At 72.6% G+C, this 56,739-nt stretch carries 54 protein-coding genes, 1 pseudogene and 2 riboswitches (2 of these 57 only partly in view); of the genes and pseudogenes, 31 read left to right on the top strand and 24 right to left on the bottom strand.

What is annotated here, in order from left to right:
- A protein-coding gene (locus ACSHWO_RS11075) for a sugar transferase (RefSeq protein WP_438311508.1) crosses the window boundary here: on the top strand, window positions 1-602 show its final stretch. 877 nt of this gene lie to the left of the window's left edge; only the last 602 of its 1,479 coding nucleotides appear in the window; its start codon lies beyond the left edge, outside the window; it ends in the stop codon at window positions 600-602.
- 22 nt (window positions 603-624) lie between these two features.
- On the opposite strand, the gene ACSHWO_RS11070 is transcribed toward ACSHWO_RS11075, so the two are convergent.
- Entirely contained in the window at window positions 625-1,593 is a 969-nt protein-coding gene (locus ACSHWO_RS11070) for a GDP-L-fucose synthase family protein (RefSeq protein ID WP_385830269.1), read from the bottom strand.
- 290 nt (window positions 1,594-1,883) lie between these two features.
- On the opposite strand from ACSHWO_RS11070, the gene gmd reads away from it, so the two are divergent.
- The 3 genes from gmd (at window position 1,884) to ACSHWO_RS11055 (ending at window position 6,686) form a co-directional block, all read left to right on the top strand.
- Window positions 1,884-2,897 (top strand): GDP-mannose 4,6-dehydratase, encoded by a 1,014-nt coding sequence (gene gmd / locus ACSHWO_RS11065; RefSeq protein ID WP_385830265.1) that lies wholly within the window; start codon window positions 1,884-1,886, stop codon window positions 2,895-2,897.
- A gap of 241 nt (window positions 2,898-3,138) precedes the next feature.
- The gene (locus ACSHWO_RS11060) at window positions 3,139-5,916 is read left to right on the top strand and encodes a LamG-like jellyroll fold domain-containing protein (protein WP_438311504.1); all 2,778 of its coding nucleotides are present in this window, start codon (window positions 3,139-3,141) and stop codon (window positions 5,914-5,916) included.
- Between the two features lie 92 nt (window positions 5,917-6,008).
- A complete protein-coding gene (locus tag ACSHWO_RS11055; protein WP_438311502.1) occupies window positions 6,009-6,686 on the top strand; it encodes a hypothetical protein in 678 nt (225 codons plus the stop codon).
- 124 nt (window positions 6,687-6,810) lie between these two features.
- Here the strand turns inward: ACSHWO_RS11055 and ACSHWO_RS11050 are convergent, their stop codons facing one another.
- Genes ACSHWO_RS11050 through ACSHWO_RS11035 form a run of 4 tightly spaced genes read right to left on the bottom strand, consistent with a single transcriptional unit; the run spans window position 6,811 to window position 10,588 of the window.
- Window positions 6,811-8,211: a CoA transferase gene (locus ACSHWO_RS11050; RefSeq protein ID WP_438311500.1), complete on the bottom strand. Its 1,401-nt coding sequence runs from the start codon at window positions 8,209-8,211 to the stop codon at window positions 6,811-6,813.
- A gap of 31 nt (window positions 8,212-8,242) precedes the next feature.
- Complete coding sequence (locus ACSHWO_RS11045; protein ID WP_438311498.1) at window positions 8,243-8,893, bottom strand: hypothetical protein; 651 nt, start codon at window positions 8,891-8,893, stop codon at window positions 8,243-8,245.
- Window positions 8,894-8,933: 40 nt separating this feature from the next.
- On the bottom strand, window positions 8,934-10,052 hold the full coding sequence (locus ACSHWO_RS11040; RefSeq protein WP_438311496.1) for a glycosyltransferase: 1,119 nt from the start codon (window positions 10,050-10,052) through the stop codon (window positions 8,934-8,936).
- Window positions 10,049-10,588, bottom strand: coding sequence for a WcaF family extracellular polysaccharide biosynthesis acetyltransferase (locus ACSHWO_RS11035; RefSeq protein WP_385849567.1), 540 nt, complete (start codon window positions 10,586-10,588; stop codon window positions 10,049-10,051). Before ACSHWO_RS11035 ends, ACSHWO_RS11040 begins: the two co-directional genes overlap by 4 nt.
- 97 nt (window positions 10,589-10,685) lie before the next feature.
- Between ACSHWO_RS11035 and ACSHWO_RS11030 the strand changes: the two genes are divergently transcribed.
- A complete protein-coding gene (locus tag ACSHWO_RS11030) occupies window positions 10,686-12,215 on the top strand; it encodes a hypothetical protein (RefSeq protein WP_385849566.1) in 1,530 nt (509 codons plus the stop codon).
- Between the two features lie 62 nt (window positions 12,216-12,277).
- On the opposite strand, the gene ACSHWO_RS11025 is transcribed toward ACSHWO_RS11030, so the two are convergent.
- A complete protein-coding gene (locus tag ACSHWO_RS11025; protein ID WP_385849565.1) occupies window positions 12,278-12,781 on the bottom strand; it encodes a MarR family winged helix-turn-helix transcriptional regulator in 504 nt (167 codons plus the stop codon).
- 71 nt (window positions 12,782-12,852) lie between these two features.
- Between ACSHWO_RS11025 and ACSHWO_RS11020 the strand changes: the two genes are divergently transcribed.
- A complete protein-coding gene (locus ACSHWO_RS11020; protein ID WP_438311493.1) occupies window positions 12,853-14,091 on the top strand; it encodes an MFS transporter in 1,239 nt (412 codons plus the stop codon).
- A gap of 64 nt (window positions 14,092-14,155) precedes the next feature.
- On the top strand, window positions 14,156-14,878 hold the full coding sequence (locus ACSHWO_RS11015; RefSeq protein ID WP_438311491.1) for a CDP-alcohol phosphatidyltransferase family protein: 723 nt from the start codon (window positions 14,156-14,158) through the stop codon (window positions 14,876-14,878).
- Here the strand turns inward: ACSHWO_RS11015 and ACSHWO_RS11010 are convergent.
- Entirely contained in the window at window positions 14,859-15,341 is a 483-nt protein-coding gene (locus ACSHWO_RS11010; protein ID WP_438311488.1) for an adenylyltransferase/cytidyltransferase family protein, read from the bottom strand. The genes ACSHWO_RS11015 and ACSHWO_RS11010 overlap by 20 nt on opposite strands.
- A gap of 172 nt (window positions 15,342-15,513) precedes the next feature.
- On the opposite strand from ACSHWO_RS11010, the gene ACSHWO_RS11005 reads away from it, so the two are divergent.
- Genes ACSHWO_RS11005 through ACSHWO_RS10995 form a run of 3 tightly spaced genes read left to right on the top strand, consistent with a single transcriptional unit; the run spans window position 15,514 to window position 19,672 of the window.
- The gene (locus ACSHWO_RS11005) at window positions 15,514-16,719 is read left to right on the top strand and encodes a glycosyltransferase (RefSeq protein WP_361089294.1); all 1,206 of its coding nucleotides are present in this window, start codon (window positions 15,514-15,516) and stop codon (window positions 16,717-16,719) included.
- Window positions 16,716-18,458, top strand: coding sequence for a lipopolysaccharide biosynthesis protein (locus ACSHWO_RS11000; RefSeq protein WP_438311486.1), 1,743 nt, complete (start codon window positions 16,716-16,718; stop codon window positions 18,456-18,458). Before ACSHWO_RS11005 ends, ACSHWO_RS11000 begins: the two co-directional genes overlap by 4 nt.
- Complete coding sequence (locus tag ACSHWO_RS10995) at window positions 18,455-19,672, top strand: hypothetical protein (protein ID WP_438311483.1); 1,218 nt, start codon at window positions 18,455-18,457, stop codon at window positions 19,670-19,672. Before ACSHWO_RS11000 ends, ACSHWO_RS10995 begins: the two co-directional genes overlap by 4 nt.
- A gap of 46 nt (window positions 19,673-19,718) precedes the next feature.
- Here the strand turns inward: ACSHWO_RS10995 and glgX are convergent, their stop codons facing one another.
- Window positions 19,719-21,995, bottom strand: a complete 2,277-nt coding sequence (gene glgX, locus ACSHWO_RS10990) for a glycogen debranching protein GlgX (protein WP_438311481.1) — start codon at window positions 21,993-21,995, stop codon at window positions 19,719-19,721.
- Window positions 21,996-22,175: 180 nt separating this feature from the next.
- Here glgX and ACSHWO_RS10985 point away from each other — a divergent pair, with 180 nt between their 5' ends.
- The 7 genes from ACSHWO_RS10985 (at window position 22,176) to ACSHWO_RS10955 (ending at window position 29,726) form a co-directional block, all read left to right on the top strand.
- A complete protein-coding gene (locus ACSHWO_RS10985; protein ID WP_361089290.1) occupies window positions 22,176-23,396 on the top strand; it encodes a L,D-transpeptidase in 1,221 nt (406 codons plus the stop codon).
- Between the two features lie 372 nt (window positions 23,397-23,768).
- Window positions 23,769-24,230: a prealbumin-like fold domain-containing protein gene (locus ACSHWO_RS10980; protein WP_438311478.1), complete on the top strand. Its 462-nt coding sequence runs from the start codon at window positions 23,769-23,771 to the stop codon at window positions 24,228-24,230.
- Window positions 24,231-24,502: 272 nt separating this feature from the next.
- Window positions 24,503-25,729, top strand: a complete 1,227-nt coding sequence (locus ACSHWO_RS10975) for a L,D-transpeptidase (RefSeq protein WP_361089288.1) — start codon at window positions 24,503-24,505, stop codon at window positions 25,727-25,729.
- Window positions 25,730-25,827: 98 nt separating this feature from the next.
- Entirely contained in the window at window positions 25,828-26,595 is a 768-nt protein-coding gene (locus tag ACSHWO_RS10970; RefSeq protein WP_361088754.1) for an enoyl-CoA hydratase/isomerase family protein, read from the top strand.
- A gap of 249 nt (window positions 26,596-26,844) precedes the next feature.
- Entirely contained in the window at window positions 26,845-27,348 is a 504-nt protein-coding gene (locus ACSHWO_RS10965; RefSeq protein ID WP_438311476.1) for an ATP-binding protein, read from the top strand.
- Between the two features lie 387 nt (window positions 27,349-27,735).
- Complete coding sequence (locus ACSHWO_RS10960) at window positions 27,736-28,536, top strand: polysaccharide deacetylase family protein (protein ID WP_438311474.1); 801 nt, start codon at window positions 27,736-27,738, stop codon at window positions 28,534-28,536.
- Window positions 28,533-29,726 carry a YncE family protein gene (locus tag ACSHWO_RS10955; protein WP_438311472.1) on the top strand — a complete coding sequence of 398 codons (1,194 nt, stop codon included), beginning with the start codon at window positions 28,533-28,535 and terminating at the stop codon, window positions 29,724-29,726. Before ACSHWO_RS10960 ends, ACSHWO_RS10955 begins: the two co-directional genes overlap by 4 nt.
- Window positions 29,727-29,804: 78 nt before the next feature.
- On the opposite strand, the gene ACSHWO_RS10950 is transcribed toward ACSHWO_RS10955, so the two are convergent.
- Window positions 29,805-30,137, bottom strand: a complete 333-nt coding sequence (locus ACSHWO_RS10950; RefSeq protein ID WP_438319043.1) for a cytochrome P450 — start codon at window positions 30,135-30,137, stop codon at window positions 29,805-29,807.
- An 84-nt stretch (window positions 30,138-30,221) separates the two neighbouring features.
- Between ACSHWO_RS10950 and ACSHWO_RS10945 the strand changes: the two genes are divergently transcribed.
- Entirely contained in the window at window positions 30,222-30,377 is a 156-nt protein-coding gene (locus ACSHWO_RS10945; RefSeq protein WP_438319347.1) for a hypothetical protein, read from the top strand.
- Between the two features lie 41 nt (window positions 30,378-30,418).
- Here ACSHWO_RS10945 and ACSHWO_RS10940 read toward each other — a convergent pair.
- A pseudogene (locus ACSHWO_RS10940) lies at window positions 30,419-30,961 on the bottom strand (tRNA-dependent cyclodipeptide synthase); the annotation flags it as partial.
- A 338-nt stretch (window positions 30,962-31,299) separates the two neighbouring features.
- On the opposite strand from ACSHWO_RS10940, the gene ACSHWO_RS10935 reads away from it, so the two are divergent.
- Window positions 31,300-31,512, top strand: a complete 213-nt coding sequence (locus ACSHWO_RS10935; protein WP_361088748.1) for an EF-hand domain-containing protein — start codon at window positions 31,300-31,302, stop codon at window positions 31,510-31,512.
- Window positions 31,513-31,597: 85 nt separating this feature from the next.
- Here the strand turns inward: ACSHWO_RS10935 and ACSHWO_RS10930 are convergent, their stop codons facing one another.
- The 5 genes from ACSHWO_RS10930 to ACSHWO_RS10910 form a co-directional block, all read right to left on the bottom strand.
- Window positions 31,598-32,194: a PadR family transcriptional regulator gene (locus tag ACSHWO_RS10930; protein ID WP_385846330.1), complete on the bottom strand. Its 597-nt coding sequence runs from the start codon at window positions 32,192-32,194 to the stop codon at window positions 31,598-31,600.
- 68 nt (window positions 32,195-32,262) lie between these two features.
- Entirely contained in the window at window positions 32,263-33,084 is an 822-nt protein-coding gene (locus ACSHWO_RS10925) for an energy-coupling factor ABC transporter ATP-binding protein (protein ID WP_438311470.1), read from the bottom strand.
- On the bottom strand, window positions 33,081-33,830 hold the full coding sequence (cbiQ, locus tag ACSHWO_RS10920) for a cobalt ECF transporter T component CbiQ (RefSeq protein WP_438311467.1): 750 nt from the start codon (window positions 33,828-33,830) through the stop codon (window positions 33,081-33,083). The genes ACSHWO_RS10925 and cbiQ overlap by 4 nt, the downstream gene beginning before the upstream one ends.
- A 3-nt stretch (window positions 33,831-33,833) precedes the next feature.
- A complete protein-coding gene (locus tag ACSHWO_RS10915; RefSeq protein ID WP_361088740.1) occupies window positions 33,834-34,184 on the bottom strand; it encodes an energy-coupling factor ABC transporter substrate-binding protein in 351 nt (116 codons plus the stop codon).
- Between the two features lie 4 nt (window positions 34,185-34,188).
- Complete coding sequence (locus ACSHWO_RS10910; RefSeq protein ID WP_438311465.1) at window positions 34,189-34,881, bottom strand: energy-coupling factor ABC transporter permease; 693 nt, start codon at window positions 34,879-34,881, stop codon at window positions 34,189-34,191.
- 28 nt (window positions 34,882-34,909) lie between these two features.
- A riboswitch (cobalamin riboswitch) is annotated at window positions 34,910-35,107 on the bottom strand.
- A 332-nt stretch (window positions 35,108-35,439) separates the two neighbouring features.
- On the opposite strand from ACSHWO_RS10910, the gene ACSHWO_RS10905 reads away from it, so the two are divergent.
- Window positions 35,440-36,195, top strand: a complete 756-nt coding sequence (locus ACSHWO_RS10905) for a flavodoxin family protein (RefSeq protein ID WP_385846345.1) — start codon at window positions 35,440-35,442, stop codon at window positions 36,193-36,195.
- Window positions 36,196-36,252: 57 nt separating this feature from the next.
- Here the strand turns inward: ACSHWO_RS10905 and ACSHWO_RS10900 are convergent, their stop codons facing one another.
- The 7 genes from ACSHWO_RS10900 to gcvT form a co-directional block, all read right to left on the bottom strand.
- Window positions 36,253-36,783 carry an AMIN-like domain-containing (lipo)protein gene (locus ACSHWO_RS10900; protein WP_361088734.1) on the bottom strand — a complete coding sequence of 177 codons (531 nt, stop codon included), beginning with the start codon at window positions 36,781-36,783 and terminating at the stop codon, window positions 36,253-36,255.
- 147 nt (window positions 36,784-36,930) lie between these two features.
- Window positions 36,931-37,338, bottom strand: a complete 408-nt coding sequence (locus ACSHWO_RS10895; RefSeq protein ID WP_438311462.1) for an SsgA family sporulation/cell division regulator — start codon at window positions 37,336-37,338, stop codon at window positions 36,931-36,933.
- 176 nt (window positions 37,339-37,514) lie between these two features.
- Window positions 37,515-37,841 (bottom strand): hypothetical protein, encoded by a 327-nt coding sequence (locus ACSHWO_RS10890; RefSeq protein ID WP_438311460.1) that lies wholly within the window; start codon window positions 37,839-37,841, stop codon window positions 37,515-37,517.
- Between the two features lie 279 nt (window positions 37,842-38,120).
- Window positions 38,121-39,503 carry an L-serine ammonia-lyase gene (locus ACSHWO_RS10885; RefSeq protein WP_361088728.1) on the bottom strand — a complete coding sequence of 461 codons (1,383 nt, stop codon included), beginning with the start codon at window positions 39,501-39,503 and terminating at the stop codon, window positions 38,121-38,123.
- A 296-nt stretch (window positions 39,504-39,799) separates the two neighbouring features.
- On the bottom strand, window positions 39,800-41,056 hold the full coding sequence (gene glyA / locus ACSHWO_RS10880; protein WP_438311456.1) for a serine hydroxymethyltransferase: 1,257 nt from the start codon (window positions 41,054-41,056) through the stop codon (window positions 39,800-39,802).
- A gap of 19 nt (window positions 41,057-41,075) precedes the next feature.
- On the bottom strand, window positions 41,076-41,456 hold the full coding sequence (gene gcvH / locus ACSHWO_RS10875; RefSeq protein ID WP_361088724.1) for a glycine cleavage system protein GcvH: 381 nt from the start codon (window positions 41,454-41,456) through the stop codon (window positions 41,076-41,078).
- A gap of 97 nt (window positions 41,457-41,553) precedes the next feature.
- On the bottom strand, window positions 41,554-42,669 hold the full coding sequence (gene gcvT, locus ACSHWO_RS10870) for a glycine cleavage system aminomethyltransferase GcvT (RefSeq protein WP_361088722.1): 1,116 nt from the start codon (window positions 42,667-42,669) through the stop codon (window positions 41,554-41,556).
- 182 nt (window positions 42,670-42,851) lie between these two features.
- Window positions 42,852-42,955, bottom strand: a riboswitch (glycine riboswitch).
- A gap of 227 nt (window positions 42,956-43,182) precedes the next feature.
- Here gcvT and ACSHWO_RS10865 point away from each other — a divergent pair.
- The 11 genes from ACSHWO_RS10865 to ACSHWO_RS10815 all read left to right on the top strand — a co-directional run bounded on the left by ACSHWO_RS10865 (window position 43,183) and on the right by ACSHWO_RS10815 (window position 55,421).
- Entirely contained in the window at window positions 43,183-43,848 is a 666-nt protein-coding gene (locus ACSHWO_RS10865; RefSeq protein ID WP_385846363.1) for an AAA family ATPase, read from the top strand.
- A gap of 99 nt (window positions 43,849-43,947) precedes the next feature.
- Entirely contained in the window at window positions 43,948-44,682 is a 735-nt protein-coding gene (locus ACSHWO_RS10860) for an enhanced serine sensitivity protein SseB (RefSeq protein ID WP_361088720.1), read from the top strand.
- 73 nt (window positions 44,683-44,755) lie between these two features.
- Entirely contained in the window at window positions 44,756-45,496 is a 741-nt protein-coding gene (locus ACSHWO_RS10855; protein ID WP_385846367.1) for an enhanced serine sensitivity protein SseB C-terminal domain-containing protein, read from the top strand.
- A gap of 609 nt (window positions 45,497-46,105) precedes the next feature.
- Window positions 46,106-47,098, top strand: a complete 993-nt coding sequence (locus ACSHWO_RS10850) for an ABC transporter permease (protein ID WP_361088716.1) — start codon at window positions 46,106-46,108, stop codon at window positions 47,096-47,098.
- A gap of 41 nt (window positions 47,099-47,139) precedes the next feature.
- A complete protein-coding gene (locus tag ACSHWO_RS10845; RefSeq protein ID WP_361088714.1) occupies window positions 47,140-48,903 on the top strand; it encodes an ABC transporter substrate-binding protein in 1,764 nt (587 codons plus the stop codon).
- A 141-nt stretch (window positions 48,904-49,044) separates the two neighbouring features.
- Window positions 49,045-50,046, top strand: a complete 1,002-nt coding sequence (locus tag ACSHWO_RS10840) for an ABC transporter permease (RefSeq protein WP_404233687.1) — start codon at window positions 49,045-49,047, stop codon at window positions 50,044-50,046.
- A gap of 113 nt (window positions 50,047-50,159) precedes the next feature.
- Window positions 50,160-51,182 carry an ABC transporter ATP-binding protein gene (locus ACSHWO_RS10835; RefSeq protein WP_361089279.1) on the top strand — a complete coding sequence of 341 codons (1,023 nt, stop codon included), beginning with the start codon at window positions 50,160-50,162 and terminating at the stop codon, window positions 51,180-51,182.
- Window positions 51,183-51,187: 5 nt separating this feature from the next.
- Window positions 51,188-52,282, top strand: a complete 1,095-nt coding sequence (locus tag ACSHWO_RS10830) for an ABC transporter ATP-binding protein (RefSeq protein ID WP_361088710.1) — start codon at window positions 51,188-51,190, stop codon at window positions 52,280-52,282.
- A gap of 95 nt (window positions 52,283-52,377) precedes the next feature.
- A complete protein-coding gene (locus ACSHWO_RS10825; protein WP_385846378.1) occupies window positions 52,378-53,034 on the top strand; it encodes a trimeric intracellular cation channel family protein in 657 nt (218 codons plus the stop codon).
- 58 nt (window positions 53,035-53,092) lie between these two features.
- Complete coding sequence (locus ACSHWO_RS10820) at window positions 53,093-53,947, top strand: thioesterase family protein (RefSeq protein WP_361088706.1); 855 nt, start codon at window positions 53,093-53,095, stop codon at window positions 53,945-53,947.
- Between the two features lie 310 nt (window positions 53,948-54,257).
- On the top strand, window positions 54,258-55,421 hold the full coding sequence (locus ACSHWO_RS10815) for a cysteine desulfurase family protein (RefSeq protein ID WP_361088704.1): 1,164 nt from the start codon (window positions 54,258-54,260) through the stop codon (window positions 55,419-55,421).
- 46 nt (window positions 55,422-55,467) lie between these two features.
- Here the strand turns inward: ACSHWO_RS10815 and ACSHWO_RS10810 are convergent, their stop codons facing one another.
- Window positions 55,468-56,199 carry a hypothetical protein gene (locus ACSHWO_RS10810; RefSeq protein ID WP_438311448.1) on the bottom strand — a complete coding sequence of 244 codons (732 nt, stop codon included), beginning with the start codon at window positions 56,197-56,199 and terminating at the stop codon, window positions 55,468-55,470.
- Between the two features lie 84 nt (window positions 56,200-56,283).
- Window positions 56,284-56,739, bottom strand: partial view of an N-acetylmuramoyl-L-alanine amidase gene (locus tag ACSHWO_RS10805; RefSeq protein ID WP_361088700.1) — the 3' portion only. Its footprint extends 228 nt past the window's final position; the window shows 456 of its 684 coding nt (coding positions 229-684); its start codon lies off the right edge, out of view; the stop codon is at window positions 56,284-56,286.

Genomic DNA, 56,739 nt, shown 5'->3' with positions numbered 1-56,739 from the left:
GTGTCCAACCCGTACTCAAGTCCCTGCTGGACCGGGCCGGAGCCGCCCTCGGGCTGCTGCTGCTCGCCCCGGTCTTCCTCGCCATCGTCCTCGCGATCCGCCTCGGCTCGCGCGGCCCGGCGTTCTACCGCCAGCAGCGCATCGGCCGCGACGGCGTCCCCTTCACCATGTGGAAGTTCCGCACCATGGTCGTGGACGCCGACCGGCTCAAGGCCGAGCTGGCCGGGTCCAACGAGAACGACGGCCTGATGTTCAAGATCCGGCGCGACCCCCGGGTGACCAGGGTGGGCCGGCTGCTGCGCCGCACCTCGCTCGACGAACTCCCGCAACTGGTCAACGTCCTGACGGGACAGATGTCGCTGGTCGGTCCGCGCCCGCCGCTGCCGGAGGAGGTGGCCCGCTACGACGAGGTCGAACTGCGCCGGCTCACCGTCCGGCCGGGCATGACCGGGCTGTGGCAGATCAGCGGCCGCTCCGACCTGTCCTGGGACGAGACGATCCAGCTCGACCTCCAGTACGTCGACAACTGGTCCTTCACCAGCGACGTCGACGTGATGGGCCGTACGCTCCGCGCCGTGGTCGACGGCCGCGGAGCGTACTAGCGGATCCGCAACACCCGTGCGCTCAGCTCCGCCCGCCGCCCACGGCCCCGCCCTGGTCGAGCCACCACCGGTAGGTGGCGGCGATCCCGTCCCGCAGCCCGATCTCCGGCTTCCAGCCCAGCGAGGTCAGGCGGCTGACGTCCAGGAGCTTGCGCGGCGTCCCGTCCGGCTTGGAGGTGTCCCAGGCCAGCCGGCCCGTGAAGCCGGTCACGTCGGCGACCGTCTCGGCCAGCGCCCTGATGGTCAGGTCCTCACCGCAGCCGATGTTGACCGGCTCGTCGCCGTCGTAGCGCTCCAACAGCACCGCGCAGGCGGCCGCCAGGTCGTCCACGTGCAGGAACTCGCGGCGCGGGGTGCCGCTGCCCCACAGGGTGACCTCCTCGCGCCCCTCGGCGGCGGCCTCGTGGAAGCGCCGGACGAGGGCGGGCAGGACGTGCGAGGTCTCCAGGTCGAAGTTGTCGCCGGGGCCGTAGAGGTTCGTGGGCATCGCCGAGATGTACGAGGCCCCGTACTGCTTGCGGTACGACTGGACCTGGACGATGCCCGCGATCTTCGCGAGGGCGTACGCCTCGTTGGTCGGCTCCAGCGGACCGGTCAGCAGGGCGTCCTCGGTGATGGGCTGCGGGGCCAGCTTGGGGTAGATGCAGGACGAGCCCAGGAAGAGCAGCCGGCCGACGCCGGCGGCGTGCGCGCCCCCGATGACGCTGAGTTGGATCCTGAGGTTGTCCTCCAGGAACTGCACCGGGTACGTGCTGTTGGCCATGATGCCGCCGACCTTCGCGGCGGCGAGCACGACCGCGTCGGGGCGCACGTCCTTCAGGTACGCCCCGGTCGCGGCGGCGTCGCGCAGGTCGAGGTCGGCGCGGCCCCGGGTGAGCACCTCGTGGCCGTCGGCGGTCAGGCGGCGGGCGACCGCGGAGCCCACGAGGCCGCGGTGGCCCGCGACGAAGACGCGGGCGTTCGGGGGCAGGAGCGGCAGCGAACTTGTCATACCGCCGATGATGCCAGTCCGTTCTCCGCGGGGTACGGGGGCGGTCGGGACCGGCCCCGGCGCCGACGGCACCGCACCCGGGCCCGGAGCGGGCCCGCCGCGGCGGTGCGCACACCGCGCGAGTTCGACGGGCCCGGCCCGTGTACGGTACGCATCCAGCCCTTGGTGGCGGTCCGTCAGCCGGCACCGGCCCGCGAGCCGCCCCGCGCGGGCGGCGGCCGGAGCAGCCGCAGGCCCCCGAGGCACCGCCTCACCACATACCGACCGAAACGATCCCCAGGGGGACCCACATGGGCAAGACCGCACTGATCACCGGCGTCACCGGGCAGGACGGCTCCTACCTCTCCGAGCTTCTGCTCTCCAAGGGCTACACGGTGCACGGGCTCGTGCGGCGGTCCTCCAGCTTCAACACCGAGCGGATCGACCACATCTACCAGGACCCGCACACCGCGAACCGGTCCTTCTTCCTGCACCACGCCGACCTCTCCGACGGCGTCGCGCTCGTGAACCTGCTCCGGGAGATCAAGCCCGACGAGGTCTACAACCTGGGCGCCCAGTCGCACGTGCGGGTCTCCTTCGACGCCCCCATGTACACGGGTGACGTGACCGGCCTCGGCGCACTGCGGCTGCTGGAGGCGATCCGCGCCAGCGGCGTCGACACCCGCATATACCAGGCCTCGTCCTCGGAGATGTTCGGCTCCACCCCGCCGCCGCAGAACGAGGACACCCCGTTCCACCCGCGCAGCCCGTACGGCGCCGCCAAGGTCTTCGCGTACTGGACGACGGTGAACTACCGCGAGGCGTACGACATGTTCGCGGTCAACGGCATCCTCTTCAACCACGAGTCCCCGCGCCGCGGCGAGACCTTCGTGACCCGCAAGATCACCCGGGCCGTCGCCCGCATCAAGGCCGGTCTGCAGGAGCACCTGTACCTCGGCAACCTCGACGCCGTCCGTGACTGGGGCTACGCCCCGGAGTACGTGGAGGCCATGTGGCGGATGCTCCAGCAGGACGAGCCCACCGACTACGTCGTCGCCACGGGCGTCCCCGCCACCGTGCGCCAGTTCCTGGAGTCCTCCTTCGCCCACGCCGGCCTCGACTGGAACGAGCACGTCCGCTACGACGCCAAGTACGAGCGCCCCAGTGAGGTCGACGCCCTCATCGGTGACGCCTCCAAGGCCCAGGAGCTGCTTGGCTGGAAGCCGACGGTCCTGGTGGACGAGCTGGCGCGCATCATGGTCGACGCGGACATCCGCCAGGTCGAGGACCAACTCGCGGGAGCGACGGTCCGGATCGACCGCTGAGGCCTTATATTTCGCCTACGATTTGCCGTGTCCCGGCCATTGGTGCAGATGCAGCGCCGTGGCCGGGATGAATCTTCCGTATGTCCGCTGTGCGCCCTCGCCGCTGAACCCTACGTTCCGATTTGGTATGCATAGGGTCAAGTGAGGTGACCAGGACCTCATATGAGCCCTAGTCTGCGCCCGTGCATACGGCTGTTCGGACAGTTCCAGCCATACACCGGGCAATTGCCCTGGGGGGTTCATGCGTAGATCCAGAGGGCTGACTGCCGCCCTCGTCCTGTCACTGGCCGGTGCCGGAACGGGGATAGGCCTGGTGGTGATGCCCCAGGCGTCCGCCATCACCCCGCCGGTGGCGTTCACCGCCGACACCCTGCCGACCTGGCAGCCGAACGGCATCGTGTTCGCCCTGGCGCAGGCGAACGGCACCGTCTTCGCCGGCGGCACCTTCTCGGCGGTCCGCCCGCCCGCCGGCGGTTCGGGCGCCGAGCAGGAGGCGGTGAACTTCGTCGCCCTCGACGCGGCGACGGGCAACCCCACCTCCTGCAGGCTTGCCTTCACCGTCAGCGAGGGCACGGCGACCGTACGGGCGCTGGCCGTCTCGAAGGACAAGAAGACCCTCTACGCGGGCGGCTACTTCGGCGCCGTCAACGGCACCCCGGTCTCCAGCCTGGCCGCGATCGACATCGAGAGCTGCAGCCCGAAGGCCTCCTTCCACCCGGGCTTCCCCGCCACCGTGCGGGCCCTCGCCGTCTCCGACGACACCCTGTACGCGGCCGGCGACTTCAACGCCGTCGAGGGCGAGACCCGCGAGCGGTTCGCCGCGGTCGACGCCGCCTCCGGTGCGCTCAAGCCCTTCACCGCCAACGCCGACGAGCCGGGCCGCGCGGTCGCGGTCACCCCGGACGGCAAGAACGTGCTGCTCGGCGGCGACTTCTTCTCGGTGAACGGCTCCAACACGCACGCCCTGGCCGTGGTGGACGCCACCACCGGCAAGGTCGCGAAGACCTACGGCAACATCCCGTCGAACTCGGTCGTCAAGTCGATCGCCACCGACGACCAGGGCTTCTACACGGGCAACGAGGGCTCCGGCGGCGGCGTCTTCGACGGCCGCATCGGCCTGCGCCTGAGCGACTTCAGCGAGAAGTGGCGCGACCGCTGCCTCGGCGCCACCCAGTGGGTCCTGCCGTACGACGGCGTGCTCTACAGCTCCTCGCACGCGCACGACTGCTCCACCGAACTGGAGTACCCCGACGGCAAGCGCCACCACCTGCTGGCCCAACCGACGGACCACACCGGCACCGCCCCGGCCCCCGTGGACGGGTTCGTCCGCGGCCCGCGCAAGCTCGGCTGGTTCCCCGACACCAACGACGGCCTCGGCGAGGGCATCGGCCCGCGCGTCATGGCCGTGGCGGAGAAGGGCGACACGAAGTACATGTGGGTCGGCGGTGAGTTCACCACCGTCAACGGCGTCGAGCAGCAGGCCCTGACCCGCTTCGCCTCCACCGGCGACCGCGGCGCCCCGACCACGCCGGTCGCGAGCGCCGACAGCGTGAAGCCCGGCGAGGCCCAGGTGCGCTGGCGGACCAGCTACGACGCGGACGACAGCAAGCTGACGTACCGCATCTACCGCAACGGCTCCAGCACCCCGGTCCACACCATGACCGCAGACTCCCTGGAGTTCGAGCGGCCGCAGGCCTCCTGGACCGACACCACGGTCAAGGCCGGCCAGTCCTACACCTACCGGATCACCGCCACCGACGCCGCCGGCAACACCAGCGCGCTGTCGGCCACCGCCTCCGTGACCGTCCCGAGCACGCAGCAGGCCTACCCGGCCCAGGTCCGCGCCGACGGCGCCCAGCTGTACTGGCGCTACGACGACACCGTCAGCCCGTACGTGGCCGACTCCTCGGACGGCGGCAACACCAGCGGCGTCCAGGTCAACGCCCCGGCCCTGCGCCAGACGCCGGGCGCGACCAGCGGCGCGAGCACGGCGATGGGCTTCAACGGCACCAGCCAGCAGGTCCACAGCGACCACCGCCAGACCGTGTCGGGCGCCTTCACCGTCGAGACCTGGTTCAAGACGAACAGCACGCGCGGCGGCAAGCTCGTCGGCTTCGGCAACAACACCACGCGCAGCAGCGGTACGTTCGACAAGCACATCTACATGACCAACACCGGCCGCCTGGCGTTCGGCGTGTACAGCGGCTCGTCGAAGACCATCACCACCGGTCTCTTCGACACGTACAACGACAACAAGTGGCACCACGTGGTCGCCACCCAGGGCCCGTCCGGCATGGCCCTGTACGTCGACGGCCAGAACAAGGGCACCCTGAACGTCACGGACTCCCTCTCGTACGCGGGCTACTGGCACGTGGGCGGCGACAACCTGTCCGGCTGGCCGAACCGCCCCACGAGCAACTTCTTCGCCGGCCAGATCGACGAGACGGCCGTCTACCCGAAGGCGCTCACCGAGGCCCAGGTCAAGAACCACTTCGACCTGGCGAAGGCCCCGTCCGACACGGTCTCCAAGGTCACCGCGAGCGAGGACACCTACGTCAACCAGGGCGCCCCGAGCGCCGCCAACGGCGCCGCCACCTCGCTGGCCGTCCGCGGCAACCCGCTGTACCAGACCTACCTGCGGTTCAACGTGCCGGCCGCGCCGGCCGGGCAGGTCCTGAAGTCCGCCGTCCTCCAGGTCAAGACCTCGACCCAGGCCGGTGCCGGCACCGCCGACACCGTCTCCGTGGTCCCGGTCACCGGCACCTGGAGCGGCGACACCACCACGTACACCACCAAGCCCGCCGTGGGCACCGCCCCGCTGGGAACCTTCGCCGCCGTCCCGGACGGCTCGGCCCTGCACAGCGCCACGCTGGACACCGCCGCCGTCACCTCGGCGCTCGGCACCAGCTACAGCGTGGCGCTGGCCAGCACGGGCACCGACCCGCTGTGGCTGTGGTCCAAGGAGTCGACCGCCGCGGACGCCGCTCCGCAGCTGATCCTCACCTTCGGACCGAAGTAACCGCACGGGGGAGCGCGGGGTCCGGCCGTCGACGCCGGGCCCCGCGCTCGCTCTGTCTCCCCGAACGACCGGCAAGTACAGGAGCCCTCCTGATGTACCGACGCTCCGCCGCGGCTGCTGTTCTGCTGGCCGCAGCCCTGACCCTGACCGCCTGCAGCTCCGGCGGCGACGGCGGGTCCACCGAGGCGGCCAAGCCCAAGCCGCCGACCGCCTCGTCGGTCCCGGACCCGGCGGACGCCACCGGCACGCCCCCGTCGCCCGGGGCGAAGCCGACGGGCCCCGTCCTCCCGGACGCGAAGCTCACCCCGAAGACGGGCAGCTTCACGGACAAGGAGAAGAAGTACCTCAGCGGCCGGGTGCCGGAGAAGATGGACCCGGCGGCCTTCCTCCAGACCGGGCAGGAGTCCTGCCAGCGGGTGGAGCGCACCGCCAAGCGCGACAAGGACGCGGCGACCGGAGCCGTCATCGCCGGCGAGATCCCCGACGCGACGAACGCCATCACCCACCTGTGCCCGGAGCAGAAGCCGATCCTGGCCGCCGCCGAGAAGGGCTTCCCGGACGGCACCCGCCCGGCGCCCGCGCAGGGCACCTACCGGGCGCTGACCACCCAGGGCACCGCCTGCACCTGGCAGGTCAAGGGCAAGGACGGCGCGGTCGTGGCCTCCGGCCCGGAGACCGCGCCGAAGCCGGGAGACAAGATCACGGCCTCGGTCCCGGCGGGCGCGGCGGAGTTCACCTCCACCGGCTGCTACGCCTGGATCCCCGCGTAACCCCGTACCACCAGCGCCCCCGCGGGCCCGGAGCACCGGGCCCGCGGGGGCGCGGCCGTGTCCGGCCGTGTCCGGCCGTGTCCGGCCGTGCGCGGCCCGGGCAGCCCGCCCTCGGGCCCGGCCGCTACGGCAGGTCGCCGGTCGGGAGCCAGCGGGCCGGGTCGGTGCCCCAGCGCGAGGGGCCCGCGGGCCAGTCGCGCGGACCCCCGGCCAGCGGCGGCGCCGCGTACCGCAGCCTGCCGTACGCCGACGGGATCTCCCGCAGCCAGGGCCCCGGCCCGGGCGCCCCGGGCCCGTGGGCCTCGTGGGCCTCGTGGGCGTCCGGGGCGGCCGGCTGCCGCGGCACCTCCCGGACCAGCCAGGAGGCCGTGCCGGCCAGCGAGAACCGCAGCACCCGCCCGCCGCCCTCCGCCAGCGCGCGCAGCACCCCGGCGGCCAGCAGGTACCCCGTCCCGTGGTCCAGCGCCTGCGCGGGCAGCACCCCCGGCGCCCCGTCGGGGCCCGCCTCGGCCTCGGCGATCCCGTATCCCGCCTGGACCAGCGAGTCGAAGCCCCGGCGCCCCGCCCACGGGCCGTGCCACCCCCAGGCGCACACCTGGGCCACCACCAGACCCGGCCGCCGCGCCACCAGTTCCCCGGCGGCCAGCCCGTACCGGTCGAGGGCCCCGGGCCGGTACCCCGCGACCACCACGTCGGCCTCCGCCAGCAGTTCCCCGAAGACCTCCCGGTCCGCCCGGTCGGCGAGGTCCAGGCGGGCCGACCGCTTCCCGAAGCCGGTGTCGGCGTGGGCGTCGTCCGCCTCGGGCAGCCCGGGCGGGTCGATCCGCAGCACGTCGGCGCCGAGCAGCCCGAGCGTGCGGGTGGCCACCGGCCCGGCGATCACCCGGGTCAGGTCGAGCACCCGCACCCCGGAGGCGGGCAGCCGGCCGGCCCCGAGCTCCCGCCCGCGCCCGCCGGTCCGCTGCACCTCCACCAGCGGTTGCGGCGCCCCGAACCCCCGTGTCACGGCCACCGCCAGCCCGCCCGCCGCGTACACGGCCTCCTGCACCTCGACGGCCCTCCGCCCGGCCAGCTCCGCCCGCAGCCGCTCCGGCGTCAGCCCGCCGGACCCGGAGCCGGAGCCGAGGACGCGTTCCAGTGCGGCCCGGTGGTGCGGATAGTTGGCGTGCGTGCGCAGCCATCCGTCGGCGGTGCGCCAGAACCCGGACAGCGGTGCGAAGGACACCGGGGCCCGCCCGTCGACCCGCAGGTGCCGCTCACTCGTGAACGCCGTCGACACCGCCCCCTCGTCGACCACCAGGCCGGGCAGGTCCGCCACCGTCCTTCCCGCCCGTACGGCCGCCAGCTCGGCCGCGGCGAGCGAGCACACCCCCACGCTCGCCCGCGCCAGTTCGCGCACCGGCAGCCGGGCCGCGCCCAGAGCCCCGGCGCCCCGGTACCCCACCCGCCCGCCCAGCCCGGGTGCACCGCCGAGCGCCGTCCATGCCTGCCGGGTCGCCGGGTCCCCGCCCTCATCGGTGATCATCCGCCCATTGTCGGGCGCGGGGAGCCGGCTGTCAGCTGTAGCCGATGGCGCAGCCGCGGCGCAGCGCGTGCTCCGCCGCCCCCAGGTACAGCGCGGTGAAGTAGGCCGCGTCCAGCTGGTCCAGCCAGGGGCCGGCACCGTCCGCGGCGGCCCGCCGCACGTCCAGGTCGGCGAACCAACCCGTCAGCGCGAGGGTCCCGCCGTCCCGCGGCACGCTCCCCGGCAGCCCCAGCACCCCGGCCAGCCGCCGGCCCGCCTCGGCGGTGCGGTGCGCACTGCGGACCCGGGCCCCGTCGCCCCCCAGCTCCGCCGAGACCGGCAGTTCGATGACGCCGTGGAAGTCGACCGGCACCAGCACGTCCCAGTCCAGCAGGGCCTCCTCGCACCGCCAGGCGGCGGGCTGCGCCCGGCACAACGCCTCCAGGCCGTCGTACGGCCGGTTCACCTTCTCCTCGAACCGGTCGGGCGGGCCCGTGGGCCGCCCCGCACGGTTCCGCCGGCCGAACAGGCCCGGCAGCCCGGCGCGTTCCGGCTCGGGTTCCGCCTCCGGTGCTGCGGCCGCCGGAGTGAAGGCGCCCAGCCCCCGCCGTGCCAACTCCTCGTCGAGGGCGGCACCGAGGGGCCCGTAGAACTCCCCGTCCACCCACTCGGCCGCTGCCACGTCCACCACGTAGATCCCCATGGGCCCAGGCTAGGACGGGCCACCGACGACGGCCGGCGGTTCAGCGGCGCAGCGCGGCCCCGTAGACGGGCAGCAGGGTGTCGAGGACCGCGTCCATGGAGAAGGACCCCGCGGCCAGGGACCGGGCCGCCCGGGAGGCGGCCGCGTTCGCCGCCGGGTCCAGCAGGGACAGCACCGCCGCGGCCACGCCCGCCGGGCCCGGCTCGACCGCGAGACCGGCTCCGGCCGCCGCGACGTCCTTGGCCAGCCCGTTGGAGTGGGTCACCACGCTCGGGACGCCCACCGCGAGGGCCTCCAGCACCGACATGGGGAACGGCTCGTCCACCGACGGCAGCACGTACACGTGGGCCCGCCGCAGCTCCGCCTGCACCTCGGCACCCGACAGCGCCCCCGGCACGGTGAACCGGTCCGACAGCCCCAGCTCCGCGATCCGGGTGAGGACCGCGGCGCGCTCGCCCTCGTCGGGACCCGCGACCACGAACTGCGCGTCCGGGTGCGCGGCCAGGACGGCCGGGGCGGCGTCCACGAAGTCCACCGGCCGCTTGCGGGCCTGGAGGCGGGCCGAGTACAGGATGCGCGGCGGCCCGCTCGGAGCCGGGCGGGCGTCCTGCGCCGGGGTGCCGTTGACCAGCCGGACCGCACCGGCCAGCGGCCCGCCCACGACCGCGTCGAGCCCCTCGCGCTCGTACGGGGTGAGGTACAGCACCGCGTCGGCGCCGCGCAGCACCCGGCGCACGGCCAGCGCGTCCAGCACCTTGGCGAGGAGCCGGCCGCTCGGGTCCACCATGCCGTGGGTCTGGAGGACGAGGGGCCGCCCGGCGCGCAGCGCGGCCAGGGCCACCGGCAGGGTGACCAGGTCCCGGGCCAGGTGGACGTGGACCAGGTCGGCGTCGCGCACGAGGCGCCCGGCCGAGGCCAGCAGGGCCGGCGAGGTGATGCCGCTGAAGCCGAGCGGCAGCAGCCGGCGGGCCGGGAACAGCCGCGCGGGGACGCCCTCGACCGCGGTGGGCCAGGGGTCGCCGAAGCCCTCGCCGAGGCCCACCAGGCCGACTTCGTGGCCGCGGTCCCGCAGCCCCCGGGCGAGGTTGAGCGCGACCCGCACCGGCCCGCCGAAGGCGTGCGACGGCGAGTGCAGCGTGACGGCGTGCAGGACTCTCACTTCGGTTCCTCCACCGGGCGGCGCCGCCCGTCCGAGGTCTGCAGGGTCAGCGCGGGCAGGTCCTGGTGGACCACCGATCCGGCGCCCGCCACCGCGCAGCGGCCGACGGTGACCCCGGCGAGCACGGTCGCCCGTACCGCCACCCAGGCGCCGTCCTCGACGGTGACGGGCGCGTTGCGGTAGCGGAAGTCGGCGGCGCGGTGGTCGTGGGAGCCCGTGCACAGCACGGCCTCCTGCGAGATGCACACGTTCGAACCGATGGTGACCGGCTCCAGGTTGAGCAGCCAGGCCCCCTCGCCTATCCAGGTGTGGTCGCCGACGGTGAGCTTCCACGGCCACAACACGCGCACCCGGTGGCGGATGAGGACGCCCTCGCCGATCCGCGCGCCGAACGCGCGCAGCAGGGCCACCCGCAGCCGGGCGGGGCAGAACCACGCCATGAACAGCGTGTTCATCACGGCGAACCAGAGCGCCTGGGTCAGCAGCCCGCGCCCCTTGTCGTACCCGGCCAGCGTGAAGGAAGGAAGATCACGCAACGCTTGCCCCTCGTCGTTCCACCCCGGCCGCGCCTCCCCGGCGCGGCCCGCTCAGACTAGACTGCGCGCGGACCAGGCACATGGGGTGGGGGCAGCAGTGGCAACGGAGACGCGCAACCCCCTCCTCGCGGCGTTCCGGCCTGAGCCGCGCGACCCCTTCGACGAGGCCGACGCGAACCGTTGGGGCCGGATCACCAGCCCCCGGACCCTGCTCTCCCGCGCGCTGTCCGTCCCGCTCATCCTCGGCTTCACCGTCTTCCTGCCGCTGTTCGTCGCCAGCCAGCCCGGCGACGGCCAGCGCGACGCGGCCTTCTGGCTCCAGCTCCTGCTCACCATGTACGCGGGCGCCCGGCTCTCGGCGATGGTGCTGACCAGCCGCCGCAAGCTGCTCCAGGGATCCTTCTGGCTGTTCGTGTACATGGCGATGGGGGTGGCCCCGCTGGCCCAGGCGGTCCTGGGCCGGGTACCGACTCCGGTGGTCGGTCCCCGCTCCGACCTCACCCTGGCCATCGGTCTGGTCCTGCTCGGCTGCACCGCGTTCGACGTGGGCGTCCTGCTGGCCCGCCACCGGCCCGCCGGTCGGGCGGGCGGCTCCCGCAAGGAGCGCCGCACCGTGATGGCGCACCGGCGCCGCCTCCAACTGCTCACCGTGCTGGCCTTCTTGTGCAGTGGCGCCTTCATCCTCAAGCTCGGCGGCCCGGCGGTGTTCTTCTCCAGCCGCCAGGAGATCATCGCGGGCATCGAGGAGGCGGGCGTCTCCAACGGCGACGGCCAGGCCGGCCAGGCGTTCCTGCGCGGCTTCGGGACCGTGCCGGCGCTGCTCGCCCTGCTGCTGTACACGCGCTGGCTGATCACCTCGCAGTACGCCCGCCGGAAGGTCTCGATCATCGTGACCTGGGGGGCGCTGTGCGTGCTGAACCTGGTCGTCAACAATCCGATCTCGAACCCCCGCTACTGGTTCCTGACCGTCATGTTCGCGCTGCTCTTCACCGTCTTCCCGGTGAGCGCCGCGATGTACCGGGTCGCCCTGTCGATGGCGGTGGTGGTGGCGCTGCTCGTCTTCCCCTTCGCCGACCGCTTCCGTTACGACGAGAAGAACTACAAGCCGGTCGAGACCACCTCGTTCCTGGAGCCGATGGCCCTCAAGGACTACGACCAGATCGGCATGTTCGCGAACACGATCACCTTCTCCGAGTCCGGGCCCGGCCACTTCTACGGCCAGCAGCTCGCGGGGTCGGTGTTCTTCGCGGTGCCGCGCTCGGTCTGGCCGGGAAAGCCGCGGGACACCGGCGTGATGGTCGGCCAGTGGATGGGCACGGTCAACACGAACCTCTCCTCCCCGATCTGGGCGGAGCTGTGGATCGACTTCGGCCCGCTCGGCATGGGCGCCGGGCTGCTGGGCGTGGGGTACGCGGCCGCGCGCGTGGACCGGCGCTACGCGAAGCGGGCCACCCGCCGGGCGCCCTCGGGGAGCCTGATCTCGGTGGTCGTCCCGCTGGTCGCCGGGTACTCGTTCATCCTGCTGCGGGGGCCGCTGCTGCAGGCCTCCGGCCGGGTGGCGATCGCGGGGCTGTGCCTGGCGCTCGTGGCGACGTACCGCTCGGACAGGTCCACCACCCTGCGCTGAGCGGCGGGCCCGCGGGCCCGTCCGGCGGCGGGGCCGCGCGCGCGGGTCGGGCGGTGGACGCCCTACTTCGCCTCGACGTGCAGCAGCATCCGCTTCAGGAGCGCGGAGAGCGCGGCGCGCTCCGCGTCGTCCAGCGGCTCGATCATCTCCGCCTCGGCGACGCCCCGCCAGCGCATGGCCTCGCGCCACCGCCGGTGTCCGGCGTCGGTCAGCTCGACGTCGACCCGGCGGCGGTCGCCCGCGGCCCGCACCCGGCGGATCAGCCCGGACCGCTCCAGGCTGTCGAGACGGCCGGTCATCCCGGCGGGGGAGAGCAGGAGTTCGGCGGCGAGCTCGGCGGAGGGGGCCCGCCAGGGCTCGCCGCGGGAGGCGAGCCGGTGCATGGTCTCGAACTCGAACTCCTGTAGGCCGGTCTCGGCCAGGGCCCGCTCCTTGCCGTACTTGACGTGCTTGGCCAGCAGCTGGATCCGGGTGATGACCCCCTCGGTGGGCACGTCGAAGGGCACTTTGCCGCTCCACCGGGCGATGTGGCGGTCGACCGAGTCCTCGGAGTCCAGGGCGTCCATGCCGGAAGTATCGCACCCCCACCCGTGTATTTCGTTGACGAATGATTCGCTGGCGAAATATTCTCGGCCCCATGACCTCGCCGATCACGCGGCGGCTCCTCACCGGCCGGACCGCCGCGGCCCTCGCCACCGCCCTCATCCCCACCACCCTCACCCTGGCCGTCGTACCGACCGGTTCGGCCGGCGACCTCGGCATCGTGCTCGCCAGCGAGCTGCTGCCGATGCTGCTCCTGCTGCCCGTCGCCGGCGTCGTCGCCGACCGCCACCCCGCCCGGCGGGTCGTGCTCGCCGCCGACCTGGTCCGCGCCGCCGCCCAGGCGGCCACCGGGCTCCTGCTGCTGGCCGGCCCCGCCCGGATCGGCTGGCTCGCCGCGCTCGCCGCCGTCACCGGCGTCGGCGTCGCCTTCGGCAACCCCTCCGTCCGCACCCTCGTCGCCGCGGTCGTCCCGGTCGCGGACCGTCTGCGCGTCAACTCCCGGCTGGCGGTGGCCGGCGGGCTCGCCCAGATCGCCGGGCCCGCCGCGGCCGGCGGCATGATGCTGACCGTCGGCGCCGGCTGGTCCTCCCTGCTCACCGCCGCCCTGTTCGCCGCCTCCGCGCTCACCCTCGGCGGACTGCGTCCGGCCGCGGCGCCGGCCGCCGCTCCCGCCCGGCCCGCCCCCTCCGCCGCTCCCGCCGGCCGGGCCGGCTTCGCCGCCGAACTGCGGGGCGGCTGGGCCGAGGCCCGGCGACACCCCTGGTTCCTGGCCAATGTCCTCGCCCACGGGGTCTGGCACCTCGCGGCCGGGCTGCTGCTCACCCTCGGGCCGCTGATCGCCGTGGAGAGCCTGGGCGGCGCCGGCTCCTGGGTCGTCATCGCCCAGGCGGGCACGGCCGGGGTGCTCGCCGGGGTCTGGGCGGCCCGCCGGCTGCCGATCCGCCGCCCGCTGCACGGCGTGGCCGTCGGGGCCGCCGTACAGGCCCTGCCGCTCGCCGCCCTCGCGCTGCGGCTGCCGACGGCGGTGACGGCCGCCGCCTACTGCCTCGCCATGTTCGGGCTGGGGGTGCTCAGCCCGCTGTGGGAGACCGAGTTGCAGCGCCGCATCCCGCTGGAGGCGCTGGGCCGGGTCGGCTCCTTCGACACCCTCATCTCGTTCGCCGCCCGCCCGCTGGGCCTGGCGGTGGCCGCCCCGCTGGCCGGGGTCACGGGGACCGCGGCGCCGCTGCTGGTCGCCGCCGTGCTGACCGCCGCCGCGAACCTCGGGGTACTGCTGCTTCCCGACATCCGTCGCCTCCCGGCGGAGCGGGAGGCCGAACTCGCCCTGCGATGATGTGGCCTTCGTACACACGTGCCTCACCCGTGCGCGTGTGCCGCCGCCGGGATCAGGGGTACGCATGTCACGTTTCGGAGCCGCGCTGCGGGAGCTGCGCGGGGCGCAGAAGTCGGCGAAGGGGGTCTCGCTCTACTCGCGGTTCGTCAACCGGCCCGCGGGCCGGTACCTGGCGGCCTCCTCCTACGTCCTCGGACTGACTCCGAACCAGGTGACGCTGGTCAGCGCCGCCTTCAGCTTCGCCGCCGTGGCCGCCGTGGCCCTGTCCGCGCCCTCGTGGGGGCTGGGGGTGGCCGTCTGGGCGGCCCTGGCCGTCGGTTTCGCCTTCGACTCCGCGGACGGGCAGCTCGCCCGGCTGCGGGGCGGGGGCAGTGCGGCCGGCGAATGGCTCGACCACGTCGTGGACTGCGCCAAGCTGACGGCGCTGCACACCTGCGTGCTGATCGCCTTCCACCGCTTCCCCGAGGCGTACGGGACGGGCGGCGCCGGCTGGCTGTTGGTGCCGCTCGGCTTCCAGTTCGCCGCGGTCGTCACCTTCTTCGGCGGGCTGCTGACCGAGAAGCTCAAGCCCAAGCCGGCCCCCGGCAGCCCGGCCGCCGCCCCTTCGACGCTGCGCGCGGTGGCCTTGCTGCCCGTGGACTACGGGGTGTTCTGCCTGGTCTTCCTGCTGCTCGGCGGCGGGGGGGCGTTCCGTTGGGCCTACGCCGGACTGGGCGCCGTCGCGGCGCTGTTCCTGCTGGCGTTCCTCGCGAAGTGGTTCCGCGAGCTCAGCGCCGTTCCGCGGTGACGGAGGCCGCGGGCGGTTCGGCGAGCGCGTCCAGGGCCCGGCGCAGCTGGGTGCTGGACGTGTGCACCGTGTAGGGGAAGTACACGACGTCGACGCCGACGGCCGCGAAGTCCCGTTCCAGCTTGTCGCCCTTGGGGGTGCCCCGCCAGTCGTCGCCCTTGAAGAGCACGTCGAAGCGGACCTGCTTCCAGGTCTCCACCTTGTCCGGAACCGTCTCGACGAACGCGGCGTCCACGTACCTGACGCTGCGGACGATCTCCAGCCGCTCCACCAGCGGGATCATCGGGCGGCGCCCCTTGGCCCGCTCGGCCATCTCGTCGGAGACCACCCCGGCCACCAGGTAGTCGCACTGACTGCGGGCGTGCCGGAGGATGTTGAGGTGTCCGATGTGGAAGAGGTCGTATGCGCCCGGCGCGTAGCCGACTCGATACGGTCTGCGCGCGCCGGCGCCAAGTTCGGGCATGTCCCGCTCCGTCATGAGTTACCCCCCAGCAACCACACCCCCCGGTGTGGTGGATTAGCAGACAATAGCGTGCACGTTCCGCGGCGTGCCGGTGAACGAATAGGGTGACGTGCGCATCATCCTGGGGAGAAGGGGACCTCACGTGTCCACATCCGGTCACCGGCGATTGCTGCTGGTTTCCACCAACTACGCTCCCGAGCACGCGGGTATCGGTCCGTACGCCACCCAGATCGCGGAGCACTGGGCGGGTCTCGGCCACGAAACGCACGTCCTCGCCGGCATGCCGCACTACCCGTCGTGGTCGCTCGAACCGGAGTACAAGGGCGCGTTCCGGCGCACGGAACGGCGTGCGGGTGTCACCGTGCACCGGCGTGCGCACACCGTGCCCGCCGTGCAAACCGCCGTCAAGCGCGCCCTGTTCGAAGGATCGATTCTCCTCCACGGTGCCGCCGCCCCGCCCCGGATGCCCCGCCCGCACGCGGTCATGGCCCAGATGCCGAGCCTGGCCGGGGGCGTGCTCGCCGCCCGACTCGCCGCCAAGTGGAAGGTCCCCTTCGTCCCGGTCGTCCAGGACCTGATGGGCGCCGCCGCCGCGCAGAGCGGCATCAGCGGCGGGGACAAGGCGGCCGCCCTCGCCGGGCGGGCCGAGGCCTACGCCCTGAAGCGGGCCACCCTCGTCGGCGTCATCCACGAGACCTTCGTCGACCGGGTCGTCGGCATGGGCGTGGACCCGAAGAAGATCCGCCTGGTGCCCAACTGGTCCCATGTGCCCCAGCCGACCAAGCCGCGCGGCGAGACCCGCCACCACCTCGGCTGGGCGCCCGACCAGACCGTCGTGCTGCACTCCGGGAACATGGGCCTCAAGCAGGGCCTGGAGGTCCTCGTCGGCGCGGCCCGGCTGGACCCGAACGTCCGCTTCGTACTGATGGGGGACGGCAGCCAGCGCCCCGCCCTGGAAGCCCTGTCGGCCGACGTCCCGAACCTGGACATCATCCCCCCTGCCGCCGACGGAGAGTTCCCGGATATCCTCGCGGCGGCGGACGTACTCGCCGTCACACAGCATGCGGCCGTGCTCGACATGAGCGTGCCGTCCAAACTGACCTCCTACTTCCAGGCCGGCCGGCCCGTCGTCGCCTCCGTGGCGGCGGAGGGCGGCACCGCCCAGGAGGTGGAACGTTCGGGCGCAGGGGTGCTCGTACCGCCGGAGGACCCCGAGGCCCTGCTGAAGGCCGTACGGGTCCTGGCCGAGGACCCCGGCGGCGCGGACGCACTGGGGGCGGCCGGGCCCCGCCACGTGGCGGCCCACCTGAGCCGTGACGCGGGCCTGGCCCGCATCGACGCACTGATAGACGAAGCACTTGGGGGTCCGCAGTCGTGATCGAGACGAACCGCCCCGCAGCGGTCCCGGCCGAGGACGAACCCGACCTCCTCCGCGACCAGTTCCGCCAGCTCCTGCGCTACCGACGGCTCATCGGCGCGGGGTTGGGCATCGGACTGCTGGGCGGCGTCTACCTCGGCGTCTCCACCGCCGACACGTACGTGGCGACCACCGACGTGGTGCTGCGCGCCCCCACCGACGACCCGTTCAACCCGAGCCTCGCCCCCGATAAGGCGATCAACATCGGCTCGGAGCGCCAGGTCGCGCTCTCCAGCTCCATCGCCAACGAGGCCGCCAAGAAGCTCGGCGTGTCCTCGAAGGACTTCGCCGCGCTGCGCGGCGGCCTGCAGGTGACCAACCCGCCGCAGACCATGGTGCTGCGCTTCACCTACACGGCCTCCTCCCCCAAGGAGGCCGCGAAGCGCGCCAACGCGATGACCGACGCCTACCTGCTCAAGAGGCAGGAATCGCTCGACGTGACCCGCGACAAGATGGTCAAGGGCTACCAGGAGCAGCGCGACCCCGTCGCCAAGCAACTCGACGAACTCGTCAAGCAGATCAACGGCATGCCGTCCGGCCCGGCCCGCGACGCCGCGTACTCCTCCAAGACCGACCTGCAGGGCAAGGTCAACACCCTCAACAGCAACATCGCCAAGCTCCAGGCCCTGGACATGACCCCCGGCCGGGTCACCAGCGCCGCCACCCCGCCCAGCGACGGCGACGGGCCGGGCATCCCCATGTCCCTCGCCCTCGGCGCGGCCGTGGGCCTCGCGCTCGGCCTGCTCGCCGCCTGGGTCCGGCTCGTCTTCGACCCGGCGCCCCGCTCCGAGGGCGACGTCGCACGGGCCCTGCGCGCACCCGTCCTCGGCTCCCTGCCGCGGGACAAGAGCGCGGGCGGGCCCCTGCTCGCGGCCGGCGAGGAGGACCCCCGCCTCGCGGAGGAGTTCCGCCAGGTCGCCTTCCGGCTCGCCTACGACTCCCGCTTCGCCGACCGGCGCCGCCTCCTCGTCGTCGCCCCACGCGGCAGCAGCGAGATCGCCGCCGCCGTGGCCGTGAACCTGGCCGCCTCCTTCGCGGAGACCGGCAAGGACGTCCTGCTCATCGAGGCCGACCTGCGCACCCCGATCCTGGCCAGCCAACTGCCCACCGACGCGGGCAGCCGCCCGCGCTGGAGCCAGCAGCCGGGCACCCCCGCCCACGGCGACTCCGACTGGCCGGACGGGCGCCAGCTCGTCGTCGACGCGGGCGAGTCCGGCGCCTTCGACCTGATCCCGGGCGACCGGGTCCGCAACGTGGCCCGCGCGCTCACCTCCCCGCGCGCCACCCGGCTGATCTCCGAGGCCGACTCCCCGAACTCCACCGTCGTCGTGCTCGCCCCGCCCGTCCTCTCGTACGCCGACGCCCTCGCCCTCGTCGACCGCGTCGACGGCGTCCTCGTCGTCTGCGACCCGCGCGCAGTGCACCGCAGCGACCTGTCCCGGATACGCGAGCTGATCACCGGCGCCGGCGGCACCGTGCTCGGCGCCGTCGTGCACGCCCCGCTGCCGGTCGAGAAGCGGGGCCGCGGCGGCAAGTCCAAGGGCGGCTCCCCCGCCCCGGCCTCCACCCCGGCGCCCGCGGCCCGGCCACAGCCCCGACCGGAGCCGCTCACCCGGCAGTCGACCGGGCAGGACCAGCACATTCCGGGCGACGGGACCGACACCGTGGCCCTGCGCACCGTCCGCATGGGCAAGAGGTGAGCCGACGGGGCCTCGCCGCCGTCTCCTCCGTCCTGGACCAGGCCGCCTCCAGCGCCACCAACATCCTCGTGCTGGTGCTGGCGGCCCGGCTGTCCTCGGCGGCCGGCTTCGCCGACTTCTCGATGGTGTACGTGGCGTTCAGCGTGCTCCTCGGGCTGAACATGGCCTACGTCGGCCAGACCGTGGTGCTGGAGAAGGACGCCGGCCGGCTCGGCGCGGTGTGCCGCTCGGCGGTCGGGTTCACCGCGGCCGCCGCGGCCGCCGCCGGGGCGGTGCTGGCCGCCGCCGGCCTGGTACTGCCCGGCTCCGCCGGGTGGGCCTTCCTCGCCCTGGGCCTGGTCCTGCCGCTGGTCCTCGTCCAGGACGGCCTGCGGTACTGCTTCTCCGCGCTGCGCACCCCCGGACGGGCCCTCGCCGCGGACGCGCTGCGCCTGGCGTGCGTCGTGGCCGCGCTGCTCGCCCAGCCCGAAGGGTCCTCACCGGGGCGGCTGGTACTGGTGTGGGGTCTCTCCGCGCTCCCCGCGCTGGGCCTCGGCCTGCTGCTGCTCCGCCCCTTCGTGCGCGGGGCGCGGGCGGACCTGCGCCCGTACCTGCGGCGCGGCCACCTCGGGCAGCGCTTCGTGGTGGAGTTCGCCGTCGGCAACGGCTCCAGCCAGCTCGCGGTGCTGGGCCTCGGCGTGTTCGCGACCCCGCTCGCGGTGGGCGCACTGCGCGGCGCCACCACCCTGTTCGGACCGCTGAACGTCCTGTTCAACTCGGCGAACGCGTTCGGACCGCCGGTCGTGGGCCGGGCCCCCGGCAAGCGGGGCGTGGTCCGGCTGACCCTGCTGATGGGCGCCTCGCTCGCGGTGCTCGGCGCCGGCTGGGCGGCCGTGCTCCACGCACTGCCCGACGGCACGGGGCGTCAGCTGCTCGGCGACACCTGGGGGGCCGCGGCCGCGCTGCTGCCGGCGACCGGGGCCCAGTACGCGGTGATGGGGCTCGGCACCTGCGCCCTGCTCACCCTGCGGGTGCTCCGGCCGAAGGCCACGCTCTCCCTCCAGGTGGTGTTCTCCCTGCTGTCGGTGGCCCTCCTGCTCGGCGGGTACGCGGCCTTCGGCGTCGCCGGGGCGGCCTGGGGACTGGCGGCGGGCTCCGCGCTCAAGGCCGCGGCCGGCTGGCTGCGGGTGGCCCGCCTGAAGGCCCCGGCCGAGCCGCTGACCACCGCCGCCTGAACCCCCGCCGAGCCCGGCCGACCCCGGGCCCGCGTTCCGCGGTGCCTCAGTCCGCCACCCGCAGCAACAGCACCGACCGCGCCGGCACCGTGAGCGTCTGACCGCCGCGGTGCCGGGTGCCCGGCGGGACGGCCTGCTCCTCACGCGCGGTGTCCAGCAGCAGCTCGTACTCCCGCGCCCACGGAGGCCCCGGCAGCACCCATGACAGAGGCCGGTCCCCGGCGTGCAGCAGCGCGAGGAAGCTGTCGTCGCCGACCTGCCGCCCCCGCTCGTCCCGCCCCGGGATGTCCCGCCCGGACAGGTACATGCCGAGGGCGGCGGTCGGCGCGTACCAGTCCCGCTCGGTCATCTCGACGCCCGCCGGGGTGAACCAGGCCAGGTCCCGCAGCCCGTCCGCGCCCTGCGCCCGACCCGAGAAGAACGCCTTCCGGCGCAGCACCGGGTGTCGCCGGCGCAGCTCGACCAGCCGCTCGGTCAGCGTGCACAGCTCCCGCCAGGCCGGATCCTCCAGCAGCGACCAGTCCACCCAGCCCGTCTCGTTGTCCTGGCAGTACGCGTTGTTGTTGCCGCCCTGGGTCCGCCCGAACTCGTCGCCCGCCACCAGCATCGGCACCCCCGTGGACAGCAGCAGCGTGGTCAGCAGGTTGCGCAGCTGCCGCCGCCGCAGCCGGCGGATCCGGGCGTCGTCCGTCTCGCCCTCCGCACCGCAGTTCCACGAGCGGTTGTCGTTGGTGCCGTCCCGGCCCGCCTCGCCGTTCGCCTCGTTGTGCTTGCGCTCGTACGACACCAGGTCGCGCAGGGTGAAACCGTCGTGGGCGGTCACGAAGTTCACCGAGGCGTACGGCCGCCGCCCGCCCCACGCGTACAGGTCGCTCGACCCCGACAGCCGGTACCCCAGGTCCCGTACGTCGGGCAGCGCGCCCCGCCAGAAGTCCCGCACGGCATCCCGGTAGCGGTCGTTCCACTCCGTCCACAGCGGCGGGAAGGCCCCCACCTGGTAGCCGCCCGAGCCCACGTCCCACGGCTCGGCGATCAGCTTCACCCGCCGCAGGACCGGGTCCTGGGCGATCACCGCGAGGAACGGCGAGAGCATGTCCACGTCGTGCATCGACCGGGCCAGCGCCGCCGCCAGATCGAAGCGGAAGCCGTCCACGCCCATCTCCGTGACCCAGTAGCGCAGCGAGTCCGTGATCAGGCGCAGGACGTGGGGGCGGCCCGCGTGCAGGGTGTTCCCGCAGCCGGTGTAGTCCGCGTAGCGGCGCTGGTCGGACTGGAGCCGGTAGTAGCCGCGGTTGTCGATGCCGCGCAGCGACAGGGTCGGGCCCAGCTCCCCGGCCTCCGCCGTGTGGTTGTAGACCACGTCGAGGATGACCTCGATCCCCGCCGCGTGCAGTGCCCGCACCATCCGCTTGAACTCGCCGACCTGCTGCCCGGCCGTGCCGGACGAGGAGTATCCGGCGTGCGGGGCGAAGTAGCCGATCGAGTTGTAGCCCCAGTAGTTGCGCAGCCCCCGGCGCAGCAGGTGGTCCTCGTGCGCGAACTGGTGCACGGGCAGCAGCTCCACCGCGGTCACCCCGAGCCTGGTCAGGTGTTCGATCGCGGCGGGGTGGGCCAGGCCCGCGTACGTGCCGCGCAGCTCCCGCGGGACGTCCGGGTGGGTCATGGTGAAGCCGCGCACGTGCAGCTCGTAGATGACCGAGTCGGCCCACGGGGTCTTCGGCCGGACGTCGTCCGACCAGTCGTCGTCATCGTGGACCACCACCCCCTTGGGCACGTACGGCGCCGAGTCCCGGTCGTCGCGCACGGTGTCCGCGATGTACTGCTGCGGCCAGTCCCGGACGTGCCCGTACACCTCCGGCGGCAGCGCGCCGTAGTCGTTCCCCTCGCCGCCGTCGACGGCCCGCGCGTACGGGTCCAGCAGCAGCTTCGCCGGATTGAACCGGGCGCCCGTCCACGGGTCCCAGCGGCCGTGCACCCGGAAGCCGTACCGCTGCCCGGGCCGCACCCCCGGCAGGAAGCCGTGCCAGATCTCGTGCGTCAGCTCGGTCAGCGCACACCGGGTCTCGGCCCCGTCGGCGTCGAACAGGCACACCTCCACGGCCTCCGCGCCCTGCGCCCACAGCGCGAAGTTGGTGCCGGCCGTCCCGTCCGGTCCGGCCCGGAACCGCGCCCCCAACGGGTGCGAGGACCCCGGCCACACCGGGGGGCCCTCGGGCGGCGCGGCCCGCCGCCCCGGCTCCCGGCCCTGCGCGACGACGACCGGGGCCTCGACTGCCCCCACGGCGGCGGTATCCACCGCCTCTTGCTCGGCTGCGCTCGACACTGCCCGCCTCCACGGCTCCTGGGTACCGGCGGGGGCAGGGCTGTGCGGCCCGGGCGTCCCGGCCCGGTCCCGCCCCCGTCTGGTCCTTCCCACTGTTCTGCCCGGACAGTTCCCCCCGGAACGTGGCCCGTGGCCACGTTTCCCCCGGGGGGCCCGGTCGTTGGAGGGTTCGTGAGACTTGTGACGAGGCGGGCGGGGGCGGGCTGGGCCGCACTCGCGGCGTGGACGTGCGTGCTGGGCGGCCTGGCCGGATGCACCGGGGACGGCCGCTCACCGGTCGAGATCCAGCTGCCCGGTAAACCCCGGTCGCCGGAGGAGGCCATTCGGATCACTCCGGAGGACAACGCCAAGGGGGTGTCGGCCGACGGCCCGCTGACCGTGCGGGTGCCCGAAGGGCGCCTGGAGCGGGTCGTGGTCACCAAGGTGGAGGACGCCCAGGAGGAGCGGGTCCCCGGCAGCATCGCCCCCGACGGCCTGAGCTGGAGCCCCGACCCGAGGGCCGGGAAGCTGGCCCTCGCCGCCAAGTACACCGTCGACGCGGTCGCCCGCGACGGCCACGACCGCCGCCAGGCCCGGCACACCACGTTCACCACCTACGTCCCCGGGGAGCGGTTCATCGGCTACTTCAAGCCCGAGAACCGCTCCACCGTCGGTGTCGGCATGATCGTCTCGTTCAACTTCAGCCGGCCCATCGAGAACCGGGCCGAGGTGGAGCGGGCCATCACCGTCACCGCCGACCCGGCCGTCGAGGTCGTCGGCCACTGGTTCGGCCGCGACCGCCTCGACTTCCGTCCCCAGCACTACTGGAAGCCGGGGACCGAGGTCTCCGTCCGGATGCGGCTGCGCGACGTCCAGGGCGCCCCCGGCGCGTACGGCGTCCAGGACAAGACCGTCACGTTCACCGTGGGCCGCTCCCAGGTCTCCACCGTGGACGCGGCCGCGCACACCATGGTGGTCCGCCGCGAGGGGCAGGTCCTGTCCACGGTCCCGATCACCGCGGGCTCGCCCGAGAACACCACCTACAACGGGAAGATGGTGGTGACCGAGATGTACGACGTCACCCGCATGAACGGCCAGACCGTCGGTTTCGGCGGCGAGTACGACATCCCCGACGTCCCGCACGCCCTGCGGCTGACCACGTCCGGGACCTTCCTGCACGGCAACTACTGGGCCAGCCCCGACACCTTCGGTGCCACCAACGTCAGCCACGGCTGCATCGGGCTCCGCGACGACAAGGGCGGCGGGTCGGATACCCCCGCCGGCTGGTTCTTCGACCGGACCCTGATCGGGGACGTGGTGGAGGTCGTCAACTCGACGGACAAGACGGTCGCGCCGAACAACGGGCTGGGCGGCTGGAACATGTCCTGGGCCGACTGGGTGGCAGGCTCCGCGATCGCCTGACCCGGCTCGGCCCGCAACCCCCGCACGGCACCGCCGCACGGCACCCCTCCCGCCCGGCGCCGCCCCACCCGCCCGGCGCTGCCCGCACGGGTGATCCGTGTGATCGGATTGCCTTAGCGGGGGAGTGTCCCCGCGCCCCCCGGCCGCCTCCTGCCCCCAGCCTGTCAGGGCAGATCAGCGCAGGCGACGGAGACGGAGCGTCATGGCAGCGGGGAACTGGGCCCTCCGGCTCGCGATCGGAGCCGTCCTGGCCGCTGGGGTGCCCGCCACCGCGCCCGCGGCCGGTCCCGCCGCGGCGGGACGGTCCCGACACCACCGCTCCGGCTGCCGCCGCCCGCAGGGCGCCGCTGCCCGGGGGCCTCGGCCCAGGAGGTGAGCGGGCACCGGATCCGGCTGCTGAAGAAGGACCGCAAGAGCGGGCAGCCGCTGCGCGGGGTCGTGTTCGAGCTCTGGCGCGAGACGAACGGCACCGCGGGCCTGCAGACCAGGGGCGGCACCGCGGACCTCCTCGCCCACCCGGGCTGCGCCACGGACACCGAGGGCACCTGCGACTTCGAGGGGCTGGAGGAGGGCTCGTACTACCTGAGGGAGACGGCCGCACCCGAGGACTACGCCCTCCCGCCGAACCGGGTCACCGGGCCGCTGCGGCTGGACGCGAACACCCCCGGAGGGGCGCTGGAGGTGACGCTGCACAACGACCGCGACCACCAGGGCAAGGACGAGGACGGCGACAAGGACAAGGAGAAGGGCAAGGACAAGGGGGAGAAGGACAAGCGAGGAGAAGGACAAGGGCAGGGACGAGGGGCACCCCGGCAAGGACGAGCACGAGGATGAGGCGAAGGAGCCCCCGGGCGAGGACGCGGACGGCGGCGAGGACGAGGGCGGGGAGCAGTCGGACGGCAGGGAGTGGGACCAGGGCGGTCTGCCCGGCCTGGACGTTCCGGAGCCGGGGTGGCCCCGCTGACCGTGCCGGGGTGCCGTACCACGCTTCTTGGGACGGAACGGTGACATGACCGTTTCTCTTCGTGATATCTCCATGTGATTTCCTGTCGGCATGCGCGCGACCGTCCGCGCGCGGGGGACATGGGGAGAAGAGAAGAGTGAACCTGCAGCCGATACGCGGCCGCGCCCGCCGCACCGGCCTGCCGGCCCTCCTGCTGGGAGCGGCACTGCTGTTCACCAGTGCGTGCAGCGGCGGCGGCTCGGGCGGCGGTTCGGGGGCCGGCAACGGCGGCGGCGCCGCCGGGGGAGGCAAGGCCGGCAACGAGGCGTCGAAGGCCGTCGTCAGCGTCAAGCCGGACGACGGCTCCAAGGAAGTCGAGACCAGCGGTGTCCTGAAGATCACGAGCACCGGCGGCAAGCTCACCACGGTGACCGTCGCCGACACCAAGGGCAATGCGGTGGAGGGCAAGCTCGGCGCCGACGGGTCGAGCTGGGAGCCGGCACGCCACCTGGCGGCGGCCACCGAGTACAAGGTGCACGCCGTCGCCAAGGACGAGGCGGGCCGGGAGTCCGCCAAGGACACCACCTTCACCACCCTCACCCCGAAGAACACGTTCGTCGGCCACTACACGCCGGAGGACGGCCAGACCGTCGGCGTGGGCATGCCGGTGTCGTTCAACTTCACCCGCGGCATCACCAACACCGAGGCCGTGGAGAAGGCCATCACCGTCACGGCCGAGCCGTCGGTCCCGGTCGAGGGCCACTGGTTCGGCAACGACCGCCTCGACTTCCGCCCGGAGAAGTACTGGGCCGCGGGCACGAAGGTCACCGTGAAGATCGCGCTCGACGGTGTCGAGGGCCGGCCCGGCGTCTACGGCAAGCAGACCCGTACGGTCACCTTCACCATCGGCCGCTCGCAGGTCACGACGGTCGACGCGAGCGAGCACACCATGCAGGTGGTCCGCGACGGCCAGGTCATCAAGAACATCCCGATCACCGCGGGCGCCCCGTCGACGACCACCTACAACGGGCAGATGGTCATCAGTGAGAAGTACAAGGTGACCCGGATGAACGGCGCGACCGTCGGCTTCGGCGGCGAGTACGACATCTCCGACGTCCCGCACGCGATGCGCCTGTCGAACTCGGGCACCTTCGTCCACGGCAACTACTGGGCCCCGTCGAGCACCTTCGGCTCGGAGAACGTCAGCCACGGCTGCGTCGGCCTGAAGGACGTCCGCGGCGCCGGTGACGGCAACCAGCCCGCCGCCTGGTTCTTCGACGAGTCGCTGATCGGCGACGTGGTCGTCGTGAAGAACTCGAAGGACAAGCAGATCGCCCCGGACAACGGCCTCAACGGCTGGAACATGGACTGGGCGGAGTGGATCAAGTAGTCCCCGCCGCCGCGTAGTCGAAAGCGGCCCCGAAGCGGCCCGGTGCTGTGACCCACAGCACCGGGCCACTTCTGTTAACCGGGGCTAACCTTCCCCGTATGACCCTCTCTCTCGAAGTCTCCGAAGGCGTCGGCACCATCCGCCTGGACCGGCCGCCCATGAACGCCCTGGACATCGCCACCCAGGACCGGCTGCGCGAGCTGGCCGCGGAGGCCACCGACCGGTCCGACGTCCGCGCCGTGATCATCTACGGCGGTGAGAAGGTGTTCGCCGCCGGCGCGGACATCAAGGAGATGCAGACGATGGACCACGCGGCGATGGTCGCCCGGTCCCGCGCCCTGCAGGACGCCTTCACCGCCGTGGCCCGGATCCCCAAGCCGGTCGTCGCGGCCGTCACCGGCTACGCCCTGGGCGGCGGCTGCGAGCTGGCCCTGTGCGCCGACTACCGCATCGCCGCCGACAACGCGAAGCTCGGCCAGCCGGAGATCCTGCTCGGCCTGATCCCGGGCGCCGGCGGCACCCAGCGGCTGTCCCGACTCATCGGCCCCTCCAAGGCCAAGGACCTCATCTTCACCGGCCGGATGGTCAAGGCCGACGAGGCGCTCTCCCTCGGTCTCGTGGACCGTGTCGTGCCCGCCGCCGAGGTGTACGAGCAGGCGCACGCCTGGGCCGCGAAGCTGGCCCAGGGGCCGGCCATCGCGCTGCGCGCCGCGAAGGAGTGCGTGGACGCTGGTCTGGAGGCGGACATCGACACCGGCCTGACCATCGAACGCAACTGGTTCGCGGGCCTGTTCGCCACCGAGGACCGCGAGCGCGGCATGCGCAGCTTCGTCGAGGAGGGGCCGGGCAAGGCCAAGTTCCTCTGAGGCGTGTCCGGTTGTCGCCGGTCCTCCGTGGGGGTGGATTAGCCCCACCTTAAGGCAGGGTTAAGGAGGGCCGGTGATTTGCTCCGGATGATCGCCGACGCGCGGTGTGTCGTCGCAGATCAGGGTGGTTGTGCCGGAGTCCGATTGCCCAACGCATATGCCAGAGCAGTGTCTTGGGGTCCGCCCCTGCGAGGGGTGTTTTCCCGCGGAACGGCCCGTACGGGTACACCGGCCGTCCATGATGGGTTCATGGCGGGCCTGGAGGGTGTGGAACAGCCGCGGCAGCGCAACAGCGCTTCCCCCGTGCGGCCGACGGCGGCTCTGGAGGACGAACAGGGCCTCAGGGCACTGGAACTGTACGGAAATCCGGCCGACGCGGAGGTGACGCTGCCGTCCATGCCGGAGTCGGCCGGAACGGCCCGCCGGCTCACCCGGTACGTGGTGATCCGCTTCTGGGGCTTCTCTCCGCAGGTGTCCGAGCACACCGTCCTGCTCGTCTCCGAGCTCGTCGGCAACGCGGTGCGGCACACCGGTGCCCGCTCCTTCGGCTTACGGATGCACCGGCGGCGCGGCTGGATCCGGGTCGAGGTGCGAGACCCCTCGCGCGGGCTGCCCTGCCTGATGCCGGTCCACGAGCTGGACACCACCGGCCGGGGACTCTTCCTCGTCGACAAGCTCTCCGACCGCTGGGGTGCCGACCTGCTGCCCCGCGGCAAGACCACCTGGTTCGAGATGCGGGTGGCCGACCGCTGAAGCGGTCCGTGGAACGCCTGAAGCCCCCGTCCGCCGTAGTGGGGCGTGGTGGGGGCTTCATGGGTGCGCCGAGGATCGAAGGGGGTGTGATCCCCGGCGGGGCGACTTCGCTCGGGTCAATGGGGAAGCCGTGCCTCCGACTATGGCAGACGGGGGGCCGAATGCCAAAAGTCCCAACTTGGACATAAGTGTGCAAATCTCAAGAGTTTGCATCTAAATCCTAGGTGAGGTCGACCACCTGCCTCGCAATTATTGAATAGGTATCCGCTCCTCCGTGTGATTCCTTGATCCCGCGACGTCTTGACCGCCGAACGGCTGCACTTCGGCCGGGGGTATCGAATTGGGTCAATCGTTATCTTCGGGGAGATTTCCCTCTTAAATGGGCGGGTGCCCTGCTCCCCGGACCGCCGGTCCGCCCTCCGCGCCGGCGCGGCGGCCGCGGCCGCCGCCCTCGCCACCGCGTGCGGCGCCGTGCCGGGCGGCCCGGCCCCCGCACCGCACACCCCCGCGGCAGAACCGGCGCAGGCCGTCCCCGGCCGGCCGCCCGGCGCCGCCCCCGCCCGGGCCCCGCGCCGCTTCCCCGGACAGCCCGAGGAGATCGTGCACGGCCCCCGGGACCGGCCCCGGGTCGCCCTCACCTTCCACGGCAACGGGGACCCCGCCACCGCCCGGTCCGTGCTCGCCGAAGCCGAACGCGCGGGCGCCCGGGTCACCGTCCTGGCGATCGGCGCCTGGCTCGACACCTACCCGGACATCGCCCGCCGGGTCCTGGACGGCGGCCACGAGCTCGGCAACCACACCCAGCGCCACCTCGCCGTCAACGCCATGGCCGAGGCCGAGGCCTACGCCGAGATCATCGCCTGCGCCCAGCGGCTCAAGCGCCTCACCGGTTCCATCGGCACCTGGTTCCGCCCCTCGCAGACGCAGCACGCCACCCCCCTCGTCCGGAAGCTGGCCCGACGCGCGGGCTACCCGCACGTCCTCTCGTACGACGTGGACTCCCTCGACTTCACCTCGCCCGGCGCGGCGGCCGTCATCCGCACCGTCACCGGGACGATCCGCAGCGGATCGGTGGTGAGCCTGCACTTCGGCTACGCGGACACGGTCGACGCGATGCCGCCCCTCCTCGAAGAACTCGCGCGCCGCGAACTGCGCGCGGTGACCACCACGGAGCTGCTGACCCCATGACGACCACCCGCCTTCCCCGGAAGGCCACCGTGCTCCTGGCCGGTCTGGTCCTCGCCGCCCTGGCCGGCTGCGGATCGGCCGGCGGCAAGCGCCCCGCCGAGGCGCTCGGCTCCAAGGCCGCGGCCCAGCCGCCCGTCAAGGCCGTCCCGGCGGTCCCGCCCGGCCTCCCCGGCATGCCGCCGCTCCTCGACCCCCACGACGTGTACGCGGCCGACCGGCCGAACCAGCTCTCCCCGGTGGTCAGGGAGTTCCCGTCCCGGGTCTACGTGCCGAACACCACCTCCAACACGGTGTCCGTCATCGACCCCGCGACGTACAAGGTCATCGACACCATCCCGGTCGGGATCCAGCCCCAGCACGTGGTCCCCTCGTGGGACCTGAAGACCCTGTGGGTCAACAACAACCGCGGGCACACCCTCACGCCCATCAACCCCGCCACCGGCGAGGCCGGCGAGCCGGTCGAGGTGCACGACCCGTACAACCTGTACTTCACGCCGAACGGCAAGTACGCGGTGGTCATGGCCTCGATGGACAAGGAGATCGTCTTCCGCGACGCGCACACCATGAACCGGGTCAAGACCGTCCCCACGACCTGCTACGGCGTCAACCACGCGGACTTCTCCGCGGACGGCCGCTACTTCATCGTCAGCTGCGAGTTCTCCGGCGAACTCCTCAAGGTCGACACCGAGAAGATGGAGGTCATCGGCCAGCAGAAGCTGCCCTTCGAGGGCGCCATGCCGCAGGACGTCAAGATCTCCCCGGACGGCAGGACGTTCTACGTCGCCGACATGATGGCGCACGGCGTGTGGGTGGTCGGCGGCCAGAAGTTGGGCACCCCCCAGCTGCTGCCCACCGGCAAGGGCTGCCACGGCCTGTACGTCAGCCGCGACTCCCGCGAGATGTACATCTCCAACCGCGGCGAGGGCACCATCTCGGTGTTCGACTTCAAGCAGAACCGGCTCACCAAGAAGTGGCAGCTGCCGAACGGCGGCAGCCCCGACATGGGCGGCGTCTCCGCCGACGGCAAGGTGCTGTGGCTGTCCGGCCGCTACCACGGCGAGGTCTACGCGATCGACACGGCCACCGGCAAGCAGCTCGCCCGGATCCCGGTCGGCGGCGGCCCCCACGGCTTGGCCGTCTACCCGCAGCCGGGTCGCTACTCCCTCGGCCACACCGGCGTCTTCCGCTAGTGGGCTGCCCGGAGGAGTCCACCGCCGCGCGCCGGCGCCCCGGGAGCCCGCACAGCCTCCCGGGACGCCGCCGCATCCTCACCAGGCGACCGGGAGCCGTTCCGTCCGCCGCTTGATGAAGCCCGTACGCCACCCCAGGTTCTCCGCGGGCACCGCGAGCCGCAGACCGGGCAGCCGCTCCACGAGCACCTCCAGCGCGATCTCGGCGTGGGCCCGGGCCAGGGCCGAGGCCGGGCAGTAGTGCCGGCCGGCCCCGAACGCCAGGTGGGTGCTGGCACTCTCCCGCTCCAGGTCCAGCTCGTCCGGGCGCGCGAAGGCCTCCGGGTCGAAGTTGGCCCCCTCCAGCAGGACGAGGACGAGCTCGCCCTCCCGGACCAGCACGTCGCCGACCCGCACGTCCGCCCGTGCGATGCGCGGCAGGCCGTCGCCGACGGACAGGTTCCAGCGCAGCAGCTCGTCGACCGCCTTCCCCGTGCGCTCCGGAGGGCGGCGCAGGTGGTCGATGAGCTCGGGCCGCTGGAGCAGCGCGAGGACGGCCAGGACAGGGAGACGGCGACCGTCGCGAACATCTCGTCGGTCAGGTGCGCCGAGTCCGGGTCGGCCTCCCTGAGCTCCGCGAACCCGGCGGCCTCCGGCCGGACGACGGCGTAGGCCTGGTCGCGGGTCGCGCGCAGGCCCCCGCCGCGACCGTAGAGGACGTCCGTCAGCGGCATCCGGACGTGGTACGCCGCCACGGACGACGGCACGTCGAGAATGCTCGGGGTGTCCACGAAGAACGGCAGCTCCGCCGCCAGGTAGTCGAAACAGACCTGCAACTGTCCGGCCGTGATGGATTCACCTTCCGGCAACTTCGGTCCGACGAAACGGAGGGCCATCTCCTCGCGGCCCCTGCGGAATTCGTCATCGGTTTCGAGGAAACGGCGGACGCGCCGGTGCAGAAGTTGGTACACCGGGTTGGAATCGAACTCGGAAAGCGCCCGCACGCGGACCCCCGCATGCGGGTGTCCCGATTCCTCGACGCCCTTGACGATCCGTCGGCGGACCGCCTTGATCTCCTTCGCGGCCCGCTTCTCCGCGTGCTCCCGGCTGTAGCCGAAAGCCGCGAACATGCGGTCCACATGGAGGTCCGCGTCCACGAAGTCGACCTGCGCGAAGCGGGGCGCCGCCCACCGGGCGAGGCTGTTGACGCGCTCGGAGCCGAAGTAGCTGTGGCCAGGACTCACTCCGATGAGCACGTGGTCGCCCTCATCCCAGACATGGCGGCAAGCGCGGGTGAAGGGCAGAACTTCGAATGGTGCGTCTGCTGCGATCGTCACCTGTGTGATCGCCCTTGTTGCCGCATGTCCCTGGGAGCCCTGCGCTCCTGGTGTGGCGGTAATGCCGGTACGTTATGCGGTGGCCCCGGAACGTGACAAGCCCGAGCGGGCTCTCTCGGCCGGAAATTGTCGCTTCCGCGCTACGGAACGGTAATTGAATTTCTTTCTGCCGCCTGAACGGGACCCGGTAGCGGCGGTCGTTCCCGACTGGCGCTACCCTGAGCCGGTCAACGAGCACCAAGAAGGGGTGGATCCCAGTGGCCGACATCGAGAGCGCACGGGCGACGTTCGGCAGGTTCGACGCGGACGGCGACGGCTTCGTCACGGCCGACGAGTTCCGTCACGCCATGGCGGAGATGGGCGACCCGTTCGTGACGGGCCCGGTCGCGGACTCCGTGATCGCCGCCAAGGACACGAACGGCGACGGCCTGATGAGCTTCGACGAGTTCTGGGCCTCCCTGAACAAGTAGGGCCCCGCACCGCAGCCCCCGTACTGCCCCGCCGGCGGTACGGGGGCTGCGGCCTGCCCGCCGGCCCGGCCCGCGCGGCCACGTCCTACGGTGCGCCGCCCGGTTCGGCCGGGGCGTCCGCGGCGGCATCCGCGGCTCCGCCCGGCCGGGCGATGTCCTCGACCTCGGCCAGGGCCTCCTCCAGCCAGCGCAGCCAGAACGTCTCCAGGCCGATCCCGCCGTGCAGCACGAGCCGGCGCAGCCGGTCCTCGTCGGAGTCCCGCTCCGGGGGGAAGTCCTTCTCCTCGATCGCCCCGTACAGCGCCAGCTGCCGCCGGTGCAGCTCCAGGTGGCGCCGCAGCTCCCCGGCCAGCCCCTGCACCCCGGCCACGCCCGCGGCCCGCACCCGCAGCAGCAGGGGGTCCCGGATGGCCTTCGGGTCCTGGCTCTCGCCGATCCACCGCGCGAGCTCCGCGCCGCCGGCGGGCAGGACCTCGTACTCCTTCTTCTGACCCCGCACCGGCGCCTCGCTCGGCAGGGCCCGGATCAGACCGGCCTCCTCCAGCCGGCCCAGCTCGCGGTAGATCTGCTGGTGCGTCGCGGACCAGAAGTACCCGATCGACTTGTCGAACCGCCGGGTCAGTTCCAGCCCGGACGAGGGCTTCTCGAGCAGGGCGGTGAGGATGGCGTGCGGCAGCGACATGCCGTCATCCTAGGTTCGCCGCACGCCGGCGCCGGGCAGTGGTGCCGGGCACCGGTGCCGTGACCGCACTAGTGCCAGGCGGCCAGGGCCTCGGGGGTGCCGGGGCCCGCCGCGTCCGGCTCCAGCAGGTCCCGCGCCCGCAGGAACGCCGCCACCGCCGGCGACCAGGCCTGGCGCAGGCCCGCCGCGGCGAGCAGCTCCGGTTCGGCGAGCAGCTTCCCGGCCGGGCCGAAGCGGATGCCCGCCGGGGTCAGGACGGCCGCGTCGTCGGCCCAGCGCACCGCCAGCTCGACGTCGTGCGTGGCCATCACCACGGTGGTGCCGCGCGAGCGCAGCCCCGCCAGGGTGTCGAGCAGCCGCTCCTGCCCGTCCGGGTCGAGTCCGGCCGTCGGCTCGTCGAGGATCAGCACCCGCGGGGCCATCGCCACCGCGCCCGCGATCGCCGCGCGCTTGCGCTGCCCGTACGAGAGCAGGTGCGTGGGGCGGTCCCGCAGCGCGGTGATGTCGAGCGCGGCCAGTGCGGAGTCCACCCGGGCCCGTACCTCCGCGGCGGGCAGGCCGAGGTTCATCGGGCCGAAGGACACGTCCTGCTCCACCGAGGCGGCGAACAACTGGTCGTCGGGGTCCTGGACCACCAGCTGGACCGCCGTCCGCAGCCGGGTCAGGCCCGCCCGGTCGTGGCCGACGGGAGTCCCGTCCAGCCGCAGTTCGCCCGACCCGGGCCGCAGGCCACCGCTGAGCAGCCGCATCAGCGTGGTCTTGCCGCTGCCGTTGCGGCCGAGCAGGACCAGCGCCCGGCCCTCGGCGATGGCGAAGTCCACGCCGGTCAGCACCGCCGGGCCGTCCTCGTACGCGTAGCCGGCTCCGGCCAGTTCCACCAACGGGTTCACAGGTACAGCCCCTTCAGGGTGAGGGTCAGTGCGGTCACGGCCGCGAGCAGGGCCGCCGAGGCCGCCAGGAAGCGCCAGGAGAGCGTCGCCTCGGGGACGAGCACCCGCAGTGCACCGTCGTAGCCGCGCCCGGCGAGGCCCGACTGGAGCCGCGCCGCGCGGTCGAAGGCCCGTACGAACGAGGTGGCGGCGAGCCCGGCCACCGAACGCCACGCCGCCGCCCGGCCCGTGTTCCCGAGGCGGGCCGCCTGCGCGCGCCGCACCTGGGCGAGGGAGTCGAGCAGCAGGAAGCCGATGCGGTACATGACCAGGGCCACGTCCACCACCGGCGCCGGCACCCCGGCCCGGACCAGCCGGGGCAGCACGTCCGACACGGGCGTGGTGAACGCGAACAGCAGCACCCCGAGCGAGGCCGCGGACGTGCGCAGCAGCAGTTCGGCGGCGAGCCGCGGCCCGTGCGGGGCCAGCGAGACCGGACCCGCCGGGCCGCCGAGCGCGACGAGCAGCGGCAGCGCCCCGGTGAAGCAGAAACCGAGCGGGATCCGGAAGGCCCGCCACAGCTGCCGCCCGGCGACCCCGGCCGGCCCGAGGAGCACGGCGAGGGTCGCGGCGGCCACGAGCGGTCCGCCGGGCCAGGGCGGCAGGCACAGGGCGCTGATGGTCAGACCCAGCCCGAGCAGCGCCTTCTCCAGCGGATGGCGGCCCCGCCAGCGACTGCTGTGCGCGGCCACGTCGATCGGCAGCACCGGCTACGACTCCGGGGTGGGAGCCGGGGCGTCGCCGCCCGCCGCCGCGGCGGCCGCGCCCTGGCGGCGGCCCCGGCGGACGCCGAAGTAGTACGCGAGCACGCCCGCGCCCAGCGCCGCCTGGAGGGCGAACAGGGCCGACTCGACCTCTCCGGACGGGGGCTCGTAGAGCGGGGAGAACCAGGGCTCGTAGTCCGGCTTCAGTTCGGTGATGGCCGCCTCCGCCTGTGCGTCGGCACCCGTGAACGGTTCCTCCTTGCCCTCGCCGAGGCCGAGGGCGAGGGGCAGTACGGCCAGCGCCGCCACCAGGAGCAGCAGCAGAACGTTGATCTTCGTGTTCCGGCTCGGGTTCATCGCGTCACACCGCCGTCTTCTGCTCGGAGCGGCCGCTGAGCTTGGCGACGCCCAGCCGGACCAGGTCGGACTTGCTGGACTGCATCAGCAGCCGCATCACGAGGACGGTCAGCAGGCCCTCGCTCACGGCGAGCGGGATCTGGGTGACGGCGAAGATGCCGCCGAACTTCGCGAGCGCGCCGAGGAAGCCCGTGCCCGGGTCCGGGAAGGCCAGCGCCAGCTGGACCGAGGTCACGCAGTAGGTGACGAGGTCGGCGAAGAAGGCGCCGAAGAACACGGACACCATCAGCGGGGCGTTGCACCGCCGCAGCAGCAGGTAGGCGCAGTAGCCCGACCAGGGTCCGGCGATGGCCATGGAGAAGACGTTGGCGCCGAGCGTGGTCAGTCCGCCGTGTGCGAGCAGCAGCGCCTGGAAGAGGAGGGTGATCGTGCCGAGCACCGCCATGATGGGCGGCCGGAACAGGATCGCGCCGAGCCCGGTCCCGGTGGGGTGCGAGCAGCTGCCCGTCACCGACGGGATCTTCAGTGCGGACAGGACGAAGGTGAACGCGCCGGACGCGCCGAGCAACAGGGTGCTCTCGGGGTTGGCCTTCACCTCGCGGGTGAGGGCGCGCACCCCGTGGACGACGAAGGGGGCGGACGCGGCGCCCCAGGCGACCGCGTGCCAGGGGGGCAGGAAGCCCTCGGCTATATGCATGAGTGGGAGACCTCTCCAGCACCTCGTGGATGGACAACGCGCCCTGGCCGGTCTCCTGGCTCACGGGTACTGATGCCCTGGCTCCGCCTTCCCGGGCGGTGCGGGTCCCTACCCGCGCTGCCCAGTGGCTTTCCCGCAGGAGTGGAGCCGGACTTCCCGTTCACAGTGGCGAGGGCCGCACCGGTCTTGCACCGGTTTCCCGTACACCAAGGCCTGATGACCCTAGTCCGCCCCGCGGACCCGTAACAACCCGGCTCCGGCGCGCCTGTTGGGCCCGGAGATTCCGCTTCGGGCCGGCGGCGTACCGGTGTGCTCGGGGGCGGACGGGCGAAACGACGGCAGGGGCGCGGAAGTTCTGGCCCGGTCAGCCGTCGGGGGCGGACCGGCGCGTGCTGGGGCGCTCTTCCGTTCATGCGCTCCAACCGGCGCCGCCGGGGCGTGCGCGGGGTGCGGCCGGGAGCGGTGGCATGGGCGTCCGACCGGGAGGGGGCCGGGAGCGCCCCCCGGACGGGCGCCCTCCGGTCGCCGTGGGGCCCGGCGTCGCCGCAGGCTGGGAGGGTGGCCGCCGAACACGACACCGCGAACCCGCAGCGGGGGACGGACGCCGGGGCGTTCGACTACTCCGACCTGACCGCCGTCTACGTCAACTGCACGCTCAAACGCTCGCCCGAGACCAGCAACACGGAGGGTCTGATCACGCGCAGCCGGGCCGTCATGGAGGCGGCCGGCGCCCGGACCTCCCTGATCCGCGCCGTCGACCACGACATCGCCACCGGGGTCTGGCCGGACATGACCGAGCACGGCTGGGAAACCGACCAGTGGCCGGTCCTGTACAGCCAGATCATGGACGCCGACATCCTCGTCCTGTGCGGGCCGATCTGGCTCGGCGACAACAGCTCCGTCATGAAGCAGGTCGTCGAGCGGCTCTACGCCTGCTCCTCGATCCTGAACGAGAAGGGCCAGTACGCCTACTACGGGCGCGTCGGCGGTGCGCTGATCACGGGCAACGAGGACGGCGTGAAGCACTGTGCCATGAACGTCCTCTACAGCCTCCAGCACCTCGGATACGCGATCCCGCCGCAGGCCGACGCCGGCTGGATCGGCGAGGCCGGTCCGGGCCCCTCCTACCTCGACCCGGGCTCCGGCGGACCGGAGAACGACTTCACCAACCGGAACACGACGTTCATGTCGTGGAACCTGATGCACCTGGCGGCCCTGCTCAAGCGCTCCGGCGGCATCCCCGCCCACGGCAACCAGCGCTCGGCCTGGGACGCCGGCTGCCGCTTCGACTACCCCAACCCCGAGCACCGCTGACGGCCAGGCGGTACGGCCGGACGGTCGCAGGGCCGTCCGGCCGTACGGGGGCTCGACTCAGCCGCAGCACACGCTGCGGTGCGCGACGTCCAGCACGAACCGGTCGGGCGAGCGCAGGGTGAACGAGGTGTACGACGGCCTGCTGTCGAAGGCGGCGCCGAAGGTGACGTACCCCTCGAAGTCGCCCGTCATGGCGAAGCCCTTCAGGGCGGGCAGGTCGATCGTGGCGAGCTTCGGCCCGCGGTAGGCGCTCTCGCCGGAGCGCAGGTGCGCGTCGGCGGGGTGCAGGCGGATCTGGAGGAAGTGCTTCCCGGCCAGCGGGACGGGCTCGCCCGACCCGTCCCGGTACAGCCTCGGGACGCGGGTGACCTCGACGTCGGGGACACGTCCCCGCAGGTCGACGACGATCCGGTCGTACGCGCAGTGCCCGGCCCAGCGGGCGTTCACGACGAGCGGGAGGGCGGTGCGCCCGGCCGCCGCGGCGGCCGGGGCCGGGGCGGTGGAGGCGGGCGCGGCGAGGGCGATTCCGGCGGTGAGGAGGGCCACCGTGGCAAGGGCCACGGTCTGCCGGCGGCGGAGGTGGTTCATGACGTCCCCCCTGGTTCTCAAGAGACGGGGACCTGTGTCACTGCCGGAGACACTCCCTGCGCGCCGATGGTTGCGGCGAAACCGACCAAAATTCTCATTCCGCTGAAATCGCCCGAACCGGCACCTCGTGGACGGGGGGTCGGCGCGTCACCTGATCAGGAGGCCGTCCAGCTCCGCGTCGAGGTCGTAGTGCCGCTGCTCCTCGCCCCTGGGCACCAACTCCACCAGCCGCCGGCACAGCGCCCGGACGTCCTTGGCCCGGGCGGAGACCGCACAGCTCTGCTCGCCGTTGCTGAAGGCCAGGTACACCCGCGGCTCGCTGCGGCGCCGACGGGGCCATACCCGGATGTCGCCCGCGCCCGTGGCGCACGCCTCCCCGTCGAGCAGGAGGTCCCGCGAGAACACCCGGCGCGCCAGGTGTCGGCCCGCCCCCTGGAAGTCCAGGGCGAGCTCCCAGGGCCGGTCGGAGCGGTACGTGAAGGCCGCCTGCAGCGGGACGGGCTCGGGGGCGGCCTCCAGGCGGACGGGGAGGACGCGGTGCTCGATGACGGCCACGGCCGGTTCCCCTCCCTTCGGGGTGTGACGGGGGACTCGCCAAGCTAGTCCACCCCCGGGCCCGCACCACCGGGTCGAAAGTCCCGGGTCCGGGGGTCCCCGGACCCGTCCTCGCACAGGAACGGGAACGGGCCCGCCCTCCGGCCGGAGGACGGGCCCGCAGGGTCACCGGGCGGCTACGGGACGGGCTCGACCGGGACGGGCGAGACGACGAGCGGAACGTTCCCGTTGCTCTGCCCGACGGTCGCGGAGTCGGTTCCGGCCAGCTGGACACCGTTGCTCTGGTTGGTCGCCCCGGAGCCGGTGGCGACCTGCTGGGTGGTCGAGGAGTTGCCGGCGTTGGAACCGAGGACGCCACTGCCGAAGATCTCGGCCGCGGCCGCGTTCGACGAGATGCCCGCCCCGGCTCCGCTGTCGGCCTCGGCGGTGCCCGAGCAGAGCAGGGCGGCGAGAGGGAGCGCGGCGAGCGCGGCGATCACGCGGGCGCTACGGGTGCTTGCCATGGTGAGGTCCTCCGTAGGGGAAGGGGCTGCGGTCCACGGCGGTTGGCCGGCCGCCGGGGTGGGGCCGCGACGTCACGTGATCACCCTTGCGCACCGGACCACCCCGTACCACCCCCAGCCCCCACGGTTCGCCCTGAAGCGTGATCAATCCACGTCAAACCTCAACGTCCGGGAAAATCCGGGCGGTTGCCGCAGGTCGGGCGAGTGGCTGCCGGGAAACGCACGGGACCCCGGGCGCCGCGGCGCCCGGGGTCCCGTCCGTACGGAGACCGGGTCAGGTCAGCACTCGATGACGTTGACGGCGAGGCCGCCGCGGGCCGTCTCCTTGTACTTGACCTTCATGTCGGCGCCGGTCTCCTTCATGGTCTTGATGACCTTGTCCAGGGAGACCTTGTGGCTGCCGTCGCCGCGCATGGCCATCCTCGCGGCAGTGACCGCCTTGACCGCCGCCATGCCGTTGCGCTCGATGCACGGGATCTGGACCAGGCCGCCGACCGGGTCGCAGGTCAGGCCCAGGTTGTGCTCCATGCCGATCTCGGCCGCGTTCTCGACCTGCTCCGGGGTGCCGCCCAGGACCTCGGCCAGGGCGCCCGCCGCCATCGAGCAGGCGGAGCCGACCTCGCCCTGGCAGCCGACCTCGGCGCCGGAGATCGAGGCGTTCTCCTTGAACAGCATGCCGATCGCGCCCGCGGCGAGCAGGAAGCGGACCACGCCGTCCTCGTCCGCGCCCGGCACGAAGTTCACGTAGTAGTGCAGGACGGCCGGGAGGACGCCCGCGGCGCCGTTCGTGGGGGCCGTGACGACGCGGCCGCCCGCCGCGTTCTCCTCGTTCACCGCCATCGCGTAGATCGTCGTCCACTCGCTGCGGTGCAGCAGCGGGTCGCCCTCGGTGCGCAGCTGGCGCGCCGTGGCCGCCGCGCGGCGCTTGACCCGCAGGCCGCCGGGGAGGATGCCCTCGCGGGACATGCCGCGCGAGACGCAGGCCTGCATGACCCGCCAGATCTCCAGCAGGCCCTCGCGGATCTCCTCCTCCGTGCGCCAGGCCTTCTCGTTCTCCAGCATCAGCGAGGAGATCGACAGGCCGGTCTCCTTGGCCAGGCGCAGCATCTCGTCACCGGAGCGGAAGGGGTACTTCAGCACCGTGTCGTCGAGCTTGATCCGGTCCTCGCCGACCGCGTCCTCGTCCACCACGAAGCCGCCGCCGACCGAGTAGTAGGTCTTCTCCAGCAGGGGGGCGCCCGAGGCGTCGTACGCGAAGAGGGTCATGCCGTTCGCGTGGTAGGGCAGGGCCCGGCGGCGGTGCAGGATCAGCTGGCTCGGCTCGTCGAACGCGATCTCGTGCGCGCTCCCTATCTCGGTGCCGAGCAGGCGCAGCCGGCCCGTCCTGCGGATGCGCTCGACCTCGTCGTCGGCGGTCTCCACGTCCACGGTGCGCGGGGAGTGCCCCTCCAGGCCGAGCAGCACCGCCTTCGGGGTGCCGTGGCCGTGGCCGGTCGCACCGAGCGAGCCGTACAGCTCCGCCCGGACGGAGGCGGTCTGCGCGAGCACACCGTCCTTCTTCAGCCGCGCGACGAACATGCGGGCGGCGCGCATCGGACCCACGGTGTGAGAGCTGGACGGACCGATGCCGATCGAGAAGAGATCGAAAACCGAAATGGCCACGGTGGCGGACTCCTGGGAGTTTTTCACCCCCGCGGTGGCGGGGAGCGGACCGTCCTGCCGGTCTCGCAGCGTGTCGAGGCGGCCGACGGAGGGGCGGATCTTGCAGGGGATTGCGGGCAAAGATCACCTCGTGGGCGCCCGTGCCCGGTTCATCAGCGTACGTCAGTTCGGGGGGGGCGGCGGTTACGCCGGCCTGTACGGGGGCTGTCGCGGTCCCGACGCAGCGGACCGCGAGCCCGGGCCATGAGAAAGGCCCGGCCCTGTGTGACACAAGGCCGGGCCTTTCGAGCCGTGGCCTACAGCGACGGGTACAGCGGGAACTTCGCGGCGAGCGCCGAGACGCGCGCCTTGAGGGCCTCGCCGTCGTACGCCGGCTTCAGGGCCTCCGCGATGATGTCGGCGACCTCGGTGAAGTCCTCGGCGCCGAAACCGCGGGTGGCCAGGGCCGGCGTGCCGATCCGCAGACCCGAGGTGACCATCGGGGGCCGCGGGTCGTTCGGGATGGCGTTGCGGTTGACCGTGATGCCGATCTCGTGGAGGCGGTCCTCGGCCTGCTGGCCGTCCAGCTCCGAGTTGCGCAGGTCCACCAGGACCAGGTGCACGTCGGTGCCGCCGGTGAGCACGTCCACGCCCACGGCCTTGACGTCCTCCTGGACCAGGCGCTCGGCGATGATCCGCGCGCCGGCCAGGGTGCGCTCCTGGCGCTCCTTGAACTCGGGCGAGGCCGCGACCTTGAAGGAGACCGCCTTGGCGGCGATCACGTGCTCCAGCGGACCGCCCTGCTGGCCGGGGAAGACCGCGGAGTTGATCTTCTTGGCCAGTTCCTGGGTGGAGAGGATCACGCCACCGCGCGGACCGCCCAGGGTCTTGTGCGTGGTGGTGGTCACGACGTGGGCGTGCGGCACCGGGTTCGGGTGCAGGCCCGCGGCGACGAGGCCCGCGAAGTGGGCCATGTCGACCATCAGGTACGCGCCGACCTCGTCCGCGATCCGGCGGAAGGCGGCGAAGTCCAGCTGGCGCGGGTACGCCGACCAGCCGGCGACGATCAGCTGCGGCTTGGTCTCCTTGGCGAGGCGCTCGACCTCGGCCATGTCGACCTGGCCGTCCTCGCCGACGTGGTACGGGACCACGTTGTAGAGCTTGCCGGAGAAGTTGATCTTCATGCCGTGGGTCAGGTGACCGCCGTGGGCCAGGTTCAGGCCCATGATCGTGTCGCCCGGCTTCAGCAGCGCGAACATCGCGGCGGCGTTGGCCTGCGCACCCGAGTGCGGCTGGACGTTCGCGGCCTCGGCGCCGAACAGCGCCTTGATCCGGTCGATCGCGATCTGCTCGACGACGTCGACGTGCTCGCAGCCGCCGTAGTAGCGGCGGCCCGGGTAGCCCTCGGCGTACTTGTTGGTCAGGACCGAGCCCTGGGCCTCCATGACGGCGACCGGAGCGAAGTTCTCCGACGCGATCATTTCCAGGGTGGACTGCTGGCGCACGAGCTCGGCGTCGACGGCGGCGGCGACGTCCGGGTCGAGTTCGTGCAGGGGGGTGTTCAGAACGGACATCAGGATCCCCTGTGGTCAGTTACTTACCGGCGGTGAGCTGGTCGTACTCGTCGGCGGAGAGCAGGTCGGCCGGCTCCTCCGTGACGCGGACCTTGAACAGCCAGCCGCCCTCGAACGGAGCGCTGTTCACGAGGCTCGGGTCGTCCACGACGTCCTGGTTCGCCTCGACGACCTCGCCGGTGACGGGGGAGTACAGGTCGCTGACCGACTTGGTCGACTCCAGCTCGCCGCAGGTCTCGCCCGCGGACACCGTGTCGCCGACCGCGGGGAGCTGGGCGTAGACGACGTCACCGAGCGCGGTGGCCGCGAACTCCGTGATGCCGACCGTGGCGACGCCGTCCTCGGCGGCCGACAGCCACTCGTGCTCCTTGCTGAAACGCAGCTGCTGGGGGTTGCTCATGACCTGATTCTCCTGGATGCGGGGGAGTGCGAACGAACAGTGGTCTTGCGTGGTGAGACGCGTCGGACGGCGGCCGGCGGCCGCCGCCGCACGGGCGCTACTTCTGCCGCTTGTAGAAGGGCAGGGCGACGACCTCGTACGGCTCATGCGTACCGCGGATGTCCACGCCGACGCCGGAGGTGCCGGGCGCGGCGTGGGCCGCGTCCACGTACGCCATCGCGATCGGCTTGCCCAGCGTCGGGGACGGGGCGCCGGAGGTGACCTCGCCGATGACCTCGCCACCGGCCACGACCGGGAACCCGGCGCGCGGGACGCGGCGGCCCTCGGCGACCAGGCCGACCAGCTTGCGCGGCGGGTTGGTGGCGGCGCGCTCCGCGGCGGCCTCCAGGGCGGCGCGGCCCACGAAGTCGCCCTCCTTCTCGAACTTCACGACCCGGCCCAGACCTGCGTCGAACGGGGTCAGGGCGGTGGTCAGCTCGTGCCCGTACAGCGGCATGCCCGCCTCCAGGCGCAGCGTGTCGCGGCAGGACAGGCCGCAGGGCACCAGGCCGGCGCCCGCGCCCGCCTCGGTCAGCGCCTGCCACAGCTCGACGGCGTGCTCGGGGGAGACGAACAGCTCGAAGCCGTCCTCGCCGGTGTAGCCCGTCCGCGCGATCAGGGCGGGCACGCCCGCGACCGTGCCCGGCAGGCCGGCGTAGTACTTCAGGTTGTCCAGGTCGGCGTCGGTGAGCGAGGCCAGGATGCCGGGGGACTCCGGGCCCTGGACGGCGATCAGCGCGTACGCGTCGCGGTCGTCGCGGACCTCGGCGTCGAAGCCGTCGGCACGCGCGGTGAGGGCGTCCAGGACGACCTGGGCGTTGGAGGCGTTGGCGACGACCATGTACTCGGTCTCGGCCAGGCGGTAGACGATCAGGTCGTCGAGGATCCCGCCGTCCTCCTGGCAGATGTGCGTGTAGCGGGCGCGGCCGACGCCGACGGTGGAGATGTTGCCGACCAGGGCGTAGTCCAGGAGCTGCACGGCCTGCGGACCGGTCACGGTGATCTCGCCCATGTGGGAGAGGTCGAAGAGGCCGGCCTTGGTGCGCACGGCGTTGTGTTCGTCGCGCTCGCTGCCGTACCGCAGCGGCATGTCCCAGCCCGCGAAGTCGGTCATGGTCGCACCGAGCGAGCGGTGCAGCGCATCGAGGGCGGTCAGGCGGGGGGCAGTGCTCATGGGTGTGGCTCCCGGGTCCCAGGGCATGACATGACGAGGACGTTCCTCCCCATCTGTCATCGGAACCTGAGAGGTTCGCCGAGAGTCCCGCGGGAACGGGAACGCCGACTTGCACCTTGGGTGGAGCACGCCCCGGTCCGCCGCGGGGGACGGGAAGGGCGCGGCTCGCTTTTCAGATCTGCCTCATCCACGCGGTACGGGGCCTGAGAGATTCAAGGGAGGTACTTGCTCCTTCGGCGCCCGGACACGGCCTCGCGGCCTGCCGGGACTCTCCCGCGCGGATTCAAGCGGCCGGTATGCAGTTGGTCCAGATGGCGCACATCATTGCACGCCGCTGCGCGAACCGGGTGGGCGGGACCGAAAGACTGTGTCATTCGCTCATTCGCCCATTCGCCGTCCGGCCTGCGGTGTCCGGGGTCGGAGGGGGCGGCCGGAACCGGTCCCTTGGAATTACCGTCTCTTTACACTCAGTGGGCATGGGTCTTCGAGGCCCGACACGGGGGAGGCGATCTTGTGCGGAGATTCGGAGTTCTGGCGACCGCCGGGACCGCGGACGCAGTGCCCGCCCAGCGGGCCCGCGAGCACCACGGACCGGTGCGCGACCTGCGCGGTCGGGGCGACCTCGGGCCGTGCCGGCTCGGCTTCGCGGAGGGCGACATCGTCGTGGTCTCCGGCCTGCCCGGCGGCGGCAAGAGCACGCTGATCAAGCGGGCCGCCGAGGGCGGCGGCATCGACTCCCAGGACGTGCGCGAGCGCTGGGAGCGGCGCATGCCCGCGGCCGTGCCGTACGCCGTCTACCGCCCGCTGGTGCGGATCGCGCACTACTGGGGGCTGTGGTCGGTCCTGCGCTCCGGCGCCTCGGTCGTCGTCCACGACTGCGGAACGCAGCGCTGGGTGCGGGGGCTGCTGGCGGCGACCGCGCGGCGCCGGGGCCGGGGCCTGCACCTGCTGATCCTGGACGCCACCCCGCACGAGGCCCTGTCCGGGCAGGCGGCGCGGGGCCGCGGCGTGTCGGCGTACGCCTTCGCCCGGCACCGGGCCGCGGTGCGCCGGCTGGTGCGGGCCGCGGAGTCGGGCCCGCTGCCGGCGGGTTGCGCCTCCGTGGTGCTGCTGGACCGGGCCGCGGCCGCGCGGCTGACCCGCATAGCCTTCCGGCCCGCGGAGCCCGGCGGGGCCTGAGCCCTGCCGGGGGCGGGGCGGGACGGCGAGGGCCCGGTTCGGGGGCCCGGCCCGGGCGGCTACGCTCGCCGGTACACGGCGCGACAAGCGGAGGCGGAGATGCACGGCGGCGGTTGGCCGGAGAACGAGCTGGAGCAGGTGCTCGGAGCGGCCCTGGGCGTGCCCGACGCCGGCCCGAGGATCGTCGAGGTGCTGGGCCGGAGCCGGGTGTGGGTGCCGCTGCCCGGCGGGGGCGGCCCGGACAGCCCCTCCCTGACCCTGCCCACCATGGAGATCGGCGGGGCGGCGTACGTCCCCGTCTACAGCTCCGAGGCCCAGTTCCGCGCCTGCGTCGGCCCCGCCATGGACTTCGCCGTGGCCCCCGCCGTCGAGTTCGCCCGCGGGCTGCCCCCGCAGCTGGGCATCGCCGTCAACCCGGAGGGCGCCGTCGGCGTCCCGCTGCCCCCGCCCGCCGTCGCCCAGCTGTGCCGGATCGGCCGGACCGAGCTCGACGGGCCCGCCAGCGGTGGCCGCGTCCGCCTCTTCGAGCCCGACTGGCAGGACGACCCGGTGGATTTCCTGGCCGCGGCGGCCGAGGAGTTCCGGACCACCGGGCTGGTCGTGGCCGCGCACCGCTGCCTCGCCAGCGTCGAGGGCGGGGACCCGGAGCTGTGCATCGGTGTCCGCCTGTCGAGACGGGATCCGGCCGCGCAGAACGCGCCGCGCGAGGCCCTCGCCCGGGCCCTGACCCGGGTTCCGTCGCCCTGGCCGGTGCAGCTGGTCCTGCTGGACTCGGCCGAGGACCCGGTGGTCGACTTCATCGTTACGCGCGTACGCCCCTTCTACGTGCCCTAGTGACGCTTAAGCTGGTGACATCTCCTGGCCGCACGGGTGGCCTGGACACGCGTGCGGACGAGGAGGGGTACCGGTGAGTGCGTCAGGCACTGCCGCGGCCGGGCAGGTCGAGCACATCATGCGCCAAGTGACTCCAGGGCGCTACGAGACCTACGAGTCACTTCTGCAGGCCCTTGCCGAGGGCCGGCTGTGGATGCTGCTCTGGCAGGGCAGCCCCGGCTCACCGGACGCCCAGTACGGCGGCATGGAGCTGGAGGGCCTCGGCTACGCGCCCTGTGTGACCTCCCCGCAGGAACTGGCCGCCAGCGGCTGGAACCGCGGCTACGAGGTGGTCACCGGCCGGGACATCGCCCGCGCCCTGTACCCCGACCGCTGGGGCCTGTGGCTCAATCCGCACGCCCAGGGCGGCGGCCTCGGCATCCCCTGGGCCGACCTGCGTCGGATCGCCACCGGCCTGGACCGGATGCCGGCGGGCCCGCTGAGGCTGTCCGAGCCCGCGCTGGAGCTCCCGCAGTTCTACGGGCTGCTGACCCAGCACGCACACCGCACGCCGGCCGTCCGGTCGCTGCGCCGCGCCTGGGTGCAGCCCGCCCTGGGGTCGCCGTACCTCGCCGTCGGGCTCGACCTGTACGACGCCTCCGCGCCCGCGCTCCAGTCCGTACGGGAGATGATGCGCCAGTCCGTCGGCGCGGTGCCCGAGGGGGTGCCCGTGTGCACGGTGGCGCTGGCCGACGAGCACGACCCCGTCGCGATGTGGCTCCGGTCGCAGACGCGCCCGTTCTACGACCGCGAGGGGCAGGCCCCGGCGTACTGACCGGCAGCTGGGACGACCGCGCCGCACGACGCTCCGGCCGCGGGGAACACTCCGTTCCCCGCGGCCTTCTTCTTGTCCGGATTTCTTCGCTGATGCGTGCCCAAAAGACCTACACCTACCGCGAGTTGGGCGCGTTGTCCGATTGTGCACCGAACGGACGGTGTTGCTCCGCTGAGCCGACTCCACAGTCCGGATAACGGGAACCCGACCCTCACATCACGGTTGCGCATCCATTCATCTGCGGGTCTGGCGGCTGATCGCAGCGCCGATGAAGACTCCCCACCCAAGAGCCGCCGGGTCCCCGGGGAAACGGTTCGCTCCCTGCACGTCGCTTGTCGTTCCGCACCGCTTTTCGCGTACTTCCGCACGGCTTTCCGCACGGCACCCGCACCTCATCCGCACCGCAGCAGCACCGCTCCGAGCGTGCCCGGGCATGCCCGAAAACGCACCGAGCACCACTGCACCTCCCGCACTTCCTGCATTTCCTGCACCTCCCGCACTTTGTTCAGTCCTGCGTGTCACCACGCACAAGAGCGCCACTCCGCACCAACGCCGCCACAGCGGCGGGCATGGGCCGGCAACCCGTCGGCCGAGAGGGGTCCCACCACGATGACGGCACCACTGCACGACACGAGCGCGGAACCAACCGCACCCGTGGCCGTAGCCGACGTCCCTGCGAAGGCCATCGAAGGCCGCTCGCCCGGCCGTATCGCCTGGATGCGGCTCAAGCGCGACAAGGTCGCGCTCACCGGCGGCGTGGTCGTGATCCTCCTGATCCTCGTGGCGGTGTTCGCGCCGCAGATCGTGAGCCTGCTGGGCCACCCGCCCAACGAGTTCCACGAGGACATGATCGACCCGGACCTCGGCACGCCGCTCGGCTCCTGGGGCGGCATCAGCTCCGACTTCCTGCTGGGCGTCGAACCCACCAACGGACGCGACGTGTTCAGCCGGATCGTCTACGGCGCCCGCATCTCGCTGGTCGTCGCCTTCCTGGCCGCCTTCGTCTCGGTCGCCATCGGCAGCCTGCTCGGCGCGCTCGCCGGGTTCCTCGGCGGCTGGGTGGACGGCGTCATCAGCCGCCTGATGGACCTGCTGCTGGCCTTCCCGCAGCTGCTGTTCACCATCGCACTGGTCTCGGTCGTACCCAACTCCCTCTGGGGGTTCGAGGGTTCGGGCGTCCGGATGGGCGTGCTGATCGTCGTGATCGGCTTCTTCGGATGGCCGTACATCGGCCGTATCGTCCGCGGCCAGACGATCTCGCTGCGCGAACGCGAGTACGTGGAGGCGGCGCGCAGCCTCGGCGCCGGCCGCGGCTACATCCTGGTCAAGGAGCTGCTGCCCAACCTGGTCGCGCCGATCCTGGTCTACGCGACGCTGATCATTCCGACCAACATCCTCACGGAGGCGGCCCTCAGCTTCCTCGGCGCCGGCGTCAAGCCGCCGACCGCGTCCTGGGGAAAGATGCTCTCCGACGCCGTCCCCATCTACCAGGACGACCCCATGTACATGGTGGTCCCGGGTATGACGATCTTCATCACCGTCCTGGCGTTCAACCTCTTCGGGGACGGGCTGCGTGACGCACTCGACCCCAAGGGCAGCTGAACCGCTCCACCGATTCACCCACCTCTGGAGGTTGGACCAACGTGATCCGCAGAAAGCAGGCCCTCGCGATCACCGCCGTGATCGCCGCGCTGTCGCTGACCGCCGCGTGCGGCGGCAACGACGGCGACAAGAAGACCGAGGGCAAGGGCGCCGGCGGCGCCGCCTTCAACGCCGCCACCACCGGCATCGTGAACCCGTCCACCGAGAAGGGCGGCGAGCTCAAGCTCTGGTCGCCGCAGGACGTCGACTACCTCGACCCGGCGCGTGCCTACTACGGCTTCGTGTGGAACATGCAGCGGCTCTACGTCCGCCAGCTGCTGGCGTACGACAGCAAGCCGGGCGTGGCGGGCACCAAGCTGGTCCCGGACCTCGCCGAGGCCCTGCCCGTGATCAGCAACGAGGGCAAGACGTACACCCTCAAGATCAAGGACGGCGTGAAGTTCGAGGACGGCACGCCGATCACCTCGAAGGACATCAAGTACGGCGTCGAGCGCGTCTTCGCGCAGGACGTGCTGTCCGGCGGTCCCACCTACCTGATCGACCTGCTCGACCAGGGGCAGAAGTACCCCGGCCCGTACAAGGACACCGACCCCGGCAAGATGGGTCTGAAGTCCGTCGAGACGCCGGACGACAAGACGATCGTCTTCAACCTGGCGAGCGCCAACTCCGACTTCAGCTACCTGCTGGCCATGCCGTCCTCCTCGCCGGTCCCGGCGGGCAAGGACACCGGCGCCACGTACACCAACAAGCCGGTCTCCACCGGCCCGTACAAGGTGGAGAGCTTCACCGCCAGCAAGGGCGCGACCTTCGTCCGCAACGAGAACTGGGACCCGAAGACGGACCCGATCCGCACGGGCCTGCCGGACAAGGTCACCTTCACGGTCACCACCAACCCGGACGACATGGACGCCCGTCTGCTGTCCGGCGACATCGACCTCGCCGTGGACGGCACCGGTGTGCAGCAGGCCGCGAAGAACAAGATCCTCAAGGACGAGAAGCTCAAGCAGAACGCGGACAACCCGTTCACGGGCTACATCCGCTACTTCGCCTTCCCGCAGACCGTCGCGCCGTTCGACAACATCGAGTGCCGCAAGGCCGTCATCTACGCGGCCGACCCGAAGTCCCTGCAGACCGCCCGCGGCGGCCCGACCAGCGGTGACCTCGGCGCCAACATGCTGCCGCCCGGCATCCCCGGCTCCGACAAGTCCTACGACCCGTTCGGCCTGACCAAGGGACAGCCGCAGGAGGCCAAGGCCAAGGAGGCCCTCAAGGCCTGCGGCAAGCCGGACGGCTTCGAGACCGTCATCGCGGTCCGCAACAACCGCGCCCCCGAGGTGAAGACGGCCGAGTCCCTCCAGGCCTCGCTCGCCAAGGTCGGCATCAAGGCCACCATCGACCAGTACGACGGCAAGCTCTCCTCCTCCACGATCGGTTCGCCCGAGAACGTGAAGAAGAAGGGCTACGGCATCATCGTCATGGGCTGGGGCGCCGACTACAACTCCGGCTCGGGCTTCCTCCAGCCGCTGGTCGACGGCTCGTTCATCCAGCCGAACGCCAACAACAACTACACCGAGCTGAACGACCCCGAGGTCAACGGCCTGTTCGACAAGGCCGCCGCGGCCGCCACGCCGGAAGCCGCCGCCCCGTTCTACACGGAGATCAACAAGAAGGTCATGGAGAAGGCGCTCTACCTTCCCATCAACTTCGACAAGGCCTTCGTCTACCACAACCCGCGGCTGACGAACGTCTACTTCAACGACTCCCTCGGCAAGATCGACCTCGCCGTCATCGGCGTCGGCAAGTGATCCCGTAGGCCAGTCGCCACGTAACAACAGGCAAGTGCCTTCACCGCACATGCGCTAGTCCGAAGGGCAGGTGAAGGCCGCAGGCGGCGGCTGCCGTCCCCACGAGGGACGGCGGCCGCCCGCCCCGGGCGGCCGACTGCAGTGCTCGTCTACCTCATACGGCGACTGTTCAACGTCGTCGCCACGCTGCTGGTGGTCTCCGTGGTCACCTTCGGCATCTTCTTCGCGGTCCCGAAGATCACGGGCAGCGATCCGGCCCTCATGTACGCCGGCCGCGAGACCAACGAGACCGCCCTGGCGGGCATCCGCGTGAAGATGGGCTTCGACAAGCCCATCTCCGAGCAGTACCTGACCTTCGTCAAGGGCATCTTCGTCGGCCGCGACTACGACGGCGGCACCGAGGTCACCCACTGCGACGCGCCGTGCTTCGGCTACTCGTTCAAGACCGAGGCGCCCGTGTGGGACACCATGGTGGACCGCATGCCGGTCACCCTCTCGCTCGCCCTCGGCGCGGCGGTCATCTGGGTGCTCGCCGGCGTGGCGACCGGTGTGATCTCGGCACTCAAACGCCGGACCGCCATCGACCGCACCGTCATGGTCGGCGCCCTCGCCGGCGTCTCCCTCCCCATCTTCTTCACCGGCATGGTGGCCCCCGCGATCTTCGTCTACAGCCTCGGCTGGCTGGACGTGTCCAACTACAAGCCCCTCACGGAGGATCCCGGGGCCTGGCTGAACGCCCTGATCCTCCCGTGGGTCACCCTCGCCTTCCTCTTCGCCGCCACGTACGCCCGCATCACGCGCGCCACGATGCTGGAGGTCCTCGGCGAGGACTACATCCGCACCGCCCGGGCCAAGGGCCTCAAGGAGGGCGTGGTCATCCGCAAGCACGCCCTGCGCTCCACCCTCACCCCGGTCGTCACGATGTTCGGCCTCGACCTCGGCGGGCTCCTCGGCGGCGCGGTGCTCACCGAGACCACCTTCAACTTCCAGGGGCTCGGGACGGCGGCCGTCGCCGCCATCGGTCAGGGCGACCTCCCCGTGATCATGGGGGTCACCCTGCTCGCCGCGCTCTTCGTGGTGATGGCCAACCTGATCGTGGACCTGCTGTACGCCGTCATCGACCCGCGCGTGAGGCTGACGTGACCGAGAACCACCCCACTTCCGGCGCGGCCGCCGGACCCGGCTCCGGCGAGACGCCCGCCGACGGGCCCGCGTTCGTCCCCGAGCAGGCCGGCCCCCGCGGCAGCGGCGCCTTCCTGTCCGTACGCGACCTCAAGGTCCACTTCCCGACCGACGACGGCCTGGTCAAGTCGGTGGACGGGCTCTCCTTCGACCTGGAGCGCGGCAAGACCCTCGGCATCGTCGGCGAGTCCGGCTCCGGCAAGTCGGTGACCTCGCTGGCCATCATGGGCCTGCACCGCACCGGCAACGCGCGCAGCCGCCCGCACATCTCCGGCGAGGTCGTCCTGGACGGCGAGGACCTCGTCAGGGCCGACGCCGACCACGTGCGCAAGCTGCGCGGGCGCAAGATGGCGATGGTCTTCCAGGACCCGCTGTCCGCGATGCACCCCTACTACACGGTCGGCAAACAGATCGTCGAGGCGTACCGCACCCACCACGACGTGGACAAGAAGGCCGCCCGGCGGCGCGCCGTCGAGATGCTCGACCGGGTCGGCATCCCCGAGCCCCACCGGCGCGTGGACGCCTACCCGCACGAGTTCTCCGGCGGCATGCGCCAGCGCGCGATGATCGCGATGGCGCTGGTCAACAACCCCGAGCTGCTGATCGCGGACGAGCCGACCACCGCCCTGGACGTCACCGTCCAGGCGCAGATCCTCGACCTGATCCGCGACCTGCAGCGGGAGTTCGGCTCCGCCGTCATCATGATCACCCACGACCTGGGCGTGGTCGCCGAGATGGCCGACGACATCCTCGTGATGTACGGAGGCCGGTGCGTCGAGCGCGGCACCGCCGACAAGGTCTTCTACGAGCCCCGCCACCCCTACACCTGGGGGCTGCTCGGCTCCATGCCGCGCATCGACCGCGAGCAGACCGAGCGCCTCATCCCGGTCAAGGGCTCGCCGCCCAGCCTCATCAACATCCCGAGCGGCTGCGCCTTCAACCCGCGCTGCCCGTACGCCGACGTCCCCAAGGGCGGCATCACCCGCACCCGGCGGCCCGAGCTGACCGAGGACGGCGGCGGGCACTGGTCCGCCTGCCACATGTCGCAGGAGGAGCGGACCCGGATCTGGACCGAAGAGATTGCGCCGAAGCTGTGACCGACATGAAGAAGAAGGCGGACGAGCCCGCCGCGGACGCGCAGGCACCGGCCGGCGAGCCGCTGCTCAAGGTGACCGGCCTGGTCAAGCACTTCCCCATCAACAAGGGGCTGCTGCGCCGCCAGGTCGGCGCGGTCAAGGCCGTCGACGGGATCGACTTCGAGGTCCGGCGCGGTGAGACGCTCGGCGTGGTCGGCGAGTCCGGCTGCGGCAAGTCGACCATGGGCCGGCTGATCACCCGGCTGCTGGAGCCGACGGGCGGCAGGGTCGAGTTCGAGGGGCGGGACATCACGCACCTCGGGGTCGCCGGGATGCGCCCGCTGCGCCGCGACGTCCAGATGATCTTCCAGGACCCGTACGGCTCCCTGAACCCGCGGCACACGGTCGGCACGATCGTCAGCGCCCCCTTCAAGCTCCAGGGTGTGGAGCCGGAGGGCGGGCTCAAGGCGGAGGTGCAGCGGCTGCTGTCGCTGGTGGGCCTCAACCCCGAGCACTACAACCGCTACCCGCACGAGTTCTCCGGCGGCCAGCGCCAGCGCATCGGCATCGCCCGGGCCCTGGCCCTGAAGCCGAAGCTGGTCGTCGCAGACGAGCCGGTCTCGGCGCTGGACGTGTCGATCCAGGCCCAGGTGGTGAACCTGCTGGACGACCTCCAGGAGGAGCTGGGCCTCACGTACGTGATCATCGCGCACGACCTGTCGGTCATCCGGCACGTCTCGGACCGCATCGCGGTGATGTACCTCGGCAAGATCGTGGAGCTGGCCGACCGGACCTCGCTCTACACCAGCCCGATGCACCCCTACACCAAGGCGCTGCTGTCGGCCGTGCCGGTGCCGGACCCGCGCCGGCGCGGTGCGAAGAGCGGTCGCATCCTGCTCAAGGGCGACGTGCCCTCGCCGATCTCCCCGCCGAGCGGCTGCCGCTTCCACACGCGCTGCTGGAAGGCCACGCAGATCTGCGCCGTGCAGGAGCCGCCGATGGTCGCGCCGGCCACCGGCCACCAGGTGGCCTGCCACCACCCCGAGAACGCACCCGACCAGGCGCCGGGCGACCCCGCCCTGCCGGGGGCCGCGGAGGCGCTGGCCAAGGTCGCGGACTAGGTCCCGGCCCGCCTGGGCACGATACGTCCGGTGGTCCGGTCACCGAGTAGCGGTCGGTGACCGGGCCACCGGTCATTCCCAGTGACAATGGGGCGGTGCTCCACGATCTCTTCCCGCCCGACGTCCAGCACGCCCTGGACCTCGCGGGCATCTTCGTCTTCGCCACCGCGGGCGCCCTGCTCGCCGTACGCAAGAACTTCGACGTCTTCGGCATCGCCGTCCTCGCCGAGGTCACGGCGCTGGGCGGCGGCCTCTTCCGCGACCTGGTCATCGGTGCCGTCCCGCCGGCCGCCTTCGGCGAGCTCAGCTTCTTCGTCACCCCGCTGATCGCCGCGGCCTTCGTCTTCTTCCTGCACCCCGAGGTGCAGCGGATCAACCGCGCCATCAACGTCTTCGACGCCGCCGGCCTCGCCCTCTTCTGCGTCACCGGCACGACGAAGGCGTACGAGTACGGCCTGGGGCTGACCGCGTCCGCCGCGCTGGGCCTGGCCACGGCCGTCGGCGGCGGCGTCCTGCGCGACGTCCTCGCCAACGAGGTGCCCTCGCTGCTGCGCGACCGCGAGATGTACGCCGTGCCCGCCACCGTCGGCGCCGCGATGGTGGCCATCTCCATCGGCCTCGGCGCCCTCAACGCGCTGACGACGGCCGTCGCCATCGTCACCACCTTCGTGCTGCGGCTGCTCGCCATGCGGTTCCACTGGCGGGCCCCGCTGGCCTGGAACCGCCGTTCCTCGGTCGCCGAAGAGCCGTGACCTGCACGTCACTCTGAAAAGCTACCGCTTAGTAGCTTCGCGTTGTAGGCTCGTTTCCATGGCATACGCAGCGGCCCAGGCCTCCATCGGCGACAGCGAGTTCGACCGCGACACCACCATCACCGCGCGTGCGGGCGAGCCCGGGGTGTACGACGCGGAACTCTCCGCCGGCTGGACGATCATCACCGCCGTCAACGGCGGCTATCTGCTGGCCCTGGTCGGCCGGGCCCTGTCGGCGGCCCTGCCGCACCCGGACCCCTTCACCGTCTCCGCCCACTACCTGACCTCCTCCGAGCCCGGCCCCGCGGTGATCCGCACCGAGGTCGTCCGGATCGGCCGGACCCTGTCCACCGGCCAGGCCTCCCTGTTCCAGTTCGACGAGAACGGCGCCGAGGTCGAGCGGATCCGCGTCGTCGCCTCCTACGGCGACCTCGCCTCCCTCCCGGACGACGTCCGCACCACGGCCCTGCCGCCGGCGATCCCGCCGTACGAGGCCTGCCTCGGCCCGGAGGCCGGCCCGGCCCCCATCCCCGGCAGCACCGCGATCGTCGACCGGCTCCGGCTGCGCCTGGACCCGGCGACCGCGGGCTGGGCGCTCGGCGCACCCTCCGGCAAGGGCGAGATGCGGGCCTGGTTCGAGCTGGCCGACGGCCGTGACGCGGACCCGCTCTCCCTGCTGCTCGCGGTCGACGCCCTCCCGCCGACCTGCTTCGACCTGGGTCTGATGGGCTGGAGCCCGACCGTGGAGCTGACCGCGCACATCCGCCGTCGGCCGGCGCCCGGCCCGCTGCGGGTCGCGATCACCACGCGGAACCTGGCCGGCGGCTTCCTGGAGGAGGACGCCGAGATCTGGGACTCCGAGGACCGGCTGGTGGCACAGTCCCGCCAGCTGGCCCGCGCCCCGCGCCCCTGAACCGGCCGGCGGCACGGCGGGATCCGCGGCAGGCGGCGCGCGGCCGCAGCACTGTACCGCTGCCCCGGCTGTCCCGGCTGCCCGGCTGTGCCGCGACACCGTGCCGCCCCCGTGCGGCCTCCGGCCCCGGTGCGGCTTCCGGCCCCGGCCCCCTTCGCGGGGGTCGGGGCCGGGGCCGTTTCCTCGCGGCCGGGGCCGGGTCGTCCGCGGGCCGGGGACGCGCCGGTCCCGCGGGGCGGTGGAGCGGCGGTCGAGGGGGCGGGGGCGCCGTGGGGTGCGGGCGCCGGGGGGCTCGTAGAATCAGAGGATCATGGCCTACCTCGACCACGCCGCCACCACCCCGATGCTCCCGGAGGCCGCTGCGGCGATGACCGCGCAGTTCGCCGTCACGGGGAACGCGTCCTCCCTGCACGCCGCCGGCCGCCGTGCCCGCCGCACCGTCGAGGAGGCCCGCGAGGCACTCGCCGAGGCACTCGGCGCCCGCCCCAGCGAGGTGGTCTTCACCGCCGGCGGCACCGAGGCCGACAACCTCGCCGTCAAGGGCCTGTACTGGGCCCGACGCGGCCAGGACCCCGACCGCACCCGGGTGCTCGCGAGCCCCGTGGAGCACCACGCCGTCCTCGACGCCGTCCACTGGCTCGCCGAGCACGAGGGCGCACGGGTCGAGTACCTTCCGGTGGACCGCTACGGCCGCATCGACCCCGAAGACCTGCGCGCGGCCATCGCACGCAACCCCGAGGACGTCGCCCTCGCCACCGTGATGTGGGCCAACAACGAGATCGGCACCGTCATGCCGGTGCACGAACTGGCCGCAGTGGCACGCGAGTTCGGCGTTCCGCTGCACTCCGACGCGGTACAGGCCGTGGGCCAGCTCGACGTCCGCTTCGGCGACAGCGGACTCGCCGCGATGACCGTCAGCGGCCACAAGATCGGCGGCCCGTACGGCATCGGCGCACTGCTCCTCGGCCGCGACCAGACTCCCGTGCCCGTCCTGCACGGCGGCGGCCAGGAGCGGCACGTCCGCTCCGGCACCCTCGACGTCCCCGCCGTCGCCGCCTTCTCGGTGGCCGCCGTCCTCGCCGCCGAGCGGCGCGAACGGTTCGCCGCCGAGGTCGGGCACCTGCGGGACGAGCTGGTCCGCGCCGTGCTCGCGGCCGTACCCGACGCCGTCCTCGGCGGGGACCCCGACAACCGGCTCCCGGCCAACGCCCACTTCAGCTTCCCCGGCTGCGAGGGCGACTCCCTGCTGCTCCTGCTGGACGCCCAGGGCATCGAGTGCTCCACCGGATCCGCCTGCACCGCGGGCGTGGCCCAACCCAGCCACGTCCTGCTCGCCACCGGCACCGACCCGCAGCTCGCCCGCGGCACCCTGCGCTTCTCCCTCGGCCACACCTCCACAGCGCAGGACGTCGCAGCCCTGGCCGCGGCCATCGGCCCGGCGGTGGAGCGCGCCCGCACGGCCGGCCTCAGCTAGGGCGGTGACCGGAAGGGCCCACCGCACTGGCGCGGTCACGGCAGCGCTAGGCGGTGCCTTCCGGCTGCCGCAGCTCGGACACGTCGAGGGTGTCGGCCGGCGGCGGCGTCTTGGACGGGACCGGCTCGTCGTATTCGGAGAAGTCGGCCTCCCCCTGCACGCCGCCGATCTGCCCCTCGATCCGCAGCAGGTAGGGCTTGCCCTCGGTGGCGACGTAGAACGTGGCCCAGTCGGCCCCGGAGCGGCCGGTGACCGCGATCGCGGGCGTGCCCTTGACGACGGACTTCGCGCCCTTCTTCACATCGTCCCGGGCGAACGGCTCCGGCATGTACGAGCGCTGGAGGTGGGAGACGTTGCAGGCGGCGGAGAACTCGCGCAGCGAGGAGTCGTCGGCGCGGCCGTGCATCCACCTGCCCCGCAGCGCCTCGGTCGTCGCCCTGCCGGACTCCTCCGGGACCTGGACCTTCATGAACGTCGCGTCCGGTTTCATCCAGACGTCCTGCCCGCGCTTGATGATCTCCAGGCGGCCCCCCTTCGGAACCACCTCGACGGTGCCGGCGCAGTTGCCGTCCCGGTCGAGGCGGAAGTCCACGACGTACGTGCCGCTCGCGTCCTTGGTCTGCCCCTGCCAGTGCAGGGAGCGGGCCGTGAGGAGCGACTGCCGGGCCGTCTCCGCGATCACGTGGGCGGGCTTGGCCTCGATGCCGTTCCCGTCCGACGCGGCCGTCCCCGCCAGCAGGGTGCCGGCCGCCACCACGACCACCGCGAGCCTGGACATCGCCTCACCTCCGACGCGGGGCAGGCCACAAGATCAGCGTAGGCCGGACGGGCGGGCTCCGCAGCCCCGGCCCGGCCGCCCGGTTCAGCCGGAGCCGGTCCGGTCGAGCTCGGCCCGCACCAGGCGCAGGTACTTCTCCCAGTCCCAGTGCGGCCCCGGGTCCGTGTGGTCGGTGCCCGGCACCTCGGAGTGCGCCAGGACGTGCTTGCGGTCGACGGGTATTCGGTACCTCCGGCAGATGTCGGCGGCCAGGCGCGCCGAGGCCGCGTACATCGCGTCGGTGAAGTCCTGCGGCCGCTCGACGAAGCCCACGTGCTCGATGCCGATGCTGCGCTCGTTCATCGAGCGGTTCCCGGAGTGGAAGGCGACGTCCAGCTCCCGCACCATCTGCTCGACATGGCCGTCCTGGCGGACTATGTAGTGCGCCGAGGCCCGGTGCCACGGGTTCTTGAAGGCGTCCACCGAGGACGCGAAGCCGCCCTGCGTCACATGCACCACGATGCGGTCCACCCGGTAGTCGTCCGGCCGGTCCGCCAGCCG

The sequence above is a fragment of the Streptomyces pallidus (ex Mingjun et al. 2026) genome (genome assembly GCF_051550185.1).
GTDB lineage: Bacteria > Actinomycetota > Actinomycetes > Streptomycetales > Streptomycetaceae > Streptomyces.
This window is presented reverse-complemented; position numbering and strand designations above follow the sequence as displayed.

Coding starts and splice junctions, on each gene's coding strand:
- ACSHWO_RS11070 (WP_385830269.1), bottom strand. CDS start 1,593: ATGACAAGTTCGCTGCCGCTCCTGCCCCCGAACGCCCGCGTCTTCGTC.
- gmd (WP_385830265.1), top strand. CDS start 1,884: ATGGGCAAGACCGCACTGATCACCGGCGTCACCGGGCAGGACGGCTCC.
- ACSHWO_RS11060 (WP_438311504.1), top strand. CDS start 3,139: ATGCGTAGATCCAGAGGGCTGACTGCCGCCCTCGTCCTGTCACTGGCC.
- ACSHWO_RS11055 (WP_438311502.1), top strand. CDS start 6,009: ATGTACCGACGCTCCGCCGCGGCTGCTGTTCTGCTGGCCGCAGCCCTG.
- ACSHWO_RS11050 (WP_438311500.1), bottom strand. CDS start 8,211: ATGATCACCGATGAGGGCGGGGACCCGGCGACCCGGCAGGCATGGACG.
- ACSHWO_RS11045 (WP_438311498.1), bottom strand. CDS start 8,893: ATGGGGATCTACGTGGTGGACGTGGCAGCGGCCGAGTGGGTGGACGGG.
- ACSHWO_RS11025 (WP_385849565.1), bottom strand. CDS start 12,781: ATGGACGCCCTGGACTCCGAGGACTCGGTCGACCGCCACATCGCCCGG.
- ACSHWO_RS11020 (WP_438311493.1), top strand. CDS start 12,853: ATGACCTCGCCGATCACGCGGCGGCTCCTCACCGGCCGGACCGCCGCG.
- ACSHWO_RS11015 (WP_438311491.1), top strand. CDS start 14,156: ATGTCACGTTTCGGAGCCGCGCTGCGGGAGCTGCGCGGGGCGCAGAAG.
- ACSHWO_RS11010 (WP_438311488.1), bottom strand. CDS start 15,341: ATGCCCGAACTTGGCGCCGGCGCGCGCAGACCGTATCGAGTCGGCTAC.
- ACSHWO_RS10970 (WP_361088754.1), top strand. CDS start 25,828: ATGACCCTCTCTCTCGAAGTCTCCGAAGGCGTCGGCACCATCCGCCTG.
- ACSHWO_RS10965 (WP_438311476.1), top strand. CDS start 26,845: ATGGCGGGCCTGGAGGGTGTGGAACAGCCGCGGCAGCGCAACAGCGCT.
- ACSHWO_RS10955 (WP_438311472.1), top strand. CDS start 28,533: ATGACGACCACCCGCCTTCCCCGGAAGGCCACCGTGCTCCTGGCCGGT.
- ACSHWO_RS10930 (WP_385846330.1), bottom strand. CDS start 32,194: ATGTCGCTGCCGCACGCCATCCTCACCGCCCTGCTCGAGAAGCCCTCG.
- ACSHWO_RS10915 (WP_361088740.1), bottom strand. CDS start 34,184: ATGAACCCGAGCCGGAACACGAAGATCAACGTTCTGCTGCTGCTCCTG.
- ACSHWO_RS10910 (WP_438311465.1), bottom strand. CDS start 34,881: ATGCATATAGCCGAGGGCTTCCTGCCCCCCTGGCACGCGGTCGCCTGG.
- ACSHWO_RS10900 (WP_361088734.1), bottom strand. CDS start 36,783: ATGAACCACCTCCGCCGCCGGCAGACCGTGGCCCTTGCCACGGTGGCC.
- ACSHWO_RS10890 (WP_438311460.1), bottom strand. CDS start 37,841: ATGGCAAGCACCCGTAGCGCCCGCGTGATCGCCGCGCTCGCCGCGCTC.
- glyA (WP_438311456.1), bottom strand. CDS start 41,056: ATGTCCGTTCTGAACACCCCCCTGCACGAACTCGACCCGGACGTCGCC.
- gcvH (WP_361088724.1), bottom strand. CDS start 41,456: ATGAGCAACCCCCAGCAGCTGCGTTTCAGCAAGGAGCACGAGTGGCTG.
- gcvT (WP_361088722.1), bottom strand. CDS start 42,669: ATGAGCACTGCCCCCCGCCTGACCGCCCTCGATGCGCTGCACCGCTCG.
- ACSHWO_RS10860 (WP_361088720.1), top strand. CDS start 43,948: ATGCACGGCGGCGGTTGGCCGGAGAACGAGCTGGAGCAGGTGCTCGGA.
- ACSHWO_RS10850 (WP_361088716.1), top strand. CDS start 46,106: ATGACGGCACCACTGCACGACACGAGCGCGGAACCAACCGCACCCGTG.
- ACSHWO_RS10830 (WP_361088710.1), top strand. CDS start 51,188: ATGAAGAAGAAGGCGGACGAGCCCGCCGCGGACGCGCAGGCACCGGCC.
- ACSHWO_RS10820 (WP_361088706.1), top strand. CDS start 53,093: ATGGCATACGCAGCGGCCCAGGCCTCCATCGGCGACAGCGAGTTCGAC.
- ACSHWO_RS10815 (WP_361088704.1), top strand. CDS start 54,258: ATGGCCTACCTCGACCACGCCGCCACCACCCCGATGCTCCCGGAGGCC.
- ACSHWO_RS10810 (WP_438311448.1), bottom strand. CDS start 56,199: ATGTCCAGGCTCGCGGTGGTCGTGGTGGCGGCCGGCACCCTGCTGGCG.